Annotated in this window: 45 protein-coding genes and 1 pseudogene (2 of these 46 running past the window's edge); 24 read left to right on the top strand and 22 right to left on the bottom strand. The window is 56.3% G+C overall.

All coding sequences use genetic code 11. The annotated features are described in order from the left end of the window. Window positions 1-2384: the 3' portion of a translation initiation factor IF-2 gene (infB, locus tag J2I47_RS08370; RefSeq protein ID WP_207364111.1), read on the top strand. 883 nt of this gene lie to the left of the window's left edge; only the last 2384 of its 3267 coding nucleotides appear in the window; its start codon lies beyond the left edge, outside the window; the stop codon is at window positions 2382-2384. A gap of 80 nt (window positions 2385-2464) precedes the next feature. Here infB and J2I47_RS08365 read toward each other — a convergent pair whose 3' ends face one another. The 4 genes from J2I47_RS08365 to J2I47_RS08350 all read right to left on the bottom strand — a co-directional run bounded on the left by J2I47_RS08365 (window position 2465) and on the right by J2I47_RS08350 (window position 5153). Further along, window positions 2465-2836, bottom strand: a complete 372-nt coding sequence (locus J2I47_RS08365) for a type II toxin-antitoxin system VapC family toxin (protein WP_207364110.1) — start codon at window positions 2834-2836, stop codon at window positions 2465-2467. Then, a complete protein-coding gene (locus J2I47_RS08360; RefSeq protein ID WP_207364109.1) occupies window positions 2833-3081 on the bottom strand; it encodes a hypothetical protein in 249 nt (82 codons plus the stop codon). The genes J2I47_RS08365 and J2I47_RS08360 overlap by 4 nt, the downstream gene beginning before the upstream one ends. Window positions 3082-3133: 52 nt before the next feature. Beyond that, window positions 3134-4333 carry a M20 metallopeptidase family protein gene (locus tag J2I47_RS08355; protein ID WP_207364108.1) on the bottom strand — a complete coding sequence of 400 codons (1200 nt, stop codon included), beginning with the start codon at window positions 4331-4333 and terminating at the stop codon, window positions 3134-3136. Window positions 4334-4439: 106 nt separating this feature from the next. Next, window positions 4440-5153: an RDD family protein gene (locus J2I47_RS08350; protein ID WP_207364107.1), complete on the bottom strand. Its 714-nt coding sequence runs from the start codon at window positions 5151-5153 to the stop codon at window positions 4440-4442. 185 nt (window positions 5154-5338) lie between these two features. On the opposite strand from J2I47_RS08350, the gene J2I47_RS08345 reads away from it, so the two are divergent. The 7 genes from J2I47_RS08345 (at window position 5339) to J2I47_RS08315 (ending at window position 14070) form a co-directional block, all read left to right on the top strand. Beyond that, window positions 5339-6277, top strand: coding sequence for a stage II sporulation protein M (locus J2I47_RS08345; RefSeq protein WP_207364106.1), 939 nt, complete (start codon window positions 5339-5341; stop codon window positions 6275-6277). A 13-nt stretch (window positions 6278-6290) separates the two neighbouring features. Next, window positions 6291-7193, top strand: coding sequence for a DUF7847 domain-containing protein (locus J2I47_RS08340; protein WP_207364105.1), 903 nt, complete (start codon window positions 6291-6293; stop codon window positions 7191-7193). After that, window positions 7194-8033 carry a DUF4129 domain-containing protein gene (locus tag J2I47_RS26860; RefSeq protein WP_207364104.1) on the top strand — a complete coding sequence of 280 codons (840 nt, stop codon included), beginning with the start codon at window positions 7194-7196 and terminating at the stop codon, window positions 8031-8033. A gap of 3 nt (window positions 8034-8036) precedes the next feature. Further along, on the top strand, window positions 8037-9233 hold the full coding sequence (locus J2I47_RS08330; RefSeq protein ID WP_207364103.1) for a DUF4350 domain-containing protein: 1197 nt from the start codon (window positions 8037-8039) through the stop codon (window positions 9231-9233). Window positions 9234-9297: 64 nt separating this feature from the next. Continuing rightward, the gene (locus J2I47_RS08325; RefSeq protein ID WP_207364102.1) at window positions 9298-10275 is read left to right on the top strand and encodes an AAA family ATPase; all 978 of its coding nucleotides are present in this window, start codon (window positions 9298-9300) and stop codon (window positions 10273-10275) included. A 12-nt stretch (window positions 10276-10287) separates the two neighbouring features. Further along, complete coding sequence (locus J2I47_RS08320) at window positions 10288-11649, top strand: DUF58 domain-containing protein (protein ID WP_207364101.1); 1362 nt, start codon at window positions 10288-10290, stop codon at window positions 11647-11649. Window positions 11650-11706: 57 nt separating this feature from the next. Continuing rightward, window positions 11707-14070 carry an efflux RND transporter permease subunit gene (locus J2I47_RS08315; RefSeq protein ID WP_207364100.1) on the top strand — a complete coding sequence of 788 codons (2364 nt, stop codon included), beginning with the start codon at window positions 11707-11709 and terminating at the stop codon, window positions 14068-14070. Window positions 14071-14194: 124 nt separating this feature from the next. On the opposite strand, the gene J2I47_RS08310 is transcribed toward J2I47_RS08315, so the two are convergent. Beyond that, window positions 14195-15088 carry an NmrA family NAD(P)-binding protein gene (locus J2I47_RS08310; protein ID WP_207364099.1) on the bottom strand — a complete coding sequence of 298 codons (894 nt, stop codon included), beginning with the start codon at window positions 15086-15088 and terminating at the stop codon, window positions 14195-14197. A gap of 212 nt (window positions 15089-15300) precedes the next feature. Here J2I47_RS08310 and J2I47_RS08305 point away from each other — a divergent pair, with 212 nt between their 5' ends. Continuing rightward, on the top strand, window positions 15301-16281 hold the full coding sequence (locus J2I47_RS08305) for a helix-turn-helix domain-containing protein (protein WP_207364098.1): 981 nt from the start codon (window positions 15301-15303) through the stop codon (window positions 16279-16281). A gap of 216 nt (window positions 16282-16497) precedes the next feature. After that, complete coding sequence (locus tag J2I47_RS08300; protein ID WP_207364097.1) at window positions 16498-17043, top strand: hypothetical protein; 546 nt, start codon at window positions 16498-16500, stop codon at window positions 17041-17043. A 166-nt stretch (window positions 17044-17209) separates the two neighbouring features. Here the strand turns inward: J2I47_RS08300 and J2I47_RS08295 are convergent, their stop codons facing one another. The 3 genes from J2I47_RS08295 to J2I47_RS08285 all read right to left on the bottom strand — a co-directional run bounded on the left by J2I47_RS08295 (window position 17210) and on the right by J2I47_RS08285 (window position 21238). Then, a complete protein-coding gene (locus J2I47_RS08295) occupies window positions 17210-19390 on the bottom strand; it encodes a xanthine dehydrogenase family protein molybdopterin-binding subunit (RefSeq protein ID WP_207364096.1) in 2181 nt (726 codons plus the stop codon). Next, window positions 19387-19908, bottom strand: coding sequence for a (2Fe-2S)-binding protein (locus J2I47_RS08290; RefSeq protein ID WP_207364095.1), 522 nt, complete (start codon window positions 19906-19908; stop codon window positions 19387-19389). The genes J2I47_RS08295 and J2I47_RS08290 overlap by 4 nt, the downstream gene beginning before the upstream one ends. A 145-nt stretch (window positions 19909-20053) precedes the next feature. Next, window positions 20054-21238, bottom strand: coding sequence for a phosphoglycerate kinase (locus J2I47_RS08285; protein WP_207364094.1), 1185 nt, complete (start codon window positions 21236-21238; stop codon window positions 20054-20056). Window positions 21239-21378: 140 nt separating this feature from the next. On the opposite strand from J2I47_RS08285, the gene J2I47_RS08280 reads away from it, so the two are divergent. Further along, window positions 21379-21768: a nuclear transport factor 2 family protein gene (locus J2I47_RS08280; RefSeq protein ID WP_207364093.1), complete on the top strand. Its 390-nt coding sequence runs from the start codon at window positions 21379-21381 to the stop codon at window positions 21766-21768. A 3-nt stretch (window positions 21769-21771) separates the two neighbouring features. Here J2I47_RS08280 and J2I47_RS08275 read toward each other — a convergent pair whose 3' ends face one another. The 3 genes from J2I47_RS08275 to J2I47_RS08265 form a co-directional block, all read right to left on the bottom strand. Next, the gene (locus J2I47_RS08275; RefSeq protein ID WP_207364092.1) at window positions 21772-22842 is read right to left on the bottom strand and encodes an acyltransferase family protein; all 1071 of its coding nucleotides are present in this window, start codon (window positions 22840-22842) and stop codon (window positions 21772-21774) included. A 105-nt stretch (window positions 22843-22947) separates the two neighbouring features. Beyond that, on the bottom strand, window positions 22948-24105 hold the full coding sequence (locus J2I47_RS08270; RefSeq protein WP_207364091.1) for a hypothetical protein: 1158 nt from the start codon (window positions 24103-24105) through the stop codon (window positions 22948-22950). After that, the gene (locus tag J2I47_RS08265) at window positions 24092-25072 is read right to left on the bottom strand and encodes a DUF2157 domain-containing protein (RefSeq protein WP_207364090.1); all 981 of its coding nucleotides are present in this window, start codon (window positions 25070-25072) and stop codon (window positions 24092-24094) included. Before J2I47_RS08265 ends, J2I47_RS08270 begins: the two co-directional genes overlap by 14 nt. Before the next feature lie 120 nt (window positions 25073-25192). Here J2I47_RS08265 and J2I47_RS08260 point away from each other — a divergent pair, with 120 nt between their 5' ends. Both J2I47_RS08260 and J2I47_RS08255 read left to right on the top strand, forming a co-directional pair. Then, entirely contained in the window at window positions 25193-26881 is a 1689-nt protein-coding gene (locus tag J2I47_RS08260; protein ID WP_207364089.1) for a VRR-NUC domain-containing protein, read from the top strand. A gap of 102 nt (window positions 26882-26983) precedes the next feature. Continuing rightward, the gene (locus tag J2I47_RS08255; protein WP_207364088.1) at window positions 26984-27397 is read left to right on the top strand and encodes a PaaI family thioesterase; all 414 of its coding nucleotides are present in this window, start codon (window positions 26984-26986) and stop codon (window positions 27395-27397) included. Window positions 27398-27471: 74 nt separating this feature from the next. Here J2I47_RS08255 and J2I47_RS08250 read toward each other — a convergent pair whose 3' ends face one another. Continuing rightward, window positions 27472-28221, bottom strand: coding sequence for a class I SAM-dependent methyltransferase (locus J2I47_RS08250; protein WP_207364087.1), 750 nt, complete (start codon window positions 28219-28221; stop codon window positions 27472-27474). Between the two features lie 130 nt (window positions 28222-28351). Here J2I47_RS08250 and J2I47_RS08245 point away from each other — a divergent pair, with 130 nt between their 5' ends. Both J2I47_RS08245 and J2I47_RS08240 read left to right on the top strand, forming a co-directional pair. Next, complete coding sequence (locus J2I47_RS08245; protein ID WP_207364086.1) at window positions 28352-28723, top strand: BlaI/MecI/CopY family transcriptional regulator; 372 nt, start codon at window positions 28352-28354, stop codon at window positions 28721-28723. Continuing rightward, the gene (locus J2I47_RS08240) at window positions 28710-30965 is read left to right on the top strand and encodes a M56 family metallopeptidase (protein ID WP_207364085.1); all 2256 of its coding nucleotides are present in this window, start codon (window positions 28710-28712) and stop codon (window positions 30963-30965) included. Before J2I47_RS08245 ends, J2I47_RS08240 begins: the two co-directional genes overlap by 14 nt. Window positions 30966-31195: 230 nt before the next feature. On the opposite strand, the gene J2I47_RS08235 is transcribed toward J2I47_RS08240, so the two are convergent. Beyond that, a complete protein-coding gene (locus J2I47_RS08235; protein WP_207364084.1) occupies window positions 31196-31540 on the bottom strand; it encodes a hypothetical protein in 345 nt (114 codons plus the stop codon). 73 nt (window positions 31541-31613) lie between these two features. Continuing rightward, the gene (locus tag J2I47_RS08230; RefSeq protein WP_207364083.1) at window positions 31614-33218 is read right to left on the bottom strand and encodes a M12 family metallopeptidase; all 1605 of its coding nucleotides are present in this window, start codon (window positions 33216-33218) and stop codon (window positions 31614-31616) included. A gap of 186 nt (window positions 33219-33404) precedes the next feature. Between J2I47_RS08230 and J2I47_RS08225 the strand changes: the two genes are divergently transcribed. Both J2I47_RS08225 and J2I47_RS08220 read left to right on the top strand, forming a co-directional pair. Next, window positions 33405-36671: a TonB-dependent receptor gene (locus J2I47_RS08225; RefSeq protein ID WP_207364082.1), complete on the top strand. Its 3267-nt coding sequence runs from the start codon at window positions 33405-33407 to the stop codon at window positions 36669-36671. Between the two features lie 111 nt (window positions 36672-36782). Next, window positions 36783-39941, top strand: coding sequence for a TonB-dependent receptor (locus J2I47_RS08220; protein ID WP_207364081.1), 3159 nt, complete (start codon window positions 36783-36785; stop codon window positions 39939-39941). A 10-nt stretch (window positions 39942-39951) separates the two neighbouring features. Here the strand turns inward: J2I47_RS08220 and J2I47_RS08215 are convergent, their stop codons facing one another. Then, window positions 39952-40827, bottom strand: a complete 876-nt coding sequence (locus tag J2I47_RS08215; RefSeq protein WP_207364080.1) for a cation diffusion facilitator family transporter — start codon at window positions 40825-40827, stop codon at window positions 39952-39954. Window positions 40828-40911: 84 nt separating this feature from the next. Between J2I47_RS08215 and J2I47_RS08210 the strand changes: the two genes are divergently transcribed. The 4 genes from J2I47_RS08210 to J2I47_RS08195 all read left to right on the top strand — a co-directional run bounded on the left by J2I47_RS08210 (window position 40912) and on the right by J2I47_RS08195 (window position 44616). Further along, entirely contained in the window at window positions 40912-41196 is a 285-nt protein-coding gene (locus J2I47_RS08210) for a hypothetical protein (RefSeq protein WP_207364079.1), read from the top strand. Window positions 41197-41375: 179 nt separating this feature from the next. Next, a complete protein-coding gene (locus J2I47_RS08205; RefSeq protein WP_207364078.1) occupies window positions 41376-42482 on the top strand; it encodes an MBL fold metallo-hydrolase in 1107 nt (368 codons plus the stop codon). Between the two features lie 200 nt (window positions 42483-42682). After that, window positions 42683-43495 carry an MbnP family protein gene (locus J2I47_RS08200; protein ID WP_207364077.1) on the top strand — a complete coding sequence of 271 codons (813 nt, stop codon included), beginning with the start codon at window positions 42683-42685 and terminating at the stop codon, window positions 43493-43495. Then, window positions 43492-44616: a cytochrome-c peroxidase gene (locus J2I47_RS08195; RefSeq protein WP_229374412.1), complete on the top strand. Its 1125-nt coding sequence runs from the start codon at window positions 43492-43494 to the stop codon at window positions 44614-44616. The genes J2I47_RS08200 and J2I47_RS08195 overlap by 4 nt, the downstream gene beginning before the upstream one ends. A 4-nt stretch (window positions 44617-44620) precedes the next feature. Here J2I47_RS08195 and J2I47_RS08190 read toward each other — a convergent pair whose 3' ends face one another. Next, on the bottom strand, window positions 44621-44833 hold the full coding sequence (locus J2I47_RS08190; protein ID WP_207364076.1) for a hypothetical protein: 213 nt from the start codon (window positions 44831-44833) through the stop codon (window positions 44621-44623). Between the two features lie 209 nt (window positions 44834-45042). Here J2I47_RS08190 and J2I47_RS08185 point away from each other — a divergent pair, with 209 nt between their 5' ends. Further along, complete coding sequence (locus tag J2I47_RS08185) at window positions 45043-45432, top strand: c-type cytochrome (protein ID WP_207364075.1); 390 nt, start codon at window positions 45043-45045, stop codon at window positions 45430-45432. A gap of 114 nt (window positions 45433-45546) precedes the next feature. Here J2I47_RS08185 and rlmB read toward each other — a convergent pair. The 3 genes and pseudogenes from rlmB to J2I47_RS08170 form a co-directional block, all read right to left on the bottom strand. Further along, window positions 45547-46284, bottom strand: a pseudogene (rlmB, locus tag J2I47_RS26985) (23S rRNA (guanosine(2251)-2'-O)-methyltransferase RlmB); the annotation flags it as partial. A 389-nt stretch (window positions 46285-46673) separates the two neighbouring features. Beyond that, on the bottom strand, window positions 46674-48065 hold the full coding sequence (locus J2I47_RS08175) for a GWxTD domain-containing protein (RefSeq protein WP_207364073.1): 1392 nt from the start codon (window positions 48063-48065) through the stop codon (window positions 46674-46676). 280 nt (window positions 48066-48345) lie between these two features. Continuing rightward, complete coding sequence (locus J2I47_RS08170; RefSeq protein WP_229374411.1) at window positions 48346-50253, bottom strand: YgiQ family radical SAM protein; 1908 nt, start codon at window positions 50251-50253, stop codon at window positions 48346-48348. Window positions 50254-50397: 144 nt separating this feature from the next. Here J2I47_RS08170 and J2I47_RS08165 point away from each other — a divergent pair, with 144 nt between their 5' ends. Continuing rightward, a complete protein-coding gene (locus J2I47_RS08165; RefSeq protein ID WP_207364072.1) occupies window positions 50398-51165 on the top strand; it encodes a class I SAM-dependent methyltransferase in 768 nt (255 codons plus the stop codon). Window positions 51166-51274: 109 nt separating this feature from the next. Here J2I47_RS08165 and J2I47_RS08160 read toward each other — a convergent pair whose 3' ends face one another. The 3 genes from J2I47_RS08160 to J2I47_RS08150 all read right to left on the bottom strand — a co-directional run bounded on the left by J2I47_RS08160 (window position 51275) and on the right by J2I47_RS08150 (window position 56870). Next, a complete protein-coding gene (locus J2I47_RS08160) occupies window positions 51275-52999 on the bottom strand; it encodes a GMC oxidoreductase (RefSeq protein WP_207364071.1) in 1725 nt (574 codons plus the stop codon). A gap of 63 nt (window positions 53000-53062) precedes the next feature. Further along, complete coding sequence (locus J2I47_RS08155) at window positions 53063-54355, bottom strand: hypothetical protein (protein ID WP_207364070.1); 1293 nt, start codon at window positions 54353-54355, stop codon at window positions 53063-53065. 43 nt (window positions 54356-54398) lie between these two features. After that, window positions 54399-56870, bottom strand: a complete 2472-nt coding sequence (locus J2I47_RS08150) for a DUF2339 domain-containing protein (RefSeq protein WP_207364069.1) — start codon at window positions 56868-56870, stop codon at window positions 54399-54401. 134 nt (window positions 56871-57004) lie between these two features. Between J2I47_RS08150 and J2I47_RS08145 the strand changes: the two genes are divergently transcribed. Then, a protein-coding gene (locus J2I47_RS08145; protein ID WP_207364068.1) for a Gfo/Idh/MocA family protein crosses the window boundary here: on the top strand, window positions 57005-57671 show its 5' end (the start). 788 nt of this gene lie beyond the right edge of the window; 667 of the gene's 1455 nt are visible here — the first part of the coding sequence; its start codon is at window positions 57005-57007; its stop codon lies beyond the right edge, outside the window.

Raw genomic sequence — 57671 nt, 5'->3', positions numbered from 1 at the left:
TCAATCGTCCACAGGGCGGTGGTGGCGCGGCTGGTCGCGATAAAAAAGGCAAACGCAAGCGCCTGCCGAGCCCCAACGACCGCCGTGGTCCCGCGCCGCAGGGTGGTGGACAAGGCCAGGGGCAGCAACAGCCCGGTACCGGCCAGCCTCAGGCGGGTGGTCAGGTAAACGGGCCGCGCAACGACCGCAACCAGCAGGGTCAGGGAGACCGTCGCCCACAGGGAGACCGTCCGCCTTATCAGGGTGGTGATCGGAACAATAACAACGCTGGCAACAACCAAAACAGGCCTGCAACGGCTGGTGGCGATAACCAGAACCGTCCGGCTACTACAGGTGGCGGTGCCGCCGGTGGCAACAACCAAAACCGTACGGGTGGCGGTGGTAACAACCAGAATCGTACCGGCAACGGTCCGCGTCCGGGTAGTGGCAACGACAAAAACCGTCGTAGCACTGACCGTCGTGAGGCACCAACGTCACGGGAAGTACAGGACAGTATCCGGGCTACCAACGCCCGGATAGCCGGTGGTAACACCCGCACCAACCGCGGTGCCGACCGTCGTCGTGATCGCCGCGCTGACCGCGCCGACCGTGAACGCGAACGGATTGAGCAGGAGAACGAGGAAGCTAAAATCCTGAGAGTGACTGAGTTTGTGTCGGCTAACGATTTGTCATCATTGATGGACGTGTCGATTAACGAAGTCATCTCGGTCTGCCTCAGTGCTGGTATGTTCGTTTCGATCAACCAACGCCTTGATGCAGAGGCCATTACGTTCATTGCCGATGAATTCGGCTATGACGTGCAGTTCGTCTCTGCCGAAGAAGAAGTAGAAGCCAGTCTGGCCGAAACGCCTGATACTGAAGAGCAATTACAACTCCGGGCGCCAATCGTGACCATCATGGGCCACGTTGACCACGGTAAAACATCGCTCCTCGACTATATCCGGCGCACGAAAGTGGCGGCTGGTGAGGCCGGCGGTATTACCCAGCACATTGGTGCCTACAGCGTAAAAACGCAGGACGACCGGATGGTCACCTTCCTCGATACGCCTGGTCACGAAGCCTTTACGGCCATGCGTGCCCGTGGTGCCAAAGCTACCGACGTGGTTATCATCGTGATTGCGGCTGATGACAGCATCATGCCCCAAACGCGCGAAGCCATCAACCACGCACAGGTGGCGGGTGTACCCATCGTGTTTGCCTTCTCGAAGGTAGATAAGCCAGGTGCCGACGCTGAGAAGATTCGCAACGAGCTGTCGCAAATGAACATGCTCGTGGAAGACTGGGGTGGTAAATACCAGTCGCAGGAGATTTCGTCTAAATCAGGTTTGGGTATCGACGATCTGCTGGAGAAGGTATTGCTCGAAGCCGAAGTACTGGAGTTGAAAGCCAATCCTAACCGCCGCGCAACGGGTACGGTAGTGGAAGCTACCCTCGACAAAGGTCGGGGCTACGTAACCACCGTACTGGTGCAGAATGGCACGCTGAAACAAGGCGACATTATGCTCGTGGGCGCACACTATGGTCGTATTCGCGCCATGACCAACGACCGTGGCGAACGCATCAAAGAAGCTGGCCCGTCTATGCCGGTGCAGATCCTGGGCTTACCCGGTGCGCCACAAGCGGGTGATAAGTTCAACGTGATGGAAACGGACCGTGAGGCCCGCGAAATCGCCAACAAGCGTGAGCAACTCCTGCGCGAGCAGACCCTGCGGACGCGGAAGCACATTACGCTGGAAGAGATTGGTCGGCGGAAGGCGATTGGGTCATTCAAGGAACTGAACGTGATCGTGAAAGGTGACGTAGACGGTTCGGTGGAAGCCCTGTCCGATTCGCTGCTGCAACTCTCGACGGCCGAAGTGCAGGTGAATATTATCCACAAAGCGGTGGGTCAGATTTCTGAATCCGATGTACTGCTGGCGTCGACTGCCGATGCCATCATCATTGGTTTCCAGGTACGTCCCTCAGCTAATGCCCGGCGACTGGCGGAACAGGAGCAGATCGAAATCAGGATGTATTCGATCATTTACGATGCCATCAACGAGATCAAAGATGCGATGGAAGGCCTGTTGGCTCCAACGCAGGAAGAGGTCATCACCGGCAACATCGAGGTGCGCGAGGTATTCAAGATCAGCAAGATTGGTACGGTGGCGGGTTGCTACGTGACCGACGGTACGGTGAAGCGGAGCCACAAAATCCGGATCATCCGCGACTTCATCGTGATCCATACCGGCGAGATCAGTGCCCTGAAACGGTTCAAAGACGATGTCAGCGAAGTACGTACCGGCTACGAATGTGGTCTGAGTATCAAGAATTTCAACGACATCGAAGTAGGCGACGTAATCGAAGGCTTCGAAGTAAAAGAAGTGAAACGTACGCTGGCTTAGTCAGTATTGGTTACAGCATAAAAAATGCCCGGTTTCGCAAGAGACTGGGCATTTTTGTATTTGCATAGGCTGGTTGCAAGCTACTGATTACCAAGCGGGTTTACCACATTCAAGTCAGGAATATGGGCGAAGTCAGCCGCGTTATTCGTATAGAGGTCGAAGCCATTCAGCAGTGCGGTAGCAGCAATGATACAATCACCTACCGACATCTTTTTTTGCTGACGAAGTTCTACGGCCTTGTCGATGACATCATCAGTGACGGGTATTACCGGTGATGTTTTAAAAATGCCTTCGAAGTAAAGCCGCTCTTCAGTAGAGAGTTTTTGATAGCCCAACGTTTCAAGCTTGGACATAGCCGAGATGTGAGTCTGGCTATTGCTAATTAGTAAACGCAAAAAGGCAAACTTATCTTGGGCCGAATAAATAAGAAGGTTGGAATCAAGGAGTATCATTCGTCATCGTCACGGAACGGCAGTTTACGATCTTTTTTTGATTCCTTAAGCCATTCCAGCATTTCATCCACATTCAGCGTGGGTGCACCCCGCATGATGCGTTCTCTAGCCGCAGCGCGTTCTTCATCCGAAAGGACATTTTTGCGCTCTACCCGGTGTGGGACGTGTTCCTGATTCAGTAGGGACAACACACGTTCTACCTCGCTTTCATCCTGGAGATCAATAGCAATATGGACCATGGTCATAGTCTGTCGTTGGCTGGTTTGTCTGTCAAGTTACGTGGAACAGCTTAATCCGTCAAACTGCTGCGACGTTTGCCAACTCCTGCACCGCTAGCCAAGCCATGAGGCCGGGACCGATGGCAAGGGCCGATTCATCAATGTCGAACGTGGGGGTGTGGACGCCGCTGGTGATGCCTCGCGACTCGTTGCGGGTGCCAAGGCGATAGAAGCACGAATCGACCACCTGCGAATAAAATGCGAAGTCTTCGCCCGCCATCCAAAGGTCGAGGTCCACTACATTGTCGCGGCCCATATAGGCCTCGGTTTGGGTGCGGAGGCGGCGGGTGAGTTCGGGGTGGTTTTTGAGGAACGGGTACCCTTTCACGCGGGTGAATTCGCAACGGCCACCCATCGCTTCGGCCATTGTTTCGGCCATTTTCTGGATCAGGCCAATGCCCTTCTCGCGCCATTCTTCGTTCATGCACCGAAACGTGCCTTCAATCGTGACCTCGTTGGGAATGACGTTGGTGACACCGTTGGCAATAAACCGCCCAAACGACAACACCGACGGACTGGCGGGGGGGCGGTTCCGGCTGATGATCTGCTGCAGGGCCACGATAACGTGTGAGGCAATCAGGACTGGGTCAACAAGGTTGTCGGGCATGGCAGCGTGGCCTCCCTTGCCCATAATGGTCATGTATATTTCGTCGGTGCTGGCCATATACATGCCTTCGCGGAAACCGATTTTACCCACGGGTACGTTGGGCGCTACATGTTGCCCAATCATACCCGCAGGACGGGGGTTTTCCAGCACGCCGTCTTTGATCATGAGCGAGGCACCGCCCGGTGCTTTCTCTTCGGCGGGTTGAAAAACGAGCTTCACCGTACCCGAAAACTGATCGCGCAACTGGCTCAGAATTCGGGCTGTACCGAGCAAACTGGCCGTGTGCACATCATGTCCACAGGCGTGCATCACCCCGTCTACGGTCGATTTATAGGGTACATCGTTGGCCTCGGTGATGGGCAGGGCATCCATGTCGGCGCGGAGGGCAACCACCTGCCCCGACGGCGCTAGCGTACCTTCAATTAGAGCTACCACGCCCGTATTAGCCACGCCGGTTTGTGGCGAGAGACCCATTGCTGTTAGCTGTCTGGCCACAAAACGGGCTGTATTATCCTCGTGAAATGACAATTCAGGATGCGCGTGCAGATACCGACGGGTTTTAACCGCATCGGCGGCATATTCTTGAGAAAGCGATTTGATCTGGTCTAACATAACGTGGGGATGTTGGCTTGGGGATTGCGGATTGGCTGATGCAGGAGTATGCTTGCCGCACCGGCGGACCGGGAAGCCAATCCGAAATCCCCAAGCCAAAATCCATTCATTCTTGCATGGATAAGTACTGGTAATCGTTGACAATGGTGTTCAGGAACTCGTAACTGCCCAGGCTCGTGGTGATGGAGAGGACTTCTTTGATCTTATCGGCCGTGCGCAGGGCGGCGTCGGTGGTGCCTCGTTGAAGCACTTCGCGCACTACCTGAATATCCTGATCAGAGAGTTGCTGTACGTCGGGGAAACTGACGGTGTAATTGGCGGGTAATGATGAATAGGTAACTTCGTTTAGCTGCACTTTAGGCTTTAACCGGATCACGGTAGTGCCCGCCGCCAGATCACCAAGCCGTTGGCCCTTGCCCGTTGCGGCTATGCTGATAACGGCCACAATGCCGCTCATGATGCGCATGTCGATCAGCCGAAGCAGCCACCGAAGCAGGTACGCCCCGATGCCCGGCTGTGAACCGTCCAGCATAACGACCTTTATTTTCATGGCTATTTTGCCAATACTCTGCCCGTTGAGCAGCCATTCACAAAGAAAATCGTAGAACAAGATGGGCAGAGCTACCACCACGCTGTAGTAGACTATGCTCATGGGGCTGTTGCCACCTAGCATTCCCGTTCCGGTGGGCAGCGCAATGGTGAGCACAAGCCAGGCGGCAAAAACAAAATAATCAATAATGGTGGCCAGAATACGGTCGCCGATACTGGCCGGTTCATATTCGAGCAGTACGTTTTGAGAGGTTTTTATGGCAATCGACATGGAGCAGACAGCGCAAAAGGCTAAAAAGCGATGCAAAGCAAATATACCGGTTGAGGTTTGTTTCTAATTCGCGATTTTTGGTTAAACTGAACGTTGGATGATGGATGTTGGATACTAGGTGTCGGAGGCTCAATGTCAATAGTCTAACATCCAATATCCAGCATTCAATATCCAACATCCAATTTATGCGTGAAGCCGCCTTTGTGAAACGGAACGCCGACAAGTGGGCCGATATAGAAAATAACCCCACTACTGATCCCGACGAATTGACGGCCCGGTATGTGGCGCTTACCGACGACCTGTCGTATGCCCGTACGTTTTACCCTAATGCCAACGTAACGCGGTACCTCAACGGCATGGCGGCGCAGATGCACAGGGGCCTGATGCAGAACAAGCGCGAAGAACGGGGGCGGTTTGTTTCATTTTGGACCCGTGAGCTACCTACGCTGTTCTACCACTCGCACCGGTTGCTGGCGGTATCGGCTATTTTCTTTGGCGTGGCCTGCCTCATTGGCTGGGTGTCGGCCATTAATGACCCCACGTTTGTGCGTCTCATCATGGGCGACGAGTACGTGAACATGACGCTGGAGAACATCAAAAAGGGCAATCCACTCGACGTATACGGCAAGAGTGATCAGGTATCGATGTTTTTTGGCATCACCCTCAACAACATTGGCGTGGCGTTCCGGGCGTTTGTGGCGGGTGTCATCGCCTCGGTCGGTACGTTGTCGCTGCTATTCTATAATGGCATCATGCTGGGAGCTTTTCAGGCATTCTTCTACGAACGTGGTCTCCTGCTCGACTCTATATTGAAAATTTGGATTCATGGGACCCTCGAAATTTCGGCCATCGTGATTGCCGGCTGCGCGGGGCTTACCATGGGAAATAGCATCCTGTTTCCGGGTACTTTCACCCGCATGGAGTCGTTCAGGCGGGGGGCCAAGCAGGGACTGAAAATCGTGATTGGATTGGTACCGATATTTATCATGGCGGGCTTTCTGGAAAGCTTCGTCACGCGGCTTACCTTGCCTCCGGTAATCAGCTTGCTCATTATTGGTCTGTCGGCGGCGTTTATCATCTGGTATTTTATCTTGTACCCCATCCGGCTCAACAAAAGCCAATAGACTGGTTTTATCCATGACCACTTTCGCAAAACGTCGCGATTTCGGCGAAAAGATCAACGCCACCTTCGCTTTTCTGATTGAGCAGATCAAGGGGTTAGGTGTGGCGCTGCTCTACATTGCTGGCCCTGTGGCACTTATTGGTGGCGTCATCACCGGCTACGCACAGGTTGGTATACTAGGCAACGCCCACACCGTGAATACGCCCGAAGGCTTAGTGGGGTTCTATAGCAGCCTGTTTTCTGGTGGTGTATTGGTGGGCGTACTTTTTCAGGCGCTCGGTTATCTGCTGACGAGCTTAGTTACGTACTGCTACATTCGGCTGTATATACAGCAACCTGACCGCAACATTGAGGTGAGCGATGTATGGGCCGAGGTGCAGCAGTTTATCGGGTCGGGCCTGATGCTGGGCGTTGCCTCGTTGTTTATCATCGGTTTCGCTTTTGTGTTGCTGGTGCTGCCCGGCATATACGTTACTGTTGCGCTATCACTGGCTACCTCCATCCTGGTGTTCGAACGGGCCGACGTTGGCAAGGCAATTAGTCGTAGTTTCAGCCTTATCAGCGACAATTGGTGGGCCACCCTTGGGCTGCTGATGGTGATGGGCATTGTAGCCAGCATTATAGGCATGGTATTCACGCTGCCTGCGGGCATCGTTACGATTATGCTCGGTACGAGTGCGCTGAAAGAGCTGTCTATTCTGTCAATCATTCTCACGGCCATTTCCTCGCTCGGTACGTCGTTGTTACAGGCGTTGTCGGCTACGGCGGCGGCGTTCCAATACTTCAATCTGGTAGAAGAAAAAGAAGGAAACGGTCTGCTGAGCGCCATCGACTCCATTGGCCAGACACAAACCCGGTCTGACGAATCAACGCCGGGATCAGTGCGCCGGGCCATGGAAGAAGAAGGCGATTATTAAGTGAATCAACGTACCCAACCACGCATTGTTATTGTGCTGAATCGCCTGCTCATCCTGCTTCTGCTCTGTTGTTCGCCAACGGTTTGCCTGCGGGCGCAGGATTCAACTACTATTGATCCATCTGATGGTAAAGAGGTGATCATCAGTCCTGAAAAGGGGCTAAAATCAGATTCTGCCACTTCTGCCGGTAAGGTGCCTGATACGGTTACGTATGCCGCCCCCAACGACAAAACAACCATACGGGTACGCCCGGTCGACGCTGACAAATTGCACGATATCGAAACGGACCGCCGCTACCAGTATGGCGACGACGTGCCCCCCACCGCCAGCGCCTGGGACCGTTTCTGGGCGTGGTTCTGGCGTAATGTGAGAGAATTGCTACGCACAAAAGCTTATCAAAACGTTGGTCAATATGTGCTGCTGGTAGCCATCGGTGCGTTGGTGATCTGGCTGCTTTACAAAGCCGACGTGCTCAGTAACCTGTTTCCGAATCGGTCTAAAGAGCAGGGGCTGGGCTACGAAACGCTCGATGAAAATATTCACGACATCAACTTTACCGACCGTATCAATGAAGCTATCGAAGGGCGCAGCTACCGGCTGGCGGTGCGGCTTTTGTATCTCCAGACGTTGAAACGCCTGACCGATAACGGCCTGATTCACTGGCAGGTAAACAAAACGAACCGGCAATATGCCCATGAGCTGACCGGCAACGCGTTGCGCCCTGGCTTCGACCGGCTCACCACCCAGTTTGAGTATGTCTGGTACGGCGATTTTCCCGTAGATGAAGACCGATTTGGAATCATCCGTCAGCAGTTTCAGGAATTTAATCAGCAGCCGTAAGCCATGCGTCCCAACAAATACCTTCTTTTTCTGCTGGCCACGGTTGTCGCGTTTGTGCTGTTCGAGTACTACAAACCCAAGCCCATCGACTGGACGGCGTCGTATCGCAACAATGAAACGATTCCGTTTGGCACACAGGCGGTATATGAACTGCTGCCCAGTTTAATGAATCAGCCAACTGTTGAATCCACACGCCTGCCCGCTTACAACTTACTGACAGAGAGCAAGCTGCCTGCCAGAAGTAATTATATATCGGTCAGTATGCGGTTCGATGCCGGGGCACTGGATACCCGCGAACTGCTGTGCTACGTAGCCAAAGGCAACACGGCTTTTCTGTCGGCCTATAACTTTTCCGACACACTTAGTCGGGCGTTGGGCTTTAGGGCTGCTGAGAAAAACCCCCTTAAAGCCGACACCACGCTACGCTCAAATTTTGTGCTGCCTGCGCTGATGCACAAGGGTGGATACAACTTCAGACACGACGACGGGCGTAATTTTCTGGTGGTGAAAAAGTCAAAGTCGGGTATAACGGTGCTGGCCCGCAACGCCCGTGGGGAGGCTATTTTTCTCAAGATTCCGCACGGTAAGGGGTTCTTTTACATCCACAACCTACCACTGGCGCTCACTAATTACTACCTGCTTCAGCCCGCCTCGGCTGATTACATGGCTAAAGCGTTTTCGTTTCTGCCTGCCCAGCCCACTTACTGGGACGAGTACCAGAAGCAGGGCCGCTTTGGCGAAGATGAGCAATCGGTATTGCGCTATATCCGCACCCAGCCAGGCCTAAGCTGGGCGTACTATATTGTGCTGTGGGGGCTGCTTTTCTACGTCGTTTTCGCCGGCAAACGTACACAACGGATCATACCGGTGGTGTCGCCGCCCAAAAACACGTCGCTCGATTTTGTAAAGACCGTGGGACGGCTGTATTTCCAGCAGGGTAATCACGATAATGTGGCTAACAAGAAAATTCGCTACTTTCTGGCCTTCATTCGTGAACGGTATAACCTGGATACTAGCGTATTGGATGCTGATTTTACCCATACGCTGACCCACAAAAGTGGTGCTTCTGCCGAGGTGGTAGAACGCCTTGTCCTGATTCTGAACCAGGCCAACCGTGCCCCTTACCTCACCGAAGCCGATCTCCGCACCATCAACACCACCATTGAAACCTTCACCGCCGCAGCCACGAGTAAGGTATGAGCAGATCGGCTTGATGAATCATAACAAACAAGTAACTGCCTAGCAGACGATTAATCCACAATACATGGAACACCCATTTGACCAACGCATTGACCTGCAAGCATTGACCACCGCCGTTGCCGCCATCCGCTCGGAAGTGGGTACGGTGATTGTTGGGCAACACCAAGCTATTGACCTACTGCTGACGGCCCTCTTGGCCGACGGGCATGTACTCATCGAAGGGGTGCCGGGTGTGGCAAAGACACTCACGGCCAAGCTGTTGGCAAAAACGCTGTCGGTGCAGTTCAGCCGCATTCAGTTCACCCCCGACATGATGCCCGCCGACGTGTTGGGTACGTCGGTGTTTAGCCAGAAAACGGGCGAGTTTGCTTATCGGCCCGGTCCTATTTTTGCCAATATCGTGCTCATCGACGAGATCAACCGTGCCCCGGCCAAGACGCAGGCGGCGCTCTTTGAGGTGATGGAGGAACGGCAGGTCACCAACGACGGCACCACCTACCCGCTGCCGCCGCCGTTTATGGTGCTGGCCACGCAAAACCCCATCGAGCAGGAGGGAACCTACCGCCTGCCCGAAGCCCAACTGGACCGGTTCCTGTTTAAAGTGGTGGTCGACTACCCCGATGCCGATGAGGAAGTAGCCATTTTGCGCGGGCATCACCAACGTCGGCACCTGACCGACGCGCTGGGGGCCATCAATGCCGTGCTCACCGCCGAGCAACTGGCCGGGCTGCGCGACAAGGTAAGCGAGGTACATGTAGAAGAAAACCTGTTCACCTACATCGCCCAGATCATTCGCGGCACGCGCGACAACAAATCGCTGTATCTGGGGGCATCACCCCGTGCGGCGGTAGCCCTACTCAATGCGTCGAAAGCCCTCGCTACGCTCCGTGGACGTGATTTTGTAACGCCCGAAGACATCCAGGAACTGGCCGCGCCGGTATTGCGCCACCGCATTCAGCTCACGCCCGAACGCGAAATGGAAGGCGCCACCCCCGATGGCGTCGTTGCCCAACTGATTCAGAAAGTAGAGGTGCCGAGGTAGCCCAGCCAGTACATGAAAATATTCCGTGCTCTGTTTGTCTCGGTTCGTCTCTGGCTCATCCTGCTGGGGTTTGCGCTGGCGTTTGTGGTGGCTTACGTATGGCCGCTGCTGTTTCCGCTGGTGCAGATCGCGTTTGCGGCGTTTGTGGTGTTGCTGCTGACGGAGGGGTTTTTATTGTTTCGGCAAAGCACCGTGGGGAATCAGCCGGTGTTTTTTGCCCGCCGCGACATGCCCGAACGCCTCTCTAACGGCGACGAAAACCCCATCACTCTTTATCTGGAAAGCCGCTATGCCTTTGCCACGCCGGTAGAGATCATCGACGAAATTCCGTTTCAGTTTCAACGCCGCGACGTGCTGTTTACGGCCCACCTGAAGCCTAATGAACCCCGTGCCATCCGCTACGAACTGCGGCCCACGCGCCGGGGCGAATACAGTTTTGGGGCCGTTAACGTCTTTGTCATGACCCCGCTACGGCTGCTGAAACGGCGTTTTCAGTTTGAAGAAGGCCGGTTAGTGCCCGTGTATCCGTCGTATTTGCAGATGCGGCAGTATGAACTGCTGGCCGTCTCGAACCGGCTGACTGAACTGGGCATCAAGCGAATCAGGCGGGTGGGGCACAGCATGGAATTCGAGCAAATCAGGCCCTACACCCAGGGCGACGATCTGCGGAGTATCAACTGGAAAGCCACCGCCCGCCGCGCCGACTCAGGGCAGGCCGCGCTGATCGTGAACGCGTATCAGGACGAACGTTCACAAGCCGTGTATTGCCTGATCGACAAGGGCCGGGTGATGCAATCGCCGTTTGAAGGCCTCACCCTGCTCGACTACGCCATCAACGCCTCGCTGGTGCTGAGCAACATCGCCCTCATGAAACAGGATCGCGCCGGGCTGATTACGTTCTCTGAAAAGATTGGGCAGGTGGTGCCTGCCGAACGCCGCCCCGGCCACATGCGGAAATTACTGGAGGTGTTGTTTCGGCAGAAAACGCGCTTTCTGGAAACCGACTTCGAAGCCCTGTATACCACCATTCGTACGCAGGTACGGCAACGGAGTCTGCTGTTGTTGTTTACCAACTTCGAAACGCTCAACGGCCTGCAACGCCAGCTACCCTACCTCCGCCGACTGGCTAAAGACCATCTGCTGCTGGTCATCTTTTTCGACAATACCGAACTGCGGGGCCTGCTCAATACCCCCGCCAGGAGTACCGAAGAGATATACATGAAAACAATAGGCGAAAAATTCGCTTACGAAAAACGTCAGATTGTTAAAGAGTTACAGCAATACGGTATTGCCAGCATCCTTACCGCCCCCCAGGATCTCACCGCCAATACGGTCAACAAATACCTGGAAATGAAGGCAAGGGGGATGATATGAAGTAGGCTTAGCACTTACCACTCATGCGCTAACTTGCGCCCTGAATTGACGCCCGTTATGATCTGGTCCCGCATTGCCCGCTTTATCCTCTCGAATCGTTTGTTGCTCCTGCTTATCGTGCTCGTCGGTACGGTATTCATGGGCTTCCGGGCGGCCCGCGTCAAGTTCTCGTATGAATACGCGCAGATCCTGCCCACCATCGACCCCGATTACATTCGGTATCAGGCCTTTAAGAGCCGGTTTGGTGAAGATGGCAACGTGATGGTGGTGGGTATTGATACCGATTCGATGTATCATTTGCCGTTTTTGCAGGACTGGCAGCAACTCACCCGGCAGATCAAAGCCATTGACGGTATCCGCGACGTGGTGGCCAATACAGGACTGTACACTATCACGCTCAACGACAGCACCGACCAGTTCAAATTCAAACCAATCAGTACGCAACTGCCTACCAGTCAGGCAGAAGCAGATAGTTTGCAGCGTACCATCAGCCGGTTGCCGTTTTACCAGGGCCTGGTTACCGACTCGTCGGGAAGGGCGCACCTGATGGCCATTTCGTTTGATCAGAAGAAGCTGAACACCAAAGGGCGCATTGGCACGGTGCGTAAGATCGAGCGGCTGGCCGAGGCCTTTGGCAAGCGGCACAACCTGACGGCGCACATGTCGGGGCTACCGTTTATTCGTACGGAGTTTACGGCCAAAGTGAGCAACGAAATGTTCCTTTTTTTCGGACTGGCGTTTGCCGTCACGGCGGCTATCCTGCTGTTCTTTTTCCGGTCGTGGGTGGTCGTGGGCATCGCCATGGCGGTGGTTACGGTGGGCGTGGTCTGGACAGTGGGCTTCATGTCGCTCTTCGGCTATACGATCACCATTCTGTCGGGGCTGATTCCGCCGCTGATTATTGTAATTGGGGTACCCAATGCTGTCTTCCTGCTCAACCGTTACCACAGCGAATTAAGTCGTGGTGAGTCGAAACAGGAAGCGCTCACCACGGCCATTACGAAGGTGGGTGAAACCACGTTTTTTGCCAACGTCACCACGTCTATCGGCTTTTTCGTGTTCTACTTCACCAGCAGTCCGCTGCTGCTCGAATTTGGGCTGGTCGCGTCGCTGGGCGTGATGAGTACCTATGTTATCTCCCTGATACTGATACCGCTGGCGTTCAGTCGGTTAGCGGTGCCGACGGAACAGCAGCGCAGCCACCTGGATAAACCCCTGCTGACGCGTTTTTTGGTCTGGGTCGACCACCTTGTTCACCATCGTCGCGTGGCTATTTACACGTTTGTGGGCATCTGCGTCGGGCTGGGCCTGGTGGGTATGAGCCTGGTAAAAGCCGTTGGCTACGTAGTGGACGACCTGCCCAAAAACGACCCGATTTATACCGATCTAAAGTATTTTGAAAAGACCTATCATGGCGTGTTGCCCCTTGAAGTGAGCATCGACGCCGGCCGGGCCGGGCGGGTGCTCACGCCGCAGACGCTGATCAAAATCAGGCTGTTACAACGCGAATTTGCCCGCCATCCGGAGTTTGCCCGGCCCCTGTCGGTGGTAGAGGCGGTGAAGTTTTTTTACCAGGCCTACCGGGGGGGCGATCCGCGGTTTTATATCCTGCCGCCAGCCCTGGAAATGGCCAAACTGCAACGCTACACGGGACAGATGGGCACAGGCACCTCGCGCACGGGCAGCGTGAGCCTGAAATCATACGTCGACACGTCGCGGCGCTATACGCGGGTGAGCTTTCAGGTGGCCGACGTGGGTACCGCGCGCCTCCATGCGCTGATCGACGAGTTGCAGCCCCGCGCCGATTCGATCTTTAATTATGACCGCGAAACCGGCCAATGGGCCGCCGCTGCTGACCGCTACACCATTAACCTGACGGGCAACAGCGTGGTCTTTGAGCGGGGCAATCAATACCTGCTGCGTAACCTGGCCGAGAGTACGCTGCTGGCCATTGCGCTGGTCTCTATCGTGCTCATCATTCTCCTGCGCGACGTGCGGCTAAGCCTGATCGCTATCCTGCCGAGCGTAGTGCCGTTGATCGTGACGGCGGGGCTGATGGGCTATTTTGGTATTCACCTCAAGCCGTCTACCATCCTCATTTTCAGCATTGCCTTCGGCCTGTCTTCCGACGGCACCATCTATTTCATCACCAAATACCGCGACGAACTCACGCGCGGGAAGGCCTCGGTGGCTGAGGCAATCTCGCGCACGGTCCGTCAAACAGGTGTCAGCATGGTCTACACGGCTTTTATCCTGTTTGTGGGCTTTGCCATTTTCACCGCCTCCACTTTTCAGGGCACCGTGGCCCTGGGCATTCTGGTGTCCATTACGTTGCTCATGGGCATGACCTCAAACCTGGTGCTGCTGCCCGCGTTTCTGCTCACCGTTTATGAGCGGCGGAAGAAGAAAGAACTGGCGTAGATCAACTGGCTGAGTGCGCGTTGTGCAGTATATCCGGCTCTTAGGTGACGTGCATACCGGTTTCGTCGAAAAGCGCCATCAACTGCTGATTATAAGCAAGATACAGCCGCATTTTTTGTGGTACTTATTTACCTCTTGGAGCCAGCACGTCGCGGGCCGTTGTCCAGGTGAGTTCGGGATACCGGGCGTTATCGAGCGGGTCATTCTGCACGTTGAACATACTGTAGATGTACTGGCTCTGCTGCCAGCTTGCATAAAGCTGTTCTTCCCCTTCGGGATGAGCCGCCCGTTCGCGCTGAAAATAGGCCAGCAGATCGGCACGGCTACCCAGGCGCACTACGGTAAAAGGCGTTCCCAGGGCCTCGCCAGCCACGGTCGCCAGTTCGTTAGGGCTAATCTGGAAACTGGCTGTCCGCAGGAAACGGGGCGTCGTGGCATCCATGGCAGCGGCGGCAGTATAGGCGGCAGTGTCGTCCATGGTTGTGAAGTCGATGCGCCAGTCGGCATCTTCCCAGTAGCCTACCTGGTGTTCTTTGGTATTGAGCAGGGGGGTACCGTAGGTCAACAGTTCGGCAAAGGCACCATTCAGAATCGACGTGGCCTGAATCGGGGCTTTGTCGAGGTACGCGCTAAACTCTCGGCGGAGATCGAAGTTGCGGTTCTCGCCGGCCTTGAGCTTCGTGAAATCAGAGGCAAAATCGGAGGGGATAAAGCGGGGAACGCCCGCCGCCACGGCCGCGTCCAGCACCACCGTCTGGGTGCCAACAATTACGTCGTGCAAACCCTGCACTGCCGACACCACCACGGCCACATCGGCGAAAGAAGGGGCCAGTTCACGGGCATCGGTCATCTCCGACTGGATGATTGTTACCCCTTTTTGCTTCAGTTCATCCACCCTGGCTTTGTCGCTGCTGGGACGTACCACGGCCCGTACGTCTGCTCCTTTGTCTAACAGGGCGGTAACGATTCGTCCACCCAGATTGCCGGTTGCGCCGACGACTACAATTGCGTTTTTCATATAGTGCTGGTTACGCTGTAACCCGTTGTTTTACGTGTTCGCTCGTGTAGCAGTGTTTGCTACGCTCATTGAACAGCACAAAGGTCTTTTAATCAATACAGATAAAATAGTCGAAATAGAGGCAAAAATAGTTCAATCAGCCAAAGTAAATGGCTTGAGACGCTGCCTTGTGATTGTATAGATTCCTCCTGGCTAACTAACCGGCATGCACGATGGTCTTTGCTTTTGCGCCAAGTGAACAGTTCAATTTTCTGTCGGCCTTCGGTGAGCGGGTTGGCGCAGTCCTGCAAGGCAATACGCTCACGTTGCCGTCCTCGCTGGGAGAGGGGTCAATTAAGCGGGTACGGCTGGCACCGGGGTTTTCAATGCTGATTCATCAGTATACTTTAACCGAAGAACTGGTCCTGCAGCGATTGGCCGCCGACAATACAGCAGACCGGGTCAATGTGCTTTTCCAAATCCGCACGTGGCCCGCAACCGATGCTACCGCCAACAATGCGACCCGCCTGACCAGGCGTGAAGAATACGCCGTTCGTATTACCTCGCCGGACATCAACTCTGAACTCCGTTTTCCGCCCAACGTTGCCTTGTTTTTTACGGTACTCAGCATGAGCCGACCGGAGCTGCGCAATCTGCTTAAAATCAACAACATGAACGCCGTAGTGGCGCAGATCCTACAGGGTAGTCAGGCGTTTCTGTTCGACGAAACCATGAGTGTCGACGCGCAAAAAACGCTGAAACAACTGGCTGCCGTAGACACGCAGCAGGAGTTAGGCGAGTTGCGGATCTGGATCCGGGTGCAGGAACTGCTTGGCTGGCTGTTCGACCGGTTGCTGGCGCGCGAAATCCTGAAACACCGCCCCGTTCACCGGGTCGATGCCGAGCAGTTGAGCCGGGTTAGGTCAGCCATCATGGCGGACCTGAGCGTGCCGCCTCAGTTGCCGCAACTGGCTGGTCTGGCAGGTATGAGCGTCTCTAAGCTAACCGATCTCTACAAGCAGGTCTTTGGCGATAGCATCTACGACTACTTCCAGAAGGCCCGCATGCAGGAAGCAGGTTATTTATTAAAACAGGGCGGCTATTCTGTGTCCGAAACCGGGTATCGGCTTGGTTTCAGTAACCTGAGTCATTTCAGCCGGCTGTTTGAAAAACACTACGGCATTAACCCCAAACGGTTCACGCTGAACACCTAAGCGCATGACCAGGGCTACGACGGCTACTCATTCTGCCTAAGCAACCCGACCGTTTCCTGGCTGGTAAATTCACGCCGCGAGGCCTGGCGAACGGTTGCCGCACCAGCACAAATCAAGACCATTGGCTCGGTACCCGCGAACACATTGAGGAGGGGGATGTTCTGCCTATGGACTAAAACGATTAGTCTAGTTATAAACTCAACAAAACCACTTCGTATGACCAGTAATCCAAACAACACAGACACGGGCATGTATGGCTCATCGTCGACTCGCCAAATGACGGCCATCTTCAATGATCGGGACGACGCCGAGAAAGCGTACGATTCTTTGCTGGCCCATGGCTTCTCAAAAGAAGACGTAAACCTGGTGATGTCTGACGACACGCGTAAGCAGCACTTCGAACATGCAGACAGCACCCATGCTGACTCGGCATTGACGGACAAAGCAATGGAAGACGCGGGTAAAGGTTCGGCCATTGGTGGTACGATCGGTGCTGTTGCAGCGGCTATTGCTGCCATTGGTAGCAACCTGGTGCTGCCAGGGCTTGGTTTGGTTGTGGCAGGTCCGTTGGCGGCTGCTTTGGCAGGAGCGGGTGCTGGTGGCTTGGCCGGTGGCCTGGTTGGCGCGCTGGTAGGCTCAGGTATTCCTGAAGAAACGGCCAGGGCTTATGAAGAAGGACTCAAAGGTGGTGGTATTGTGGTGGGTGTACATCCCCGCAACCAGGCCGACGAGCAATATTTGACGCAGCAGGGCTTTCACTAAGCCATCACTGAAGCAGTAATAATTGTTTCGGTTCGTTTGGACGACCAGCATTTCTGCTCTCCAGGCGAGATAAAATACCGAAACCGGTAATCGCTGTTAACCAATAAAAAAGCCGCGCTCAGCTTCTGCTGGCGCGGCTTTTTCGTGCTCTTGTACATAAACGTACTTACGAAACGCTCTTGAAGGCAGGGTCTTCGATAAAGGGCTGGCTACGGATGCGTTTGCCGGTGGCTTTGAAGAGGGCGTTGCCTACGGCGGCACCAGTAGGGGGCAGGGCGGGTTCGCCGAGGCCGGTGGGGTCGATGCCGTTATTCACGAAATGGACTTCTACGTCGGGAATCTCATTGCCGCGAATCAGCCGGTAATTGTTGTAGTTGTTTTGCTCCGGCACGCCGTCTTTGAACGTCATATTGCCGTACATGGCGTGACCGATACCGTCGACGGTGCAGCCCGTCACCTGCTGCCGCGAGCCGCTCTGGTTAATCACAATGCCACAGTCGGCAATGGCGTATACTTTCTGCAACACGGGTTTGCCTTTCAGCATAGCCACTTCGCCTACCTGCGCCACGTAAGACCGGTGCGAAAAATAAACGCTGAACCCCTGCGTCACGGGCTTGCCATCGGCTCCTTTTCGGGTGCCCCAACCCGACTTTTCTACGGCCAGGTTGATCACCGCCTTCATCCGGTCGATGTCGTATTTCACCGCTCCAACAGGTTTAGCCTTGGCTTTGTCGAGCAGTTCAAGGCGGAATTGAACGGGGTCTTTGCCCGCTGCCAGCGCCACTTCGTCCAGAAACGACTGTTCAGCAAAGGCGAGGAAGTTGGTAATGGGTGCCCGCCATGGTCCGGTTGTGATCGCCGATTTGTGGTCGGCGCTGTCAATCAGCAGGTTATCAACGGCTCCGGCGGGGAAATTGTCTTCGCGCGTGGCGTTGCCTGCGTTGATACTGGCCCCGCGTAGTTTGTAGCCAATCATATTACCCTGCGCATCCAGGGCGGCCTCGAACCGGTAGCGCACGGCGGGGCGGTAGCTTCCCCCCGTCATGTCGTCTTCGCGGGTCCAGATCAGTTTCACGGGCGCATTGACCCGCTTCGAAATCTGCACGGCCTCGATCACATAATCGGCTTTGAGCCGCCGACCGAAGCCACCGCCCATACGCGTGAGTTGCACGGTAACTTTTTCGGGCGCGATACCCAGCAGTTTGGCGGTTTCGTTGCGGGCCAGTTCGGGCGTTTGGGTGGGACCAACCAACTCCGCGCCATCTGCCTGCACGTGGGCAAAGAAATTCATTGGCTCCATGGGGCTGTGGGGCAAAAACGGACATTGATATTCCGCCGTCACCACCTTCGCCGCACCTTTAAACGCCGCCTCTACGTCGCCATCCTTCCGGCGCACGGTGGCATCGGGTTTGGCCAGCAGTTCCGTAAAAATCCGGTTGTGGTCGGTGGTGCTTTCGGTGGCGTCGGTTTTTGTCCACTCAATCTTCAGCGCGTCTTTGGCTTTCCGCACCTGCCAGGTCGATTTACCCACTACGGCCACGTTGTTGTCAAACGTCAGCACGTCGGTAATGCCCGGCATGGCTTTGATGGCTGCGTCGTTAACCGACTTGAACGTGTAGCCAAAGGCGGGGCGCTGAATCATGGCGAACAGCATGCCATCGCGGTAAAAATCTAACCCGAAAAGGGGCTTGCCGGTGATGATTCCGGCATTATCGACGTTTTTAATCGACTGCCCAATCAGCTTGAAGTCCTTTTGATCTTTCAGTTTCACATCGGCCGGTACGGGTATCCGGGCGGCTTCGGTAGCCAGGTCGCCGTAGCTCAGTTTCCGGTTGCTGGCCGTATGCAGCACAAAGCCGGTGGCAGTGGTGCACTCCGAAACGGGCACGTTCCAGCGTTTGGCGGCAGCTTCCATGAGCATCAGACGGGCGGTGGCACCGGCTTTGCGCAGGCGCGTCCATGAGTGCGGAATAGACCCGCTACCCCCCGCCACCTGCCGCTCAAATTTCTTGGTATCCAGCGGTGCCTGTTCCACTACCACCTTTGTCCAGTCGGCGTCGAGTTCCTCGGCCACCACAATGGGGAACGCCGTTTTGATGCCCTGTCCCACTTCGGGGTTTGGCGAGAGGATGGTGATGATGCCCTGCGGATTGATAGACAGGTAACTGTTGAACCCAACGCCCGGCGCGGGGGGCGCTGCTCCTGCCGCAGCCAGCACCGTTCCGTCGGCGGCGACGTCTACGGCTCCGGCGGCTTCCGACCAGCCAAAGCCCAACAACAGGCCTCCACCGGCAGCAGAGGCGATTTTCAGAAAATTCCGGCGACTTGCGTTGATGGTCGACTTCATGACTGTTTGGCTTTAGATGAACCCGTTTTCGCCCCGGCAGGCGTATTCGACGCAATTTTTACGGCCTCGCGGATGCGGTGATACGTGCCACAGCGGCAAATATTTCCGCTCATGGCGTCGTCGATCTGGGCCGTGGTTGGCTTGGGCGTACGCTTCAGAAAGGCCGCGGCGGTCATAATCTGCCCGGCCTGGCAATAGCCACACTGCGGCACGTCGACCTCATTCCACGCCTGCTGAACGGGATGCAGTTTACCCGGTTCAGTACCCCCACCCGCCGTGGCGGCAAGGCCTTCGATGGTCGTGACTTTACCCTTGCCAATGGCCGACACCGGCAGCACGCACGACCGCGTTGCCTCGCCGTTGAGGTGTACCGTACAGGCACCGCACTGGGCAATGCCGCAGCCGTATTTAGTGCCCACCAGGCCCAGGTTGTCGCGCAGCACCCACAGCAGCGGGGTGTCGGGATCGACGTCGGCGCGGTAGGACCGGCCGTTGATTTGCAGGTTGAAGAGTGCCATATCGTTGGGGATATTGTATGCTGTGGGAAGGCACAGCAGAGTGGTTTTTACTTGGCGTTCAAGGTTTAAGGTCTAAAGTCTAAAGTTACTTCGCGTCAGCCCCTAGAGCGCGAAGCAACTTTAGATTTTAAACCTTGAAGTCATCCTACTGTAACGCCGCTACGCCGGGCAGCGTTTTGCCTTCCATGTATTCGAGCAGGGCACCGCCGCCGGTAGAGACGTAGCTGACGCGGTCGCCGTAGCCCGCATTGTTGATGGCTGAGGCCGAATCGCCGCCGCCGATGAGTGAAAACGCGCCGTTTTCGGTGGCTTTCACCACGGCTTCGGCAATAGCGTTGGTGCCTGTGGCGAAGTTGGGAAACTCGAATACGCCCATCGGGCCATTCCAGAGAATGGTTTTGGCGGTTGATACTTCGTCTGTGAACAGCTTCACCGAGTCGGGGCCGATGTCAAGGCCTTCCCAGCCGTCGGGGATATGGCCGGTGGCAACGGTTTGGCGGTTAGCATCGTTTGAGAACGCGTCGGCGCATACGTTGTCTGTTGGCATCACGATGTTAACGCCTTTGGCTTCGGCTTTCTTCAGAATCTCCAGGGCTAACTCCTGCTTGTCGGCTTCCAGCAGCGACTTGCCGATCTGGCCGCCCTGCGCTTTGGTGAACGTATAGGTCATCCCCCCGCCAATGATTAAGGTGTCGACGGTGTCGAGCAGGCGTTCGATGATCAGGATTTTATCCGAAATTTTGGCCCCACCCATGATGGCGACAAACGGCCGTTCGGCGTGGTGAAGAATCTTGTCGGCGTTTTCGATTTCGGCCAGCATCACGTAGCCGCAAACGCGATCCTGGAAAAACTGCCCGATCACGGCGGTGCTGGCGTGGGCGCGGTGGGCCGTACCAAAGGCGTCGTTCACCCACACATCGCCTAGTTTCGAGAGCTTTTCGGCAAACCCTACGTCGCCTTTCTCTTCTTCCTTGTAAAAACGCAGGTTTTCCAGCAGCAGAATCTCGCCGGGCTTTAGCGCAGCGGCCTGGTCGACAGCCGATTGGCCGATGCAGTCGTCGGCAAATTTTACCTCGCGGCCAAACGTCTCCGATAAGGTAGGTACCAGATGTCTCAGGGAATATTTGTCCGTTGGCCCATCTTTTGGGCGGCCCAGGTGCGACATCAGAATAGCCGAGCCGCCATCGTTCAGGATTTTCTGAATCGTGGGAATCGTGGCCTTGATCCGGGTGTCGTCGGTGATGGTGAAGTCGCTGTCGAGGGGAACGTTGAAATCGACGCGGACGAGGGCTTTTTTACCGGCAAAATTGTAGTTGTCAACTGTCTTCATGAGGGTCGTATTGAACCATTTTGGAGTTGAATTTCGGGTTAAAAGTACGCCAATTGGCTAAGAAGGCGGGCTGGGGCTGCGGTAGTTACCCTGTTTTTTTGCTACTTGTGTGGTCTTTTGCCCAATCATAAGCCGCTGGTATGACAACCATAGAAGAAGCTAACGTACAAACAGTACTTACCTACATTGACGCCTACAACCGTAAAGATATTGCTGGTATGGTAGCCTGCCTGGCCGATACCGTTGAGTTCGAAAACCTGACCGACGGCCATGTTACGTTAAAATTGACCGGCAAAACTGCCTTCCAACAACAGGCCGAACAGGCCGCTCAACTGGTGGCCTCACGGCAGCAAATTCTGCACGAACGCACGGTAGCCGATGATGTGGTCAGTGCTTCTATCAGTTACCAGGCCACTCTCGCCGTTGACCTGCCCGATGGCAAACAGGCCGGCGAAACACTGTCGCTCACGGGGCATTCGGTGTTTGTAATGAAAGACCGGCTCATTGCCCGGTTGACTGATATCAGCTAATCGTCAGGCTTTAGCGGGTGATTCTGGTTCTGTTTGCCGAATTGCCTGCTGTGGCTCAACCGGCGCGGGAGGAGTTGGTTTACGGGTGATGCGCACTACGTAGCCACAGGCCATCAAGACCACTATACCCAGCAGCATGGAGCCGATAGGGGTGGTTTTAAACCGGTTGCTGAGGGCGAACAAAAAGGCATTGCTTAACAGTAAGAACAGCAGTGTGTTGCCCCCCATCATCAGCATCACCGACGACCGGACTCCTTTATTCACCAGCCAGTTTAAGCACAGGTACAGACCGTACAGAATACCCCACGAGCCGCATATCCAGGCTAGGGACGGTGGAAATCGGACCGGCAGCACGCCCGCTTGCGCGTAGGATAAGGCAAAATAGCCGGTACCGGCCAGGGCCAGCAGGGCTATCGGCCACTGCCACACCACGTTGAAGCGGGCAAAATAAATGCCTGCCACGTAGAAGAGACCATATTGCACGAGTGGAAACGCGGCGTAGCTCCGGCTGCCCACAAACAGCCCCAGTGGGTTGTCGATAAACAGGTCGTAAGGAATGAGCACCGTAGCCAACAGCGACAACATACCGACAATCAGCATCGCCCACCGCGAATTCGCCATTGCCACTAACGGGTGGAATAGGAGTCGGGTGATGGCCGTTAGCAGGAAATAGGCCAGCATAAATTCGGAGAAAGGCGCGATATACTGGAAAGACAGCACCGCCCAGGCATCACTCAGTAACACCACGTTAGCAGGCCGACCTGGAATAGGCAACAGTACCACCGCTAACAGCGCTGAGATGTAATAACTTATCAACTGATTCTGCGCCGTAACAAACAGATTGTTCTTTACCCGCGCCAGTGGCTTCGACAGGTAGGCGTGATAGGACGCGTAGCCGAAGCAGAATAGAAAACCCGAAAAAACAGTCAGATTGCCCATGGTAGCCAGCAAATAGCAAAGCTGACTGCTTCTATCGCCCGGAATGAGCGTGCCCACCAACGTAAAGCTGTGGGTAAGCACCATCAAACTAACCAGCACCGCCTTTAGGTATTCAATGGATACGGTACGCTGCATGGTTTACATAGATGGTGATGGTATACAATTATACAGTCTACCGGTCAAATGGTTTCGGAAATGTAGCCGCCGGGTTTGGCGTGGGAATGCATTTGCTAACCGCGATCAATACGCATCGCCCGCGCCACCACCGCCAAAATCACCGCCGCCGAAGCGTGGTCCGGTGGGCTGTTGCTGGGCGTTGGCGGTGCCTTGCAAGGTGGTCAGCGTACCTGCGTGGCGTACTACCAGCAACGGTGCTTCGCCATCGTCGTCATCGGAAAAACCATAGCGGGGTGCGCGCAGCAACCGGATAGCCAGCACCGCCAGCCCAATTAGCACTGTGCCATCAACAGCCAGCGCTACCGACAGCGGCCAGGTGCCATAATAGTGCCGCACCGTGGCTACCGCCGCCGCCAATCCCAGCACGGCCAGAATAACGAACATGCGCGACTTTCGGCGGAAGCCCAGCAGCGCGTAGACCGATGGAATGCCAAACGTGGTGGCCCAAAACAGGCCCCTGAGGGGTATTTCGGGCGTTGCGCCGCGATGATCGAGCAGCAAACCGTTCAGTTCGCGCACCACAAAATAGTTGCCCGCCGCCGCCAGCACAACCAGGCTTGTCCAGCGCACCTGACTCAGCACATCGGCGTAGTAAGCGGAATTGGGCAGTCGGCTGGCCAGCGCGTACAGCCCCACAGAAACGGCCATGAAAATAAACGGCAACAACGGCTTGCCCCAGCCGTAGTCGAGCAGGCGGTGGAAAAGGCCTCCATACAGCGCGAACAGGGCGAAATAGGTCAGGATGGTGTCGCCGGTATACCAGATCATGGCCAGCAAAATGGGCAGGGCGATCAGGCAGCACACCCAAAATGGTGGTGTAATGGGGAAGAGCAGAATCAGCCCCCCAATCAGGAAAAGGGGCACCAGCAGCACCAGCGCGTTGTCGACTCCGTTGCGGCACAGGTTAGAATCGCCCACGATGGTTTTCGTCAGAAAAAACAGCCCGATGCCGAACAGGATAGCTACCACGCCCAGGCTGGACTGCCCGTTGTTCAGCCCACTAAACAGCACCGTTACCAGCCCGTAGGCCGACATGGCCGCGATGATGGTAAACAGAAATAGACCTATTTCGATAAATGGGTTTGTGAGCTTAAACCGCCTTGGATACGCCGCCCGGATGGCCGTCAGCTGCTCGGCGGTGACCAGGCCCTGCGTCTGCCATTGTTCCACCTGCCGCAACAGGTCGCGCTCTTCAATATGGGTTTCGTTATAGAGTTTCATCGCGGCTCAGTTTACGGTAGTTGGTAATCAGGTACAGTGCCGCCCCCACGCTGGCGAGCGTGAAGTAGAGCATGTACACCTCAGGTGGCAGGGCCATGCCATCAACGGCGTCGCCGAGGAGGTACGTTAGCCCAATGTCGCCGTAGACCACGCCCATGAGCATAAACAGAAATGACCGGTCGCGGCGGGCGTACTGATCGAAGCCCACGCAGGCTACCAGCAGCAATAGTCCATAAAGCAATCGCTTTCCCTCGAAGTTGAACACCCCCGCCAACAGCGCGATCAGCAGCAGGTTGCCGCCGAAAGCGAGCAGTGTGTGGGTGAAATGAGCCTTTACCCGTTGCCGGTGGCCCACCGCCGCCATCGCAATCAGCACCAGGCCTAGGCCAACAGCGGCCCAGACGGTGGGTTCGTCGAAGAAATTGGTGCGCAGCCGAAGTTCCAGCGGGCGCACGGTCACGCCCACCCACGAAGCCAGCGCCGTAAGGCCTATGGTAAGCACCCCCTGATGGTCGAACCGGTAGGCGAGGGCCACAAACAGCACCGCGGGCAGAAACGTAGCCAGTCCGTAGCGTGTGCCAAAGAGGTTGAACCGGTACTGCGCGTATCCTTCCAGCGACAGAAACAGCAAACACCCCAGCAGCAGTGCATAATCACCGAAGACCGAACGGCTGCTCACCTTTGCCGCCGACAGGGCCGGACGGAACCGCCAGGCAAACACGAAGCTAGCCACGCACAGGGCCGTGATGCTGCCCAGGATAGCCACATCGCCGATTTCTTCGTAATGTTCATAGATCAACAGCCCCAGTCCACCCGTTAGCAGCAGGATACCCACCGAGAGCATGGCCCGCAGTTCGTAGTGCAGCGACAGGGGTTTGGTACGCTCATAATCGGCCAGCGCGTCGGCCTGTTCAGGCGGCATCAGCCCCTTTTGTTTCAGGGCCGTCAGCACGTCAAATGGGGACATATTGGGGGATATTGGTGTTATCTAAAGACGGTGGACATTGGATATTGGACGCTAGATAATGAAGAACAGGCTTAGTCTGTTACGCGGTCCAATGTCTAAAATCCAGCATCCAAAATCCTTATGGTTGGACGACAAAAAGTGATTCTGCAGCCTCGTTATTACTGGCATAATTTCCGGTATGTGCTCGACTTTGTGAAGCGGCTTTATAGCGGGCTACTCAACGAAGCTGAACAAGATTTTTTGGTTCGGTTCGATGCGCTCAGCACCGATGCGCAGTGCCTGTATGTGCGGGTCAGCAATCGTAAAGGTGCCTTCTTCCGGGCCAATAAACTCAACTACCGCGAAATAAATGATTTGCCGGTTTCGCTCGGCGAGCTGATCAACGCGGGCTTTCTGGACCGGTTGTCGGCCCGCCACGAGGGTATGGGCCACGAAGCCCTCGACGTGTTTACCAAACCCGACCTGCTCGATCTGCTGCCCCTGGAGCCGGAAGAGATCCGGGCGCTCAACAAGCTCAAGAAAGAAGAGGTGGTTCGCTATGCGCTGAACGAACTGAACTTCGGCGAAATTGTGACGAGCGTGACTACCCGCGAGACCGTGGTGAAGGTGAATTTCGAAGCCGAGGTGATGATGCTCAAGTACCTGTTTTTCGGTAACCGCGGCTCTGATATGACCGAGTTTGTGATGCGCGACATGGGCATGATGAACTTCGAGCAGTATGACGAAAGCAAGATGACGGCCCGCTTCCGCAACCGCAAGGAGGTGGAAGACAAGCTGTTGATTTCGCTCACCAACGAAGCTTTTTACGAACAGAAAGACGCCGAAACCCCACCCGAAGCCATCTACAACTGGTTTCTGAACTGGAACGAAACCCGTCCTGAGCTGTCAGAAATAGCATTTCCGGGTTACCAGAAGCTGGTCTGTCGTGTGGGTGCTTTCCTGGAACGCCAGAAACTACCCGATCAGGCACTGGCTGTGTATGAACTTTCTGACCGCGTTCCGGCCAGGGAGCGGCGCGTACGGTTATTGTACAAAAACGGGTTGGTCGACGAAGCGCTTGCTCTGATCGACGAGATTGCCGTGACGCCACAGAACGCCGAAGAGCGGTATTTTGCGGGCGATTTTCGGGAGAAGATTCTGGGCAACGTGGCCAAGAAACGGACCCGCAAAGCCACCACGCGCTTTTTGTCTGATGCTGAAAGTCTGGACATCCCGGCGGCCTACCGGCACCATGTGGAGGCGGGTGTAATGAACCACTATCTGGAGGAAGGTAACGACGCGGCCTTCACCGAAAATTACCCCTGGCGCGGGCTGTTTGGTCTGGTGTTTTGGGACGTTATCTACGACGCCAACGTGGCCGCTATCCACCACCCGCTGCAACGCGCCCCGTCGGACTTTTACCTGCCCGATTTCTACGTCCGCCGCGAAGAGCTATTGAAAAAACGCCTGGCCGAACTGACCACCAAAGACGATTGGCGGCGGCACGTGGGACGTACCTACAACGCCAAATACGGCATTACCAACGTGCTTGTCGACTGGAACGACGAACTGCTGGGCCTGGTCAATAAGCTGATTGAATTGCTCGACAAGGAGCAACTAGGCCTGATTTTGATGGAGATGGCCCGCAACGTCCGCGAACATACGCGCGGTTTTCCCGATCTGCTGGTCTGGAACGAAGCCGGTGAATACAGTTTTGTCGAAGTTAAATCGCCTACCGACCATCTCGGCCCGCAGCAACTCCACTGGCTGGAATACTTCGATACCATCGGCGTCAAGGGCAAAGTTGTACGGGTAGTCTGGGCGATGTGAGGCGGTAGCATGGCGACTGTAGCCTAATATTGTGTTGACAAAAGCCGTGGGCTTGACCGATATTGTGGCATCGATTCAAATCCGTGGAAATAGCAGACACCAATGGAAATACCTGAAGGCTTTGAGCCTATTTTTCGTACCAGCCCCTTTCTCGAAACCGCCGGGCCAATGTATAGTCAACAAGTTGGTGATGAGCTGATTATTGGCCTTTTGGTCCTCGACAAACACGTAAACGGGCGCGGCTTCGTACACACGGGCGTCTACACGACGCTAGTGGACGTGGCCATGGGTTATGCCGCCGCGTTCTCCCAAAAACCCCCCGTCCCCCTTGTCACGGTGAGCCTGTCTACCGATTTTGTGGGTAACGCCAAAGTAGGCGACTGGCTGGAAGTACACACCGATATTCAGCGGATTGGCACTGCCGTGGCTTTCGTAAACGCCTTTGTCATGAAAGATGATGAGCGCGTTATACGAGCCAGCGCGGTGTTCAACGTGCTACCTAAAAAAGGAGTTTAATGTCTAAGGTTTAAGGTTTAACGTTGCTTCGCACACTGCCCTAGTGAGCGCGAAGCAACGTTAAACCTTAAACCTTAGACATTAAACTCCTTTCTTCCCATCCTCAAAAAAATAGGAAAACGGACCTCGCGGGGGTGGGGACCCCAGTGGCGGCGGAGGTCATCGGCGAACTGATCGATGGGGTCGTAGCCGTTTTTCTTGCGGAACGCCTGCACCGCCGACCACGTGCGGAGGTAGTTCATGTACCACTCCACCAGCCACTCGCGCCGGGCAATGAATCGCGCCCGACGGGGCTTGTCGAAATCAAACGGCAGGTCGCGGTATTCGGTCTCAATATGCCGCCGCATAGGGTCCCAAAAGGGGCCAACGATGTCTGTGTAAATAAACCGGACCAGGGCGTCGATGGGGGCGTTTACCTGGTTGAGGCCATAGCCCCATTCGGCAATGACGCCACCGGGTTTTAGTACCCGCCGCACTTCCTGATGAAACGCCGGCACGTTGAACCAATGCAAAGCCTGCCCCACCGTGACCAGGTCAAAAGTTTCGTCGGCAAAGGGAGCATGCTCGGCATTGGCCGGTTGATACTCGATGTTGGGTCGGCGGACGGCGTTCTCTAACTGATTGCTGCTGATATCGGTAGCCTCTACTTCGTCGAAATAATTAGCCAGGGCTACGGCCGCCTGCCCGTTGCCGGTGGCGCAGTCCCATACGCGCTGCCGGGTAGGTACCTGCGCCAGAATGTAGTCATACAGTTCGCCGGGATAGTCGATTCGGTAACGGGCGTATTCGGCGGCATGGTCGGAAAAACGGTCGAGCGGAATCATAGCTAGGAGGCGTACATGCAGAAGGCGAATATACTGAGCATGCCTTCCACTAATCTAAAAATTTGTTAACCGATTTGGTATTACGAAATGTTTCGTACATGTTTGCTACGAAATAATTCGTAGATGCCTTATGCGACCAACCGATTCTGAATTAGAAATCCTGCACGTGCTCTGGAAACACGGCCCGCGCACGGTGCGGCAAGTGAACGATGAACTGAGTCAACAGCGTGATATTGGCTATACCACCACGCTAAAGCTCATGCAGATTATGCACGAAAAGGGGTTGCTGACCCGCTCTGAGGAAGCCAAATCGCACGTGTACACCGCGGCGTTGGGCGAACAGGAAGCCCAGGAAACGCTGATCGACCGGTTTCTGGAAACGACTTTCCGGGGGTCGGCCTCGCAACTGGTGATGCAGGTGCTGGGTCGGCATAAGGCCAGCGCCGATGAACTCGACGAAATAAAAAAACTCTTAAACAACCTCGACCATGAATCTCACTAACTGGCTCACCAGCCCCCTGGCCGAAGCCTTGGGCTGGACGCTCATTCACGCTCTCTGGCAGGGCTTTGCGGTGGTATTGGCCGCGGCGCTGTTGCTTCATCTTGCCCGCCAAAGTAAAGCCAGCCTGCGTTATCGACTGGGCATGAGCGGGCTATTGATGCAGTTGTTAGCATCGGTGGGTACGTTTATCTGGTACTACGAACCGCGTTCGCTGGTTGCTCCGTCTGCGGCTTCCGGGCCGATTTTCAATGTGCCTGTAGCTCTTGTTCCGGTAGCGAATGAATCGTGGCTGATAACCGGACAGGCTTTTCTGAACGCGCATCTGGCCGAAATTGTCTGGATGTGGTTGCTGGGCGTGGGTGTTTTTGGGGTTCGGCTGGTGGGTGGCTGGGCCTACGTGCAACGCCTGCGAACTACGGCTACGTTACCCGTACCAGCCAATTTATTGGAAACAACAGCCCGCATTGCGCAAAAACTGAACGTGTCGGTCAGCGTCCAGATCACGGTTCGGGTAACGGGGCCATTGGTAGTGGGCGTACTGAAACCCGTGATTTTGTGGCCGGTAGGCTTGCTGGCGGGCCTAAGCATGGCCGAAGTAGAGGCGGTTTTGGCGCACGAACTGGCCCACGTTCGGCGGCACGACTACCTGTTCAACGTAATGCAGTCGGTGGTGGAGGTGCTGTATTTTTTCCATCCGGCCCTGTGGTGGCTGTCGGAACGGGTGCGTGAAGAGCGCGAACATTGCTGCGACGATTTGGCCCTCGCCATCATTGGTGACGCCCGCACGCTGGCCCGCGCCCTGACCCGCGTAGAGGCCTGGCAGCACAGTCAGGAAGAGGCATCGAACCTGGCGATGGCTTTTGCCAGCAAACGGCAATTGCTGCTGCAACGCGTTCGGCGGATGCTGGGGGTACCCACGCGCCCGCTAGTGTCGAACGGGAGTTTGGCGGGGCTGACGCTGGCCACCATGTTGCTGCTGAGCGTGTCGGTGTATGCCGTGCAGCAAACCGACGTGCCTAAATCCGCCCGTGCATCGGCAGTTCCGGCCCCGCCCAAAGCCAACCGGCGGTATCGGGTAAACAGCAATACCGAATACGGTATGACAAACAGCGGGCGGATGAGCTACGTGGTCTGGAAAGGACAAAAACTGCCTGTCACACGCGTGAACAGGCTACAACGCCAACTTGACCTGGTGATGGGCGGCAAACTGAATCTGGATGCCGTAAAGCAGCCCGACCGTGATATCCTGCTGACGATCATCGAGAAAAACGTGGCATTTGATGCGGGTATGAAGGCACTGAGTGAGGGCATGTCGCACATTGATTACTCAAACATTGATGCCGAGGCCAGGGCCGATATACCCGGCGTACCAGACGCACCAGAAGAGCAAATGGCCAATGCCCCTGACTCCATACCTGCTGTGGCTGGCGACACGGCCCAACTCCGGGCGGTGAAGCTGAAGATGGAAGCGCTTGTTAACGAAATGCAGGCCGTGATGGCTACTCGTCAACCCATAGCCGACCGACTGACTAAGGAGTTAGCTGAACTAGCTTCCAAGAACACACCCAGTCAGCAGCAAATAGACCAGTTCACAAAACAGCAGACAGGATTGGTGAAACAACAGGTAATGTTGGCTAAACAGCAAGCTTTACTGGCGCAAAAATTACGTCCGCTAGCCCTTGACATTGAACGGTTGTCGCGCCAAAACAACGCGCAGGCTAATCAACTGAAAAAGCAGAAAGAGAAGCAACGTATCCAGTTAGAAAAGCAGATGGACGAACTGGGTACCCGGATGGGGAAATTAGGTAGCCGAATGGGCGATCTGGGCGGAAAGCTAGGGCCATTAAACCCCAATTTGGAGGCTTACCAAACGCGTATGGCCATACTGGCCGACTCAATCAGTAAACTCTATGAACCCACTTACGCATTATCTGAACAACTCGGCGCGTTGTCGGAACAGATTGCCAAGCAGGCCGAAGAGCAAAGTGCTGAGGCTATGCGCGTCGCTGAAGAGGCTATGGAGCGAATGAATGTAGAAGGCATTCATCCGGCTCGTGCGCCTCGTCCGCCCCGCGTTCCGCGCATGAGTCTGCCGCGGCCGCCCCGTCCGGCCACGGCACCACACTCCCCTGTTCCTGCTGTTGATGCAGTACCTGCCCCGGCAGTAGCTCCCGTTCCGGCTCAGAAACCCGTTCCCGTGCCAAAAGTGGCTCCTGCTCCGAGACCGCCTAGAAACGGATAAGTATACTGCGTGCTGGGGTTGTAGCTGGCGTAGCTCCGCGCTTTGGTGGGCTGACGCCTGGCCCTTCGACAGGCTCAGGGTGACAGGGAAGTTGAATCAAGTGGAGAAAACTGAATCCATTTCCCTGTCACCCTGAGCCTGTCGAAGGGCCAGGCGTCAGCCCACCAAAGCGCGGAGCTACGGTAGAGAAGAAACCATCAAACTGATTTCCCCCATAAATAAGGTACCCGTCAGATGGGTTTTACAACAAGCTGGTAGCCATCCGACCGGGCGGGGTCGAGGGGGTAACTTTCCATCGTGATCAGGTCGCCTGGTTTAAGTTGCTCACCCGTTCCTTCCCCTACATAGGCCGATAAGGTTGCATCGGCGGGAACGTTGTCGAGCCGAAACGGAATACCGCCCTCTAGCCGGGTTGTTGGCCAATGAGGTGCCAGCACAACAATGGTTATCGGCTGTGCCGGGGCATCGGACATGGTTGTTCGGCTGGCCGACACCCGCACCACCGTTCTGGTCGTGAACTGGTCGACAGGTCCGGTCAGGTGAACGGTGCCGGTGATGGTTCGGGCTGGTTTCATGGGGACAGTAACGTAAGAAGCCTTTACTGTCATACAGACGGTAAAGGCTTCTGCGGGTTTGTTCAGCAACAGATTACCAGTTGAACAGCAACGTGTTGAGGTGGTGAGCCGCATCGGTGCCTGTCCAGCCCCAGACCAGCCGGTTAAAATTGGGCAGATCGGTAATGACAGGGCCATCAATGCAGGTTTCGTTTGATGTAAACTTGCTGCCCCAGTTAGCGCCGTTTGTACTGACCAGGATGTTTAGCAACGCGTTACCCACGCCCTGCCAGGTCAGATACGCCTGATTTCCCCGCGTAAACAGAAACGGCTTGGCTGTCGTAGTGTCGCCTAGGGTCACTTTGTTACCCCAGTGCACCCCGTCACTACTGCGCATCACATTGAGCTGGTTGTTGCCCACGCCCCGCCAGCCCAGCAGCAACTGATTGTTCAGCACGGTCAGCGTCGGTCCGGATGTTGTGGTATCGCCAAGGGTCACTTTGTTACCCCAGTGCACCCCGTCACTGCTGCGCATCACGTTAAGCTGGTTGTTGCCCACGCCCCGCCAGGTGAGGTAGAGCTGCCCGTTGAACACCGCCAGTTCGGGCGCCGACTGTGAGGTGTCGCCCAGCGTTACCTTATTACCCCAGTGCTGCCCATCGGCCGACCGCATGATGTTAAGTTGGTTGTTGCCAACACCAATCCAGGCCACCACAAACTGGTTGTTGAACGTCGCCAGGCCCAGCGCCGCAGGAGACACGTCGTTGAGCGTTACCTTGTTTCCAAACGTCAGTCCATCGGCCGATGTCATAAAGTTCAGCCGGAGATTGCCCGACCCCGTCCAGCCCATCAATACGGTGTTCCCCCGGGTTACCAGCGCCAGGCCATTGGTGCTGGTATCGCCGTGAATGGCCTTCTGCGGATACAGCATATTGATGGCCCGGATATCGCCCGCGCTCAACCCCGTACGCTGACCAATGGCCTGTCCGTTGTTCGGAATGGGCGTCAGCGTGTCTTGTGAGGTGTCGATGGCGAAGGCATTGCGGGGGTAGTGCATGATTGAATCGTAGTCATACCGCCCAACGTCGTCGCCGTCCGTAATGTGCTGATCAAAGTTGTGCCGCAGGGCGGGTACGATATTGCTCCAGTTGATGCGAACGAACGTATCCCGATCTTCCCGGCTCTGCTCGTGCCACAGGCCCGCCGCGTGACAAATTTCGTGGATGGCATTGCCCGTGCTGCAACCGGGGCCGAGGTTTACAAACTGCTCACCACCCCGCATACCTACCGCCGAACTACAGGAGTCGCTGTTGCGGAAAGTGATGAAGTTGGCTTCGTTTGTCCGGACCCTGAAGGTCAGGTTCGTGTTGGCGCGGATTGCCTGAATGGCATCCGTAACCCGGGCCTGATTGGGCAAACCCGGGTCGATGCGGTAGATCAGCGTGCCACCGGGCCAACGGTTACTCTGTCCGCTGATGGCTACAGCTTCTTCAACGCTTTGGTCTTCAATGTGTCGACGAACGTTCTGCATTTCTTCGTCGGTACCCAGCAGGATGTCGCCCTCGAACAGCGCGTTGCCGTTCCGCTCCGTGTAAGTCACTTCCTTTAGCCCGAATGTGGCACCAGCGACGTAGGTTCTTTTTACCTCTCCGGTGTTTTCACTGCTAAAGGGATCAATGGTGTGTGGTTGGGATGCCATAATTGTCCTTGGTTTTGTGGATGTCCAGCAAAGCTACCGCTGTCAGGATATGGTGTGTAGCGTATAAATACCTGACAGCCAGTGTGTTTATACGTATACGAGTAAGTGGTCAATCGCATCCGTGCACAAGCGGCAGGACCCCGGAAACCAGTCTTGATACCGCCTCACTATCACCCGCCGTATGTCGTGTGGTTCACGATCTTGATCGTCAGGAAGTTACGCGGAAGTGAGTGGTCGGGTGTAGGAATAGCTGTGGGCGGTGGGCTGATTTTCGGGCAAATAGCCGTTAGTTTGCCCCCTTATTCACGTATCGAGTACGGCATTATGTTCTTTTTCTTTACTGGAATCCGGCCCTGGGTCGGTGCTATTTTTCTGCTACTGGCTACCCTTGCCGGCCAGGCGCAACCTGTTTCCGGCACTGTTCGCGACAACCGCGGTCAGCCTCTTCCCGCCGCCGCCGTGCTGGTGCAGGGTTTACAAAAAGGGGCCATTACAGATGCCTCAGGACACTATTCTATTCAAAATGTACCCGCAGGCACGTTTACCATACAGGCTTCTTTTGTAGGCTACAGTATGCAGCGTCGCCAGATCAATGTGGGTGGAGGACCCCTCACCATTGATTTCACCCTGGCCGACGACGCCCTGTCCATGGATGCGCTGGTTGTGACGGGTACGTTCGACCCCCGCACCAAACTGGAATCGAGCGTGGCGATTACTACCCTCAACAGCCGCGCCATTGAGCAACGGGCACCCCGCAGCACCGGTGATTTACTTCAGTCAGTGCCGGGCGTGTGGGCCGACAACTCCTCGGGCGAGGTGGGTGCGAAGGTGGTGGCGCGCGGGCTGGCGCCCGTGGGCAACGATCAGGTGGGCTACCAGTATGTGAGCTTACAGGAAGAGGGCCTGCCCGTGATGGGTGCGCAGGTGGGCTTCATCCTGGTCGATATGTTCCAGCGGGCCGACCTCACTACCGCCCGTCTGGAGGCTATCCGGGGGGGGTCTGCGTCGATCACGGCGGCGAACTCGCCGGGGGGTATTTTCAATTTTATTTCGAAAACGGGAGGCTCCACGTTTAGCGGATCGGTGCGAACTACGGGTGGCTTCTACGGCAACAACAAGGGCCTGGGCCGCGTAGATGCCGAATTCGGCGGGCCGCTGGCCAAAGGCTGGGGTTACCACGTGGGTGGGTTCTACCGCGTTGATGGTGGAGCACGCACCACGCCGTTTATGGCCAATGAAGGCGGGCAGGTGCGGGCGAACGTAAGTAAGCTGTTTGCCGGTGGCCGGGGCAGTCTGAAAATCTACGGCAAATACCTCGACGACCGCAACACGTTTTTCAAGGACATTCCCCTCACCAACACCCTCACGGCGGGTTATGCCGGGGGCGTTGACCCGGTCAATATCAACTACTCGACAACGTTTTTAGACGTGTCGACCCAGATTCCCCTCGCCGATCAGGTGCGGGCCGACAATTTGGGTACTGGCCCTTTGCGCACGTTCAACGCCCGCGACGCTATCCGCAACAAATCGGTGTCGGGCGGTTTCGACCTGAGCTATGACCTTGGCAAAGGCTGGGGCCTGGGTGTGCGGGCGAAAGTGTCGAGCTTCGATCAGGCGTATATTCAGTTTCAGGGCAGCACCGTGTTGCCCACCATTCCGATCCTGACCCCCTCGGCCACGTTACCCGCTCAACTGGGCTATCTGCAATATGGAGGGGCCACCTTGCTGGGGGCTGCTGCCTACTCCGGTGTCCCCGCCGCGCAACGCGCCGACGTAACGGCCGCGGTGACCAGTGCGCTGATCCCGAGTCTGCTCTCGCCAACATACTACGACGCCCAAACGGGCGAGGTGCTGGCGCGGGTGAAAAATGGGCAACTGGACCCCACCGTGCCCAACAAGCTGGGTAACTACCTGTTCAGTACGGCCCCGCTGTCGTTCTACAACACGGCGCAGGACTTCATCTGGTCGCTCAACCTGACCAAAGAAATTGGCGCACATCAGCTTACGTTCGGGTCGTACCAGTCGCGCACGGCCATCGACACCCGCTGGTATGCCGACGGGGTCATTACCACGCTGAGCGCACACCCACGGGCGGTGCGGATTGATTTTCCGCAACCGGCCACCGTGCCCGCCATTGTGGCCAACGACCCCGCCCTGAACGCTACCTACGGGCCGCTGTTTGGTACCGGCCGGTTTAACGCCACCGATGCCAACGGGTTTTCGCTGCATAGCGGCCTGGCCTACACGTTCACGCACAATGTGTCGCACCTGGGGGCCTACTACGTCAACGACATCTGGAAGGCCAATAACCGCCTGACACTGGATCTGGGTTTGCGCTATGAACGGGTGCGGCAAACGGGCACCAAACAGGGCTGGCAGTCGGCGCTGGCCCTGGTGGGGCTGGGTGGCCTGGACCGCAACCCGCTGACCACCTATAACACTGGCTCGCGGGTGTACAACGGCGTTCTGTTCGACTACGACGCGGCCTACACGGTGTCGTCGGCGACGGGAAAGCCCGTGGCCACGCAAACCAACCCCGACGTGAACGGCGACGGCCCCGGATTTTTGTACGATTACCTGTCGTGGTCGGCGGGGGCCAATTACAAGTTGGCTGACAACACGGCGGGCTATCTGCGGGTGTCGCGGGGAAACAAAGCGCCTGAACTGGATTATTACGCCAACAACTTCGTGAACATTCCCCTTGACAAGAAGGGGGCCATCGAGACCGTGACGCAGGCCGAGCTTGGGCTTAAGCGAAATGGCCGCCGGGCGTCGCTTTCAGCTACGGCCTTCTACAGTTACCTCGATAATGCACTCTTGCAGCTCTTCGTGATCAGTGGAGCCAGTAGTTTTTTCACCGACCCCACCTTCAACGCCAGCCGTACGCTGGGGCTGGAACTGGAAACGGTACTGAACCCCACCAACCGGTTTTCGATTCGGGCCCATGCTACGCTGCAGGACGCCAAATATGCCCGCCTGACCTACGTGAACACCATCGACGTGACCAACATTTTCACGGAAAGCTTCGCGGGCAACCGCGTCAAAGACGTAGCCCCCCTCATCGTCGATCTCACCCCAACCTACCGCGTGGGCAAGTTTAGCCCGTACGTCAACTACCGCTGGTTCAGTGAACGGCAGGGCAACCGCCGCAACAGCATTCAGCTACCTGCCTACGGCATCCTGTCGGCGGGTATTTCGGGTGATCTGACTACCAGGCTATCGGTGTCGGCGCAGGCTACAAACCTGCTCAACAGTGCCGGCATCCTGTTTTTCAACGGTTATGGACTACAGGGTACTACGGTAGAAGACGTGGCTGTGGGTGGTGTGAAACGCCCCGACGGCACGGTACTGCGCGGCACGGATATCAACGTGCTAAATGCCCTGGGCTCCCCCGTTTTTGCCCGCCCCGTTCTTCCCAGCCAGTACACGGCAAGCGTGACGTATCGGTTTTAGGTAGCTGTTTCTTGTTTAAGCAAAAAAACATCTGATAAAAACCATAGTCCGTATAGTTTATCGGGAAATAGGCATTAGTTTGGCGCTACCTACGTGTAACTGCTCATTCTTATGCTGCTTCTACTCAAAACCCTACGGCCTTTCGCCTTTGGCACCCTGTTGCTGGCTACCGTTGCCAGCTATGCACAAAGTATCTCTGGTATAGTTCGCGATGAGCGCGGACAGCCACTTCCCGCTGCTACTATTCAGCTACAGGGAACTGCAAGAGGCGTTGTCTCCGACGCCAAAGGGTATTATTTATTTCAGAACGTGGCTCCCGGAGCCTACACGTTACAGACCTCCTTTGTGGGGTTTACTACGCAACGTCGCCAGGTAACCGTGGCTTCTGACCCCATTACGGCTGATTTCAGCTTACCCGAAGATGCGCTGTCGATGGAAACCGTGGTGATTACCGGCACGTTCGATCCGCGTACCAAACTGGAATCGAGCGTGGCGATTACTACCCTCAACAGCCGGACCATTGATCAGCGGGCGCCCCGCGGTACTGGCGACCTGCTCCAATCGGTGCCGGGCGTGTGGGCCGACAACTCCTCGGGCGAAGTGGGCTCGAAAGTAGTGGCGCGCGGGCTGGCCCCGGTGGGTAATGATCAGGTAGGCTTTCAGTATGTGAGCTTGCAGGAAGAGGGCCTGCCCGTGATGGGTGCACAGATGGGTTTCGCCCTGGTCGACATGTTCCAGCGGGCCGACCTCAGCACCGCCCGGATGGAGGCCATCCGGGGCGGATCGGCGGCCATTACGTCGGCCAACTCGCCGGGGGGCATTTTCAATTTTATCTCCAAAACGGGAGGCTCCACGTTCAGCGGATCGGTGCGAACTACGGGTGGCTTCTACGGCAACAACAAGGGCCTGGGCCGTGTAGATGCCGAATTCGGCGGGCCGCTGGCAAAAGGCTGGACCTATCACCTCGGCGGATTTTACCGCGTTGACGGGGGCGCGCGGACCACGCCGTTCAACGCCAACCAGGGCGGGCAGGTGCGGGCCAACGTAAACAAGCTGTTTGCCAACGGCCGGGGCAGCCTGAAAGTCTACGGCAAATACCTCGACGACCGCAACACGTTTTTTAAAGAAATTGCCCTCGACAACACCCTCACCACGGGATACGCCGGTGGTACCGACCCCGTCGACATCAATTATTCGACGACGTTTATTGACGTAAACGCGCTGGTGCCGCAGGCCGATCTGGTGCGAAAAGAAAATACGGGTGCTCAGCCCACGCGCACGTTCAACGCCCGCGACGCCATTCAGAACAAGACATTTTCGGGTGGTTTCGACCTGAGCTATGACCTGGGCAAAGGCTGGAACCTGGGTGCCCGCGCCAAAGTGTCGAGCTTCGATCAGGCTTATTTGCAGTATCAGGGCAATACCGTGTTGCCGGTCATTCCGGGCCTGGCTCCCACGGCTACGCTGGCGGCCCAACAGGGGTATCTTCAGTTTGGCGCGGGGGCATTAGCTTCGGCGGGTACTTACACCGGGGCGGGTGTACCGGCTACGCTGGCCGCTGCGCTGGTGGGGTCGTTTGTCCCTAGCCTGCTCTCACCAACCTATTATGACGCGCAAACCGGCGAAGTGCTGGCCAAGCTACGCGTGGGTGGCGTGACCAACGGCGTCCCGTTTGCCATCCTCGACCCATCGGTACCCAACAAACTGGGTAACTACCTGCTGGCTACGGCTCCGCTGAACATGTTCAATAAAGTAAATGACCTGATCTGGTCGCTGAACCTGAACAAAGAAGTTGGGCGGCACCAACTCACGTTTGGTTCGTACCAATCGCAAACCACCATCGACACGCGCTGGTTTGTGGATGGCGTGCTGAGTACGCTGGGGGCCAACCCGCGGGCGGTGCGGGTGGAGTTTCCGGCCCCCGCCACCATTCCGGCGTCGGTGGCGGCCGTCCCGTCGCTCAACGCGGCCTTTGGTGGTTTGTACAGCCCTACAGGCGTATATAAAGCCACCGACGCCAACGGTATTGTGCTGCAAAGCGGTCTGGCCTATACGATCACCAACAACGTCTCGAAGCTGGGAGCCTACTACGTCAACGACATCTGGAAAGCCACCAACCGCCTCTCTATCGACCTCGGCCTGCGTTATGAGCGCGTACGGCACACGGGCAACAAACAGGGCTGGCAGGGCGGCACGGCCATTGGTGGGTTGGGCGGTGTAGACCGTAACCCATTCACTACATACGACTTAGGTACCCGCGTATACAACGGCGTACTCTTTGATTATGGATCAGCCTACAGCCTTACGACCGTGAGTGGGCAGACAGTGGCGACCAAAACCACTGCCGACGTGGATGGTGATGGCGAAGGGTTCCTCTACGATTACCTGTCGTGGTCAGCGGGGGCCAATTACAAGCTGGCCGATAACACGGCGGGCTATCTGCGGGTGTCGCGGGGGAACAAAGCGCCTGAACTGGATTATTATGCCAACAACTTCGTGAACATTCCCCTCGACAAAAAAGGGGCCATTGAGAGCGTGACGCAGGCTGAACTGGGTTTTACAAGCAACGGTCGCAAGGCCTCTATTTCGGCCACAGCCTTCTACAGCTATCTCGACAATGCACTGTTGCAACTGTTTATTTCCAACGGCTCCGCCAGCTTTTTCACCGATGCCACCTTCAACGCCACCCGCACGCTGGGGCTGGAACTGGAAACGGTGCTGAACCTGACCAACCGTTTCAGTATTCGTGGCCATGCTACCTTGCAGGATGCCAAATATGACCGCCTGAGCTACCAGAATACGGCGGGTTCGGTGAATAAAGCCGATTTCTTCATCGAAGATTTTTCGGGCAACCGCGTCAAAGACGTAGCCCCGGTTATGATTGACCTCACGCCAACTTACCGCATCGGCAAGTTTAGCCCCTATGTGAACTACCGCTGGTTCAGCGAGCGGCAGGGCAACCGCCGCAACAGTGTGCAACTGGCTGCTTACGGGGTGCTGGCGGCAGGTATCACCGGCGATTTAACGTCAAAATTGTCGATTGCTGTGCAGGCTACCAACCTGCTCAACAGCAATGGCATCCTGCTCTTTGGCGGGTATGGCTTGCAGGGCACCACCCTGGAAGATGTAGCCGTGGGTGGCGTGAAACGGCCTGATGGTACGGTGCTGCGCGGTTCGGACATCAACGTGCTCAACGCCCTGAACTCGCCTGTGTTTGCTCGTCCCGTACTTCCCCGTCAGGTCTCGGCCAGCATTACGTACCGGTTTTAAAAGACACTCTTCAATCAATTTCCAGCGTGGCGTGGGTGATACCCTGGTGTTCAAGCTCGTGGCGGACGGTCTTGCGGATGGCCGTGATCTGGTCATTGGTAAGGCCGGGCTGGAGCACAAGGTGAGCCGTGAGGGCGTTTTCGGTGGTGCTCATGGCCCAGATATGTACATGGTGTACGCGTTCGACCCCCGCCACCGCCGCGATGTCGGCCTGCACATCGGCAAGGTCGATGTTGGTTGGCACTCCGTCGAGGCTGAGGCGGAGACTGTCGGTAAGCAGTCGCCAGGTGCCAACCAGAATCACGACGGCCACAATGAGACCCATCACGGGGTCGAGCCAAAACCAGTTGGTGTAGCCGATCACCACGCCCGACACCACCACCCCCACCGATACGAGGGCATCGGACAGCAGATGCAGATAGGCTCCGCGCATGTTGAGGTCGTGGTCTTTCTGGCGGAAAAACAGCAGTGCCGACGCCGCATTGATCACGATACCCAACGCCGCCACCCACGCCACAATACCCCCCGCCACGGGCTCGGGCTGCCGGAACCGCTGCACACTTTCGAGCAAAATACCGCCCACGGCTACCAGCAGCAACACCGCGTTGGCAAGCGAGGCGAGCACGGTGCTTTTGCGATAACCATACGTAAAAGTCCGGCTCGATTTCACCTTCGCCAGCCGAAATGCCAGCAGCGACAGCAATAGCCCCGCCACGTCGGACAGGTTATGCCCGGCGTCGGCCATCAGGGCCAGTGACTGGGTGTAGAGGCCCATGCCAAACTCGACGATAACGTATACGATATTGAGCACCGCGCCGATGATCAGCGTTCGGTTGACGGTGGTGATAGCGGGCGCGTGGTGGTCGTGAGCGTGGTCGTGCGGCATTAAAGAGAGGCGAATTTTAAAACAAAGATGGGTAAATTGGCTTTTGTAATCAGCCTCATTTGCCCAATTCGCGTTTTATAATCTATGTCGAAAAAAGCCAATACGTATGTGTCGCCTGATGGCCGGGTGGTGGGCTGGCGCTGGTTTCGGGTGCCCGCCGTGCTATGGCTCATCGTGGTGGGGTCTGCCCTCACGGCCCTTGCCCTGATGGGTCGCGTAGGGTATCTGCTGGCCCGCCGAGGCCCCATTCAACCCGGCGACGATTTCAACCTAACGGTCTTCGTGCTACTCCTCAGCGGTGCCGGTGCATTAGTGTTTAGCTTCGTCGTTTTTATGCTGGCCCGCCCCGAAGAGCCTGACAACCAGTAGAATCTGTTGCCCACAAATTTTGCCTGAATGCTCAGAGCGTGTTGGTGGGCGACATGGCTACAAAAAATCACTTCAGCCCTTGAATGTTGCTGCAACTAACTGTTGCGCTCAAGTTAAACCGACATAGTCTCAACAAATACAGCAGGCGCTACCGCAGTCCGGCCCGTACCTTTGGGGTCATGAATCGCCTGAAACGTATTATGCTGATTGTACTAGCTGTGGTGGTGGTGCTGGCCCTGGGTGGCTGGTTGTTTATGCAAACGGCCGTGTTTGGCTCTGCTCCGGCCGCCGACCGGCTGCAACGGGTACAAGCCTCAAAAAATTTCCGCGACGGGTCATTTCAGAACGTCGATCCCACCGACGTCATGCGCCGCGAGGCCTCTTACTGGGTCATGCTTGGCGACAATTTCAACAAGCCCGCCGACGTGGAGCCCAAACAGCCGTTGCCCTCCGTCAAAACGGACCTGACCACCCTCACCGACACGGCCACGAGCATTGTCTGGTTCGGTCATTCGTCGTACCTCATCAAGTCGGGCAAAACCACGGTATTGGTCGATCCGGTGTTTTCGGGCCACGCCTCGCCGGTGTCTTTTTTTGGCAAGGCTTTTCCCGGCACTAACGTGTACACCACCGCCGACATGCCGCCTATCGACCTGCTCATTATCACCCACGATCATTACGACCACCTCGACTACGAAACGATGGTAGCCCTGCGCGACAAGGTAAAACGTGTAATAACTTCGCTTGGCGTGGGTGCCCACCTGGAGCGCTGGGGGTATGACCCTACCCGCATCACTGAGCTCGACTGGGATGAGTCGGTTGATCTGTCGGAGGGATTTTCGGTCACGGCGGTACCGGCAAGGCACTTTTCAGGGCGGGGTATCAAACGCGGACAATCCCTCTGGAGCGCCTTTGTGCTGGATCTGAACGCGCAACGACTATTTCTCGGTGGTGACTCGGGCTACGGACCGCACTTCGCCAAGATTGGTCGGGAACACGGTCCGTTCGATTTCGCCCTGCTCGAATGCGGGCAGTATGGCCGCGACTGGCCCAGCATCCACATGTTTCCCAACGAGGTGCCGCAGGCGGCCCGCGACCTCAATACCCGCGTGCTGATGCCCGTACACTGGGCTAAATTCGCCCTGGCTTTCCACCCCTGGCACGAACCCATCCGGCTCCTTACCCAAGCCTGGCACCCCACCGACGCCATGCAACTCACCACCCCAAAAATTGGGGAGCCCGTGGTATTGGGCAAACCGTTGCCAACTAGCCGATGGTGGGAGTAAAAGGGGAATGTAAAATGTAAAATGGCTTCGCGCTCTAGGCCCTTCGACAGGCTCAGGGTGACAGGAAACTTGAATCAACTTAGGATACTTTCTTATTTGCCTGTCACCCTGAGCTTGTCGAAGGGCACGTAGCGCGAAGCCATTTTACATATTACATTCCCCTTTCAGCGTTATCATATTGGTATAAAACACAACCCGCTATGCGCCGTCTTTACTTCGTTATTCTGCTGCTGGTTTTGCTGGCTGCCTGCAAGTCAACCACCGTCGATCAGCAGGTGGGGGCGGTCAATATGTCGTTTGTTCACCAGGTGAACGGCAGTCCGTTAACGCTCAACACAACCACGTACACTAACAAGTCGGGCGAAGCATTTACGATCTCTAAGTTTGATTACTTCATCAGCAACATCCGCCTCATTCGTGCCGACGGATCGGCATATACAGTGCCGCAGGACGACAGTTATTTTCTTATCCGCAGCAACGACCCTACCTCGCAAACGTTCACGCTGACAGGTGTCCCGGCGGGTGATTACGCCCAAATCGAATACATGGTGGGAGTCGACAGCCTGCGCAACACCGCCGATATCAGCAGACGGAAGGGGGTGCTCGACCCCGGCAGCAGCCACACCAGCGGTATGTACTGGGACTGGAACACGGGCTATATTCATCTGAAACTGGAAGGCACCTCGCCCGCTGCACCCGTTGATGCCACCGGCGCCCGGAATTTCCGGTACCATATCGGCCTGTTCGGTGGCTACCAGTCCAAAACGATTAATAATCTCCGCACCGTTCGGGTGCCGTTGGGAATCAGCACGGGGACCAGCCGACTGTCGGTCGGTCCAAACCTGCGTACCACGCTCCAGATCATTGCCGACGCCGGTAAGCTCTTCGACGGACCGACGCCGTTTAAAATTGCGGATTACCCCGACGTGATGGTGTCGCCATTTTCGGGCAATGTCGCCAACAACTACGCGACTATGTTCTCGTTTGGTTTCTCATCGGCAGTATCGCAATGAAAGGCATACCAAATTTCTGGATGGCCCTCGCCACCCAACGCCAACCGGCTACGGGTTTGCTGTTGTGCCTGAGTTTGGGTATCTGGCTGGCGGTTTCGTGTAAACATTCGGCTGGTGATGAGGCTGTTGTGCCCACACAGCCTGCCTTCACAACCACACCTTATCCGTGGAAAAAGCCCGCTAATTTTCCTGATCCGGTCTATGATCTGACCAAAAATCCGCTCACCGTCGAGGGTGTCGCGCTGGGAAAAGCCCTGTTCTACGACGCCTCGCTGTCTAAAGACGGGACCATCACCTGCGCCTTTTGTCACTCGCCCTATACTGCCTTTGCCCATACTGACCACCCCGTTAGTCACGGTATCCGCGATCAGCAGGGCAACCGTAACGTGCCGGGTATTTTCAACGTGGCATGGGGAAAAACCTTCTTCTGGGACGGTGGCGTTACAGACCTCGATCTGCTACCTATTGCGCCCATCCAGAACCCCGTCGAGATGGGTGAGACGATGAGCAATGTGTTGCAAAAAGTGCAGCGCAGCAGTCGTTACCGCCCGCTTTTTCAGGCGGCTTATGGCTCCGACACCGTCACGACAGAGCGGTTTCTGAAGTCGATTTCGCAGTTTTTGCTGACGATGGTGTCGGCCAATTCGCCCTACGACAAGTACGTGCGGAAAGAAGCCGGGGCCAGCCTGACCGATGCCGCCGGGCGGGGTATGGTGCTGTTTCAGGCCAACTGTGCGGGTTGCCACGCGGGGGCCTTGTTTACCGACGGGCAATACCGCAACAACGGCCTGCCGCGCCTGACCAACGCGAAAATTGACGACCGGGGCCGGGCGATGATCACCGCACAGGACGCCGACAAGTATACATTTAAGGTGCCGAGCCTGCGCAACGTCGAGCGCACGTTCCCGTACATGCACGATGGCCGTTTTCAGACGCTGGAGCAGGTGGTGAACCACTACGCCGCCGGTATTCAGGATAACCCACAGCTAGACCCGCTGTTGAAGAAAAACGGTCGGATCGGCCTATCGCTTACCGCCGCCGAACAAGCTGATCTGGTTCAGTTTCTGCGTTCGCTAACTGATTCTGAGTTCATCACAAACCCCGAATTTCAACCCCGGTAAGTGCTTAATTTCCGCCTTTAACTGATTCATAATCAGATTTGATCCGACCCATTGTCTGTGCCAGAAACGTCTGTAGCTGCTGGTTGAAATCGGCTTTTTCGTCGTCAGGCAACGAAGCGTAAAGGTCCTTAAGCTCCTGGTTAATGGCAGCCCGCTCCTGGGGTGTAGCGGCGTTGATAGACCGCAGGTGATACGGTTTGAAGTCGTAGGTTTTCATGTCGGAGAAACGGGACGGTACCAGCCTGAGTTCAACGATCAGATTTTAGGCGTTCACTAAACCTTTTGGGTAAAAATGGGTCATATTAACGTTTGAAGAGAGTAGGCTCACCAATAAGTAGTGATTGCGCCGCCTGCCCTACCTTTACAGTCCATTCGTTTTCTACAACCAATTGCTTGTTTAACCCATTTGCCAATCAATCGTTTCTGATGAAAAAAACGTTAGGCTTCCTTCTCGCCACTGCCAGTTTGGCCACGGCATCGTTTACGGCACAGGCGCAGGACAACATTCCTGACGACATGAAAGCCCTGATGACAAAATACACCTGTATTGCCTGCCATCGGGTAGACGTCAAGTTGGTTGGCCCAGCTTACAAGGACGTTGCTAAGCGAAACTACACCGACGCTCAGATTGTCGAATTGATCTATAACCCCAAGCCATCCAACTGGCCGGGCTACATTGCTATGGCCCCTATGAAGCAGGTGCCCAAAGAAGACGCTACCAAGCTAGCCTCCTGGATCAACACCCTCGACGGCACCGCCGGCCCAGCCAAAGGCGGAGCCAAGAAAGGTAGCTCTAAGAAAGGGAAGAAAGCGTAAACTGATTTACGATGTACGAATGACGAATTACGATTTATTGCTGACGCGTCAGCCTGCACTGGCGTAAGCTGACGCGTCAGCAAAAATCGTAATTCGTCATTCGTACATCGTAAATCAGTTTACACTCCGTTGCCGCACTACTTCATAAAGCATTACCCCAGTGGCGACGGAGACGTTGAGGGAGCCGACGGTGCCCAGCAGGGGAATCTTGATGTGGCCGTCGACGGCGCGGAGGATTTCGGGCGAAATGCCGTCTTCTTCCGACCCCATCACGATGGCCAACGGACCCGTGAGGTCGTTGTTGAGCGTGTACAGATCGCGGTGCGATTTTTCGGTACAGGCTACCACCTGCACACCCGACTTTTGGAGAAACGCAATGGTATCAACCAGGTCGAATTCGCGGCAGACTGAAATGTGGTTCAGCGCGCCCGACGACGTTTTCATGGCGTCGGAGTTGATAGCCGCCGACCCTTTTCCGGGAATAACAATACACTGAACGCCAGCGCATTCGGCAGTTCGGGCAATGGCTCCGAAGTTGCGCACGTCGGTAATGCGGTCGAGCAGGAGCAGGAACGGCGTTTCGCCACGCTCGTGCACGTCGGCCATCACGTTCGAGAGCTTGACGTAGGTCACGGCGGCCACTAAGCAGACCACACCCTGGTGATTCTTGCGCGTTAGCCGGTTGAGTTTATCTACGGGCACCCGCTGAATCGTGACGCGGTTCTGAAACGCCAGATTTTGAATGTCGGGGTTACTCAGCCCAATCTCCATGTACAGTTTGTCGATCTGCTGATCAGACTTTAGCGTCTCAATCACCGACTGTATCCCATACACCATCTCTTCCGACGAAGGCCCGGTACTGTTTTCGTCTTTCGGATGATACTCCCTCTTAGGCCTGTCATTGCGATCCTGACCGGGGCGGGCGTTGTATGGTTTTTTAGGCCCGGGCCTGTCTGACGAATAACCGCCTGACCGGGGCTGATCGCGCCGGTCGCTACCCGACTGTGGGCGTTTGGGCCGGTCGTTATTGTATGGGCGGCGTTCGGGGCGGGCAGCATCATCCGCCTCAGGGCGGGGGCGCGGTTCATCAGCTTCCTGGCGAACCGACGGGCGTGACCGACCTACGGGTAACCCGCTTCGATCGGCATCGGGTTGGTCGGCTTCTGACCGGGTAAAATCGCGGGGACGGCGGGCGTCAGCTTCGTCCGACGACGAATCATCGGGACGGGTGGTGGGTTTATTTAATCGCGTATTGCGCCGGTTCTCCATGCTTCGACAATCGGAAACCATACGGGGCGGTATTCTTCGTAACGTACCAGCTCGTAATGGTCATCGACAAATTGATTTTGCTTTCTATTAAAGGTAAAATTCACTTCCGACTGGTTATTGCGGCGGTTGTAGACCCATACTTCGCGGTCTCGGCTGCGCTGCACCCGGTCGGGGGCACCCAGAATGATATAGATCATCCCCTTATCGGTTTTCCAGCCTTCTTTATAGGTGGTAAACAACTGGTTGGCTTCTTCAACCCGGCCATAATAGGCCCGGATGGCTTTTTTTGCCACATCTTCACTCCCCGACATCAGCGACAGCCAATATCGGTCCAGGGCTTTTTTTACTTCTTTTGAACTGTTCAGTTCGGCCATTTCGGTGCCCGTACTCATGTATAACAGCGGCCGGATGAGGCGTTCGGGCCGGGTCATACGTGGGAAACGGGCGTCTGTCACCACCAGGCCAATGCCCGCCACGTCGTTGGTGTCGGCCACAAAATAATACAGGCCTTCGCCGGGTAGCCGAATGGGTTCGTTGGTGCGCACAGTCATCGTGGTGTCCACTTCCAGCGTACGCGGGGCGGGCCGCTGCGACGAACTCATGGGCGGCAAGGCCGGGTCGAACTCGTGTTTGTAGCGGAAAACGGTCAGCGTCTGCGGTGTGCGGTTCACGTCGCGGATCATGATGGTGTCCTGCGTCTGGGCAAAGTTACGCAACAGGGGTTGTTGCCCGGCCCCATCGTAAACGGCAAACTGATCCGACAATTTAGCAGGCTTAAACCGCAGCGGCAGGTCATTAAGGGCTTTTTTGCCCGTCGCCGACTCCGAAATTTCGGTCAGCAAGATGGCGTTAGTTGCATTTTTGGGCCGGTTGATCGTGAACGTCAACCGCAGGTGGTCTCCCTCCCGCACCATCGATTCAGGCGTAATGGGTACGTTTCCGTAACCCAGTCGTTCGCGGTTGTTATAATCGGGGTACATGACGTAGTTGACAATAAACCGCTCCTGAAACGTCGCCACTGACATGGGCTGATTGTTGGGCTGGTTGGTCCTCACGATCAAAAACACCCGAACGCCCGTGGTGTCGATAGCCAGAAACTTGCCTTTAATCGCCGTAACAACCCACTCACTGGGCACTGGTTCAGACGTGGTGGGCGCACTGCTCATGGGCGTAGATGGCGCCGGTGCTGAGCGGGTGTTAGCTCGCGACGAGGGACGGGGTTCAGCCTGCCGCACATCACTTTGCCGCGCCGCCGTGCTGGGTGCTTCCACACGGTCGCGGGCCGTGGGCATGGGAAACTGCGGCTTCGACGGCGCACAGGCGGCCAGCAAAGCCAGTAGCAGGAGTATGTAGGAGTGACGCATGAAATCAGTTGATGGACAAGTCAGTGATCTATAAACGAATAACCGCCCTTGTTTGGTTTAGCCCGCAAGACAATACGCTTAGCAAGCCAAGTAGTGGCTAAAATTACACGCATTCGGAACGCACTGCGTACCAAATTGAGCCAGTGTAATAGATAGCAAAGGCCCAGCGGGCCGCAACCTCGGTAGAAAATAGACGTTGTCAGGGGCTTAATCAACTATACCCCTCTATTTTCTACCGAGGTTGCGGCCCGCTAGGCCTTTGCCACTCCACTCCAATCTCCTACTTCCGATACTTTCCCCCACCTTTTCTGACCTTCGCCGTCAAATTCTCCTGCGCATAGTTGGGTTGGTAGTCACCTACCAGGCGTTTGGCTAAGTCGTTGCGGTTGAGGCGGGTAAGGCGGTTTTTGATCCAGCGTTTGAACTCCGGTTTGTACCAAAAAAAGTAATTGTTCTGGTTCTGCTTTTCCTCTTTCGTCTTGGCCGTATACACCGGTTGCAGCGTGTAGGGGTGCACACCCGTGTAGTAGATCACCTCGGCTACAGTCATGGGCGTGGGCGTGAAATCCTGCACCTGCTCCAGCCGGAAGCCCAGGTCTTTGGTCTCGGCGGCGAGGTTGGCCATATCCTGCTCTTCGCAACCGGGATGCGAACTAATGAAGTACGGAATCAGGGGCTGATTGAGGTTGTGCTTGTCCTGAATCTGATCGTATTTCTCCTTAAACTTCCTGAAGTACTTGAACGACGGCTTCCGCATCACCTTCAGCGTGGCGTCTGATGTGTGTTCAGGAGCCACCTTCAGCCGACCCGACACGTGGCGCGTCACCAGTTGCTCCATGTACTCATCATGGTTGCCGTCGGCGTTGTTTTTGTTGAAATCATCGACCAGCAAATCGTACCGAACGCCGGAGCCGACAAAGGCTTTTTTGATGTCGGGGTGGGCATCTACTTTCTGGTAAATGTTCGTCAGCGGCTTGTGCGACGTATCAAGGTTCGAGCAGATGACGGGGTTGATGCAGCTTGGGGCCTGGCAACGCGCGCAGATGGATTCGTCCTTGCCCTTCATCCGGTACATATTAGCCGAGGGGCCGCCAAGGTCAGAAATGTACCCCTTGAATTCGGGGTGTTTCGCGATCTCGTCGACCTCCTTCATGATCGACTCTTCGGAGCGTGACGCCACGAACTTGCCCTGGTGCGCCGAGATGGTGCAAAAGCTGCAACCGCCGAAACAGCCCCGGTGCATATTGACCGAAAACTTGATCATGTCGTAGGCCGGAATAGGCCCGCGATTTTTGTATTTGGGGTGGGGGAGGCGCGTGTAGGGCAGATCGAACGACCGGTCCATTTCGGCTTCGTCCATGGTCTTAAACGGCGGGTTAATCACCAGCGTCCGCTTGCCCACGGGCTGCACAATCCGGTTCGCCTGCCACTTATTCGACTCTACTTCGACGATTTTGAAGTTGGCCGCGTACCTGATTTTGTCCTGCAAACACACCTCATGACTCGCCAGGGCCACCGTGCTCCAGGTTTCATGCTCCGGCACCGATGGCACATTGTCCATGTATGCGATCTGATTCACGTCGCGGATTTCGTTCAGGGGCACGCCGCTTTTCACCAGCCGCAGAATCTCGCGCAGGGGTTGTTCGCCCATGCCATACACGAGTAGGTCGGCCCCGGAATCTTCCAGGATCGTGGGCATCAGGCGGTCCTGCCAGTAGTCGTAATGCGTGACGCGCCGGAGCGAGGCTTCAATACCGCCGATGAGCACGGGCACGTCGGGGTAGATGTCTTTGAGGATTTTGGTATAGACCGTGGTGGCATAGTCGGGCCGGAAACCCGCCTCCCCACCGGGCGTGTAGGAGTCGTTGGACCGCAGGCGTTTGTTGGCCGTATAGTGGTTCACCATCGAGTCCATGCAGCCGGCCGTAACGCCGAAGAAATACTTCGGACGGCCAAACTTCTTGAAATCGCGAAGGTCGTCGCGCCAGTTGGGCTGCGGGATGATGGCCACCCGAAAGCCCTCACTCTCAATGATACGCCCAATGACGGCGGTGCCAAACGAGGGGTGGTCTACGTAGGCATCGCCCGAAACCAGGATCACGTCTACATCGTCCCAGCCCCGCTGTTCGACCTCTTTCTTCGTAATGGGCAACCAATGAGTAATGGGCCGTTCGCGAATTGTAATCATAGTACAAAAATAACAGGTGTGGGCCACAGAGTTACACGGAGGTGGCACGGAGTTGCACAGAGGCTATGGTCTAACAAAACTCTGTGCAACTCCGTGCCACCTCCGTGTAACTCTGTGGCCCACACCTGTTATTTTTGCGTTATTATGTACAAGACCACCGAGATCACCTCCGCCGACATTGCGTCGGACAATCCCGTTCATCAGCGGCTGCTGTTTCCGTATACCGAAGCGGCCAAACGGGTGGGGGGCAATGTGCTCGAAATTGGCTGCGGATGGGGTCGGGGGCTGCACCTGCTCACCGAAGCCGCCGACCACTACACGGGCATCGACAAAAACGCCGACCTCATCAACGCCCTCGGCAAAGCCTACCCCAAGGCCAAATTCATCCAGGCCAATATTCCGCCGCTGAGTACCCTGCCCGACAACACGTTCGACTATATCGTGACGTTTCAGGTGATCGAGCACATCGAGAACGACGACCTGTTTGTGAAGGAATGCTACCGGGTGCTCAAACCGGGCGGTAAGCTGCTGCTAACCACCGTCAACAAGACGTTTTCGCTCAGTCGCAACCCCTGGCACGTGCGCGAATACGTGGCCGACGAACTCAAAAACCTGATGGGTACCTACTTCCCGACCGTGGAGACACAGGGGGTACACGGCAACGAAAAAGTGATGACCTACTACGCCCAAAACAAGGCGTCGGTGGCCAAATTCACCCGCTGGGACTTCCTCGATCTGCAACACCGCCTGCCCCGCCGCCTGCTGCAACTGCCCTACGACCTGATGAACCGGATGAACCGCAACCGCCTGCTCAACCAGGACAGTCTCGCCGCCCAAATCGACGTAACCGACTACTTCATCAGCCAAGACCCGGCCGGGAGTTTGGATTTCTTTTACACAGGAGAGAAGTGATTTACGAATTACGACTTACGATGTACGATTTTTGCTGACGCGTCAGCTTACGCCAGTGCAGGCTGACGCGTCAGCAACAAATCGTACATCGTAAGTCGTAATTCGTAAATCAAATTTCTCTTCTTCGCATCGCCTTGACGGCGTAGTCGGCGGCGCGGGCGGTGAGGGCCATGTAGGTGAGCGACGGGTTTTGGCAGGCGGAAGAGGCCATGCTCGCGCCGTCGGTGACGAACACGTTTTTCACGGCGTGCATCTGATTCCACTTGTTCAACACCGACGTTTTTGGGTCGCGGCCCATGCGGGCGGTACCCATTTCGTGGATAGCCAGGCCCGGTGCCTGATGGTTGTCTGAAGCCCCTAAAACAGTCAGGCCCGCCGCTTCCAGCATTTGCTGAGCCTGCTCCACGGCGTCTTTGGTCATCTTGTCTTCGTTGTCGCCCCAGCTACAGTCAATGTCCAGCGTGGGCATACCCCACCCATCTTTTTTGTCGTGGTTTAGGCTAACGTGGTTTTCGTAGCGCGGCAGCATTTCGCCCATCGCCGTGAGGCCAAACGTCCAGCGGCCGGGCCTGGTAAGCTCATTTTTGAAATCGGCCCCGAAACCGTCCATGCCACTGCCCCGACCCCAGCCTTCGCGCCCGGCGCTGCCCGAATAGGCATAACCCCGGATGAAATCGGTTTGCTTGTCGCCCCCCAGGTTGCGGAAACGCGGCACATATACGCCCGTGGGGCGGCGGCCATAGTAGTATTCGTTGTCGTATTTATTGCCCTCATACACCCCATAGGCCCTGCCCCGGTAGTTGTGGTCCATGAGGTTGTGGCCCAACTGCCCGCTGTCGTTGCCCAGCCCGTTGGGGAATCGCGTCGACGTTGAGTTCATCAGGATCAGGGCCGTATTGAGCGTGGCGGCGTTAACAAAGATGATCCGGGCATAGAACTCGGTCATCGCCTTGGTGTTCGTGTCGATCACGCGGACGCCCGTAGCTCTTCCTTTCGTTTCGTCATAAATGATGGAATGCACCACCGAAAATGGCCGGACGGTGAGCTTGCCGGTGGCGGCAGCAGCGGGTAGCGTGGCCGAGTTGCTGCTGAACGCCGCGCCGTAGGGACAGCCCCGCCCGCACCAGTTGCGCGACTGGCAGTTGGCGCGGCCCACCGCCGTGTGCTGCGGCATGGCTTTGGATAGGTTGGCCGTACGGCTGATAATCAGGTGCCGACCGGGATGGGTCTTTTTCCACGATTCCTTCACCCCTTTTTCCAGGCACATCAGATCAAAGGGAGGCAGAAATTCACCGTCGGGCAGGGAGGGGATGCCGTCTTTGTTGCCCGAAATACCCGCGAACTTTTCCACGTAGCTATACCAGGGGGCAATGTCGTCGTAGCGGATGGGCCAGTCGATGCCCACACCGTCGCGGGCGGGGTCAGTGAAATTCTGCGGACCCCAGCGTTGCGTCCAGCGCGCCCACATCATCGACTTGCCCCCTACCTGATAGCCCCGCACCCAGTCGAAGGGTTTGGTTTGCCCGTAGGGGTGGTCGGCGTCTTTAATGAAAAAATCGCCCGTAAACTCATTGTAGGCATACCCCACTTTGCTCTGAATGGGGTTGGCTTCGATTTTGGCATCGGGGTAACGGCCACGGTGGGGCACTTCCCACGGGGCCAGCATCGTAGTGGGGTAATCGACGATATGCTCGATGGGTCGGCCACGCTCCAGTACAAGGGTGCGTAAGCCTTTCTGGGTTAATTCTTTAGCCGCCCAACCGCCCGAAATGCCGGAGCCAATCACAATGGCGTCGTAGGTTTGCCTGGCGGTGGCGTCGATGTTCAGGTTCATGGGATAATTGGTTGGTAAGGCAGAACAAAATACCCACTTTAAATGGTGTCAAAAAGCCGCTATCTATCCTTTATGCTCGCCCATTTTGCCCAACATCTGGTAGCTCATGCTAATCAGCCACAGTAATAGTGCACCCATAGCCAGCCACAGCACATAGGGCGGAACCATCCGGAAAGGCCCGCCACCAGGGGCATCGGGGTCAACAACTGCCCCGACCGTAGCGACCGGCAACGTGGGTGGAATCTTAGCTTTGAAATAGGCCAGGTCATATACCGGCGGAGCCGTGATTTTGTCGCCAAAGCGGAGCGTATACGTGCTGTCGGCCAGTAGTTTAGCTACGAGGTAGGTAGTGATCTGGTCAGCATTGACCGCGCTGATGTGCAGGGGTGGGTCGTCGGCGTTGGCAATGCGGATGCAGAGTTTTTCGGTGAGTACGCTCGGTAGCAGCAAGGTGGTGTCGCCGGTTGAACTAAGTATGAAACCCACCTCCGGCTCGAACGACCGTTCCACTCGCTTCTGGCCCCGCCTGTGGGTAACGGTCTGCGTAAACACCTGACCAAATTCGGCCCGCCGACGAAAGAGCGTGGGGCTGCTCACCCGGATATTGAGCCGATCGATGCGGGCGGGAACGGGACGGTCGATGAACAGGTACGTATGGTGGTCGCTACTGTCGCGCTGGGTGAACCGCAAACCGGCAATAGGTGTATACTGCGCTGCCGACGAAGGCCTTTGCTCATGGCTACCCACCCGAATAATATTAAGCGGAGCCATAGGTTTTGCCACTGTGGATGCGACCCCCGTGGATACGGACGCTGTCGGTCCGGCTGACGTTGAGTCAGTTAGTTGCAGCCGGAGGTAAGGGTAGTCGGTGAGCGGAAACGAGATCGTTTCGGTGTAGGTGGTTGTGGTGGCACTGCTCCTGCCACCCAGCACGATGTTGTTGTCGAGGGCATACCAGGTGGTACCGTCCGGGCTGCCACTGAGCGAAGCCGACTGCTGCACGTCGGTGTTGCCAATGACCAGGCTCATAGCCCGGATGGGCCGTTTGTCGGGTCGTTTTATTGTCAGGGTGCTTACGTGGGCCGCGCTTGTTTTCTCAATAATTGTAAACGGTAAAAAGGCTGTGCCTGTGCCACCGGCCCCGGTCTGACGCACCAGCAGATAGGGGATTTCGTGCCGCTGTCCGTCGTACAAACGCAGATCACCCAGCCGGTAATTCAGTCGCCCCACCACTTCGCTCGACAGATTAATGCGCTGATAACCAGTTGCTTTTGCTGCCTTTACGTCGGCATCGTAATAAAACGACTGAGCGAAAACGGGGGTAGAGAAAAGGAGAAAGATGAGGATCGTTTTCATAGCGGGATTACCCTACCCCCGACCGATTCGGCTGGGGGTGGGGTCACATCACAAGTTTCTTGATACGCTGATACATAAATGAGATAATGAGCAGGATGGCCCCCAGCGAGATGAAGGCAATGATGCGGCCCCCTTCGGAGATGCCCCGGATGTCGTAGAAAAACAGCTTCGCCAGGGTCAGCGCAAACAGGCCGAGCGAGAGGACGCGGTAGGTGCGGTTGCGGCGCACCAGGCCCACGTACATGAATGCAAACGCACAGACGCCCCAGAGGATAGGCAGGCCTACCTTGATGATCTGGCGGATCAGCGCGTTGTAATCGTCCGTGAAAACGGCCTGTTGCGTGGGCGTGTGAACCACGTCGCTACCGGCAAAATGAACGGCTAATACGTTGGCACAGAGCACCCAGCTAAGGCTGAAGACGACGGTAAATACCAGAAACCACGGCCAGGCAGTTTCCAGCGCGGGGGCGGTGGGTGTCAGTTGTGGTTTGGTTCGGAAGAGGAAATACAGGATACCCGCCACCGCCAGTAGGTTGACGTATTGAAAAGGGAATCCCACGCGGGTTGGCTCGGTACCGGTGAAGTAGGCATACAGCAAATCGGGTACCACGGGAGCAAGGCTGAACATATAATATCCCACCGCCAGCACCCCCAGCACGGCGGCAGCCCCCAGCCGCGGCAGGGTAGCAAACCGCTGCACGACGGCCAGCACCGCCAGCGCCACCAGCAGGTTGTAGGTACCAAGAATCAGCAGGGTATTGGGACCAAGCCCGTAGGCCGCCACAAGCTGATAGCGCAGTTCGAGCAGACCCACCAGATAAACCGTAGCCAGCGAGGCATAGCCAATAAACGTGCGGTAGGGCGTAATGGCCAACTCACCCACCCAAAATGACATAGGTTTCTCCTGTTTCCCCAGCAGGTAATACGTACCCGCCAGTCCCGCCACAGCCAGCAGGCCCGTGATAAACGCTTTGTTGACCAATATGGGCAGCACCGTAGCCGAGTCGCCGTAGAGCGTTGTCCAGTCCATCAGCAGGCTAATCGCCATGAGTACCAGCACAATAACCGAGGCCGTAGCGGGCAGCCGCAACCCCGAGCGCTGACTTAGCCAGAGCAGGAGTACGGCTTCCAGTGCCCAGAACATGGTGATGTAATTGCCTTCCAGTTGCACCGGAATGGTCAGGCTCACAAACGTGATCACCAGCCCAATCAGCAAATACAGCAGCGTGGTATCGGCCGAGCGGCGAAACAACAGGGCGGCGTAGCCGAAATTGATCGCCCCCAGCGCAATCGTAAATAGCCCCTGATAGGCCCCCTTGTCGATGTGCGCCAGGACGGCCATGCCCGCCGTGTAGTACAGCGCCGTATTGCTTAGAAACAGGGAGATGTCCACCGCCGTAAACGTCGATTCGGAACGGAGGCGGTCGAAGAGATTACGGACCACAAACACAGCGTAGAACAGGCTGGCAAACACCAGCGCACCCACATACGGTGGGTTGGGTACCGGGCTTAGCACCTCGGCCGAGAGCCACGCACCAAACAGCAGTACCGTAGCCACATAGGCCACCCAGTGCACCAGGGGCCACTTCTTAAACGCCGACAACACCAGCATGCCCACATCGAGGATAAGGATATACGTGAGCAGTACCACGTAATTGCCCTGCCCGCTGCTGACCATAAACGGGGTGGCAAACCCACCAATCAGCGACATCACGGCCAGTTCCACGCGGTTGTAGGCAATGGACAGGGTTACGGCAAAACCCGTGATGACCACCATGATGGCAAAGGTCGTTGTCTGACCCAAAATCTTATAATCGGAGAAGGCAATGGCGATGGTGAAGTAGAGCACCGACAAGCCCCCCGCCACCAGCACCGAACTGAACGCCGCAAACCGGTCGCGAAGGCGGTGTGCCACAGCCAGCAAGGCCCCTCCGGCCAGCACGCCGATGAGCACCCGGCCTATTTCGCCGACCCACTCCTGGGCAATGGCAAAGCGCACGAAGTAGCCAATGCCCGCCACCAGAATGGCAATGCCGATTTTGTTGATGAGGTTCTCGCCGATGAACTTCTCCATGTCGGGGTTTTCGGCCAGGAACCGCGCAAACCAGCCCGGTCCCGCCTCCACAGGTGGAGCAACGGGCGGATTCAGCAGTGAGGGGTCCAGCAGGTTCTTTTTGGGCGCAACGGGTGTTTCGGGCGCAGCAATAGACAGGACGGGTTCCAGATCGGCGGCAGGCACGGGCGGCGCGGGGATGACCGGCGGCGGTACGGCAGCAGGCACGGGTGGAGTTACCGCTGGTTTTGGTGGCTCGTACTCGCTGGCGTAAGGCGTTGCGGGGGGGGTGGGCAATACAACGGGTGGGGTGGTGGCCGACACGGGTACGTTGCCCAGCAGGTGATTACGCAGTTGCAGCAGGTCGTTGTGCTGCTGCTCGAAAAGGGCTTTCAGGGCAACGAACTTCTGATTGATAAACAGAAACAAACCAATCAGAATCAGGATGTAAAGTGATTCCATGGGGCAAAGAGTCAGGATGGTGGCAGAAGAGGTAACGCGGCAAAGATGAGTAATTCACGCACATACGCAACTCATTGTTTAGTAGTGGGTAAGTACCCCCTTTTTTACGCTTTTCCCGGAAACCACAAATCGCCATGACACCCAGTCGCAGGACGTTTATCAAGACCCTTTCCACCGCCACAGCCCTGGCCGCTACGGGGGGTATACAAGCCGTTTTAGGCAACACGCCCCTTGTTGGCGCACCCGCCTACATCCCCAATCTGGTAGGCAACAGCCCTAACGACAAAATCCGTATTGCCACCATTGGCATGGGTATTCAGGGTAACTACGACACGATGGCCGCCCTGCGCAGCCCCGACGTGGAGCTAGTGGCCGTGTCGGATCTGTACGATGGCCGTCTGGAGCACGCCAAAACGGCCTTTGGCAAAGACAAAGAACTCTTCGCCACCCGCGATTTCCGCGAAATTCTGACCCGCCCCGACGTCGACGCCGTGCTGGTGGTAGTGCCCGACCACTGGCATGACCACATCACCATCGAGGCCCTGAAAGCGGGGAAGCACGTTTACTGCGAAAAGCCGATGGTGCAGCACATCAACGAAGGCAAACCCGTGATCGACGCCTGGAAGAAATCAGGCAAAACGATGCAGGTGGGCAGTCAGCGCATCAGCAGTTCGTCGTTTCAGGAGGCCAAGCGTATGGTGCAGGCAGGCGACATTGGGCAGATCAACTACATCGAATCGAACAACGACCGCTTCAACGCCATTGGGGCCTGGAACTACTCGGTGCCACCGGATGCCTCAC

The organism is Fibrella rubiginis (assembly GCF_017353185.1).
GTDB lineage: Bacteria > Bacteroidota > Bacteroidia > Cytophagales > Spirosomataceae > Fibrella > Fibrella rubiginis.
The sequence above is the reverse complement of the archived record's forward strand: the minus strand, read 5'-3'. Positions and strand labels throughout refer to the sequence as shown.

What these genes read in the sequence shown, in the direction of transcription:
- J2I47_RS08365 (WP_207364110.1), bottom strand. Translation starts at nt 2,836, where the DNA reads ATGATACTCCTTGATTCCAACCTTCTTATTTATTCGGCCCAAGATAAG.
- J2I47_RS08360 (WP_207364109.1), bottom strand. Translation starts at nt 3,081, where the DNA reads ATGACCATGGTCCATATTGCTATTGATCTCCAGGATGAAAGCGAGGTA.
- J2I47_RS08355 (WP_207364108.1), bottom strand. Translation starts at nt 4,333, where the DNA reads ATGTTAGACCAGATCAAATCGCTTTCTCAAGAATATGCCGCCGATGCG.
- J2I47_RS08350 (WP_207364107.1), bottom strand. Translation starts at nt 5,153, where the DNA reads ATGTCGATTGCCATAAAAACCTCTCAAAACGTACTGCTCGAATATGAA.
- J2I47_RS08345 (WP_207364106.1), top strand. Translation starts at nt 5,339, where the DNA reads ATGCGTGAAGCCGCCTTTGTGAAACGGAACGCCGACAAGTGGGCCGAT.
- J2I47_RS08340 (WP_207364105.1), top strand. Translation starts at nt 6,291, where the DNA reads ATGACCACTTTCGCAAAACGTCGCGATTTCGGCGAAAAGATCAACGCC.
- J2I47_RS08330 (WP_207364103.1), top strand. Translation starts at nt 8,037, where the DNA reads ATGCGTCCCAACAAATACCTTCTTTTTCTGCTGGCCACGGTTGTCGCG.
- J2I47_RS08325 (WP_207364102.1), top strand. Translation starts at nt 9,298, where the DNA reads ATGGAACACCCATTTGACCAACGCATTGACCTGCAAGCATTGACCACC.
- J2I47_RS08320 (WP_207364101.1), top strand. Translation starts at nt 10,288, where the DNA reads ATGAAAATATTCCGTGCTCTGTTTGTCTCGGTTCGTCTCTGGCTCATC.
- J2I47_RS08315 (WP_207364100.1), top strand. Translation starts at nt 11,707, where the DNA reads ATGATCTGGTCCCGCATTGCCCGCTTTATCCTCTCGAATCGTTTGTTG.
- J2I47_RS08310 (WP_207364099.1), bottom strand. Translation starts at nt 15,088, where the DNA reads ATGAAAAACGCAATTGTAGTCGTCGGCGCAACCGGCAATCTGGGTGGA.
- J2I47_RS08305 (WP_207364098.1), top strand. Translation starts at nt 15,301, where the DNA reads ATGGTCTTTGCTTTTGCGCCAAGTGAACAGTTCAATTTTCTGTCGGCC.
- J2I47_RS08300 (WP_207364097.1), top strand. Translation starts at nt 16,498, where the DNA reads ATGACCAGTAATCCAAACAACACAGACACGGGCATGTATGGCTCATCG.
- J2I47_RS08295 (WP_207364096.1), bottom strand. Translation starts at nt 19,390, where the DNA reads ATGAAGTCGACCATCAACGCAAGTCGCCGGAATTTTCTGAAAATCGCC.
- J2I47_RS08290 (WP_207364095.1), bottom strand. Translation starts at nt 19,908, where the DNA reads ATGGCACTCTTCAACCTGCAAATCAACGGCCGGTCCTACCGCGCCGAC.
- J2I47_RS08285 (WP_207364094.1), bottom strand. Translation starts at nt 21,238, where the DNA reads ATGAAGACAGTTGACAACTACAATTTTGCCGGTAAAAAAGCCCTCGTC.
- J2I47_RS08280 (WP_207364093.1), top strand. Translation starts at nt 21,379, where the DNA reads ATGACAACCATAGAAGAAGCTAACGTACAAACAGTACTTACCTACATT.
- J2I47_RS08275 (WP_207364092.1), bottom strand. Translation starts at nt 22,842, where the DNA reads ATGCAGCGTACCGTATCCATTGAATACCTAAAGGCGGTGCTGGTTAGT.
- J2I47_RS08270 (WP_207364091.1), bottom strand. Translation starts at nt 24,105, where the DNA reads ATGAAACTCTATAACGAAACCCATATTGAAGAGCGCGACCTGTTGCGG.
- J2I47_RS08265 (WP_207364090.1), bottom strand. Translation starts at nt 25,072, where the DNA reads ATGTCCCCATTTGACGTGCTGACGGCCCTGAAACAAAAGGGGCTGATG.
- J2I47_RS08260 (WP_207364089.1), top strand. Translation starts at nt 25,193, where the DNA reads ATGGTTGGACGACAAAAAGTGATTCTGCAGCCTCGTTATTACTGGCAT.
- J2I47_RS08255 (WP_207364088.1), top strand. Translation starts at nt 26,984, where the DNA reads ATGGAAATACCTGAAGGCTTTGAGCCTATTTTTCGTACCAGCCCCTTT.
- J2I47_RS08250 (WP_207364087.1), bottom strand. Translation starts at nt 28,221, where the DNA reads ATGATTCCGCTCGACCGTTTTTCCGACCATGCCGCCGAATACGCCCGT.
- J2I47_RS08245 (WP_207364086.1), top strand. Translation starts at nt 28,352, where the DNA reads ATGCGACCAACCGATTCTGAATTAGAAATCCTGCACGTGCTCTGGAAA.
- J2I47_RS08240 (WP_207364085.1), top strand. Translation starts at nt 28,710, where the DNA reads ATGAATCTCACTAACTGGCTCACCAGCCCCCTGGCCGAAGCCTTGGGC.
- J2I47_RS08235 (WP_207364084.1), bottom strand. Translation starts at nt 31,540, where the DNA reads ATGAAACCAGCCCGAACCATCACCGGCACCGTTCACCTGACCGGACCT.
- J2I47_RS08230 (WP_207364083.1), bottom strand. Translation starts at nt 33,218, where the DNA reads ATGGCATCCCAACCACACACCATTGATCCCTTTAGCAGTGAAAACACC.
- J2I47_RS08220 (WP_207364081.1), top strand. Translation starts at nt 36,783, where the DNA reads ATGCTGCTTCTACTCAAAACCCTACGGCCTTTCGCCTTTGGCACCCTG.
- J2I47_RS08215 (WP_207364080.1), bottom strand. Translation starts at nt 40,827, where the DNA reads ATGCCGCACGACCACGCTCACGACCACCACGCGCCCGCTATCACCACC.
- J2I47_RS08210 (WP_207364079.1), top strand. Translation starts at nt 40,912, where the DNA reads ATGTCGAAAAAAGCCAATACGTATGTGTCGCCTGATGGCCGGGTGGTG.
- J2I47_RS08205 (WP_207364078.1), top strand. Translation starts at nt 41,376, where the DNA reads ATGAATCGCCTGAAACGTATTATGCTGATTGTACTAGCTGTGGTGGTG.
- J2I47_RS08200 (WP_207364077.1), top strand. Translation starts at nt 42,683, where the DNA reads ATGCGCCGTCTTTACTTCGTTATTCTGCTGCTGGTTTTGCTGGCTGCC.
- J2I47_RS08195 (WP_229374412.1), top strand. Translation starts at nt 43,492, where the DNA reads ATGAAAGGCATACCAAATTTCTGGATGGCCCTCGCCACCCAACGCCAA.
- J2I47_RS08190 (WP_207364076.1), bottom strand. Translation starts at nt 44,833, where the DNA reads ATGAAAACCTACGACTTCAAACCGTATCACCTGCGGTCTATCAACGCC.
- J2I47_RS08185 (WP_207364075.1), top strand. Translation starts at nt 45,043, where the DNA reads ATGAAAAAAACGTTAGGCTTCCTTCTCGCCACTGCCAGTTTGGCCACG.
- J2I47_RS08175 (WP_207364073.1), bottom strand. Translation starts at nt 48,065, where the DNA reads ATGCGTCACTCCTACATACTCCTGCTACTGGCTTTGCTGGCCGCCTGT.
- J2I47_RS08170 (WP_229374411.1), bottom strand. Translation starts at nt 50,253, where the DNA reads ATGATTACAATTCGCGAACGGCCCATTACTCATTGGTTGCCCATTACG.
- J2I47_RS08165 (WP_207364072.1), top strand. Translation starts at nt 50,398, where the DNA reads ATGTACAAGACCACCGAGATCACCTCCGCCGACATTGCGTCGGACAAT.
- J2I47_RS08160 (WP_207364071.1), bottom strand. Translation starts at nt 52,999, where the DNA reads ATGAACCTGAACATCGACGCCACCGCCAGGCAAACCTACGACGCCATT.
- J2I47_RS08155 (WP_207364070.1), bottom strand. Translation starts at nt 54,355, where the DNA reads ATGAAAACGATCCTCATCTTTCTCCTTTTCTCTACCCCCGTTTTCGCT.
- J2I47_RS08150 (WP_207364069.1), bottom strand. Translation starts at nt 56,870, where the DNA reads ATGGAATCACTTTACATCCTGATTCTGATTGGTTTGTTTCTGTTTATC.